This is a genomic window from Shewanella sp. 10N.286.51.B8 (assembly GCF_041469325.1).
Taxonomy (GTDB): domain Bacteria; phylum Pseudomonadota; class Gammaproteobacteria; order Enterobacterales; family Shewanellaceae; genus Shewanella.
In genome coordinates, this window is sequence record NZ_JBFRKG010000037.1 from 1 (window position 1) to 48,274 (window position 48,274).

Annotated in this window: 31 protein-coding genes and 1 pseudogene; 15 read left to right on the plus strand and 17 right to left on the minus strand. The window is 42.5% G+C overall.

Annotated features, from left to right (window positions below; genetic code table 11):
• From AB4160_RS14690 to cysC, 10 genes are all read left to right on the plus strand, one after another.
• Positions 1-2,979 (plus strand): hypothetical protein (locus AB4160_RS14690; RefSeq protein WP_372005263.1); only part of this gene is annotated, 2,979 nt, incomplete at its 5' end.
• A gap of 487 nt (positions 2,980-3,466) precedes the next feature.
• Positions 3,467-4,822, plus strand: a complete 1,356-nt coding sequence (gene glmM, locus AB4160_RS14695) for a phosphoglucosamine mutase (RefSeq protein ID WP_372005265.1) — start codon at positions 3,467-3,469, stop codon at positions 4,820-4,822.
• 194 nt (positions 4,823-5,016) lie between these two features.
• Entirely contained in the window at positions 5,017-6,093 is a 1,077-nt protein-coding gene (gene rfbB, locus AB4160_RS14700) for a dTDP-glucose 4,6-dehydratase (protein ID WP_372005268.1), read from the plus strand.
• Positions 6,086-7,000 carry a glucose-1-phosphate thymidylyltransferase RfbA gene (rfbA, locus tag AB4160_RS14705; protein ID WP_372005271.1) on the plus strand — a complete coding sequence of 305 codons (915 nt, stop codon included), beginning with the start codon at positions 6,086-6,088 and terminating at the stop codon, positions 6,998-7,000. The genes rfbB and rfbA overlap by 8 nt, the downstream gene beginning before the upstream one ends.
• Positions 7,000-7,581, plus strand: coding sequence for a dTDP-4-dehydrorhamnose 3,5-epimerase (rfbC, locus tag AB4160_RS14710; protein ID WP_102531614.1), 582 nt, complete (start codon positions 7,000-7,002; stop codon positions 7,579-7,581). The genes rfbA and rfbC overlap by 1 nt, the downstream gene beginning before the upstream one ends.
• Positions 7,578-8,717 (plus strand): NAD(P)-dependent oxidoreductase, encoded by a 1,140-nt coding sequence (locus AB4160_RS14715; RefSeq protein ID WP_372005274.1) that lies wholly within the window; start codon positions 7,578-7,580, stop codon positions 8,715-8,717. Before rfbC ends, AB4160_RS14715 begins: the two co-directional genes overlap by 4 nt.
• Positions 8,718-9,110: 393 nt before the next feature.
• Entirely contained in the window at positions 9,111-10,016 is a 906-nt protein-coding gene (gene cysD, locus AB4160_RS14720; protein WP_372005277.1) for a sulfate adenylyltransferase subunit CysD, read from the plus strand.
• A gap of 121 nt (positions 10,017-10,137) precedes the next feature.
• Positions 10,138-11,544, plus strand: coding sequence for a sulfate adenylyltransferase subunit CysN (gene cysN, locus AB4160_RS14725; protein ID WP_372005279.1), 1,407 nt, complete (start codon positions 10,138-10,140; stop codon positions 11,542-11,544).
• Between the two features lie 101 nt (positions 11,545-11,645).
• Complete coding sequence (locus AB4160_RS14730; RefSeq protein WP_102437577.1) at positions 11,646-13,373, plus strand: SLC13 family permease; 1,728 nt, start codon at positions 11,646-11,648, stop codon at positions 13,371-13,373.
• Positions 13,374-13,446: 73 nt separating this feature from the next.
• Complete coding sequence (gene cysC, locus AB4160_RS14735; RefSeq protein ID WP_102437575.1) at positions 13,447-14,085, plus strand: adenylyl-sulfate kinase; 639 nt, start codon at positions 13,447-13,449, stop codon at positions 14,083-14,085.
• A 433-nt stretch (positions 14,086-14,518) separates the two neighbouring features.
• On the opposite strand, the gene AB4160_RS14740 is transcribed toward cysC, so the two are convergent.
• From AB4160_RS14740 to AB4160_RS14755, 4 genes are all read right to left on the minus strand, one after another.
• Positions 14,519-15,913 (minus strand): RsmB/NOP family class I SAM-dependent RNA methyltransferase, encoded by a 1,395-nt coding sequence (locus tag AB4160_RS14740; RefSeq protein ID WP_372005282.1) that lies wholly within the window; start codon positions 15,911-15,913, stop codon positions 14,519-14,521.
• A gap of 193 nt (positions 15,914-16,106) precedes the next feature.
• Positions 16,107-17,507, minus strand: coding sequence for a BamA/TamA family outer membrane protein (locus AB4160_RS14745; protein WP_372005284.1), 1,401 nt, complete (start codon positions 17,505-17,507; stop codon positions 16,107-16,109).
• A gap of 129 nt (positions 17,508-17,636) precedes the next feature.
• Positions 17,637-19,316, minus strand: coding sequence for a phosphoethanolamine transferase (locus AB4160_RS14750; protein WP_372005286.1), 1,680 nt, complete (start codon positions 19,314-19,316; stop codon positions 17,637-17,639).
• A gap of 184 nt (positions 19,317-19,500) precedes the next feature.
• A complete protein-coding gene (locus tag AB4160_RS14755; RefSeq protein ID WP_372005288.1) occupies positions 19,501-20,172 on the minus strand; it encodes a DUF2461 domain-containing protein in 672 nt (223 codons plus the stop codon).
• A gap of 230 nt (positions 20,173-20,402) precedes the next feature.
• Here AB4160_RS14755 and AB4160_RS14760 point away from each other — a divergent pair, with 230 nt between their 5' ends.
• The 3 genes from AB4160_RS14760 to AB4160_RS14770 all read left to right on the plus strand — a co-directional run bounded on the left by AB4160_RS14760 (position 20,403) and on the right by AB4160_RS14770 (position 22,738).
• Positions 20,403-20,831 carry a RimK/LysX family protein gene (locus AB4160_RS14760; protein ID WP_102437565.1) on the plus strand — a complete coding sequence of 143 codons (429 nt, stop codon included), beginning with the start codon at positions 20,403-20,405 and terminating at the stop codon, positions 20,829-20,831.
• 140 nt (positions 20,832-20,971) lie between these two features.
• Positions 20,972-21,610 (plus strand): fumarylacetoacetate hydrolase family protein, encoded by a 639-nt coding sequence (locus AB4160_RS14765; RefSeq protein WP_372005341.1) that lies wholly within the window; start codon positions 20,972-20,974, stop codon positions 21,608-21,610.
• Positions 21,611-21,778: 168 nt separating this feature from the next.
• On the plus strand, positions 21,779-22,738 hold the full coding sequence (locus AB4160_RS14770) for a GGDEF domain-containing protein (RefSeq protein ID WP_372005290.1): 960 nt from the start codon (positions 21,779-21,781) through the stop codon (positions 22,736-22,738).
• A 224-nt stretch (positions 22,739-22,962) separates the two neighbouring features.
• On the opposite strand, the gene AB4160_RS14775 is transcribed toward AB4160_RS14770, so the two are convergent.
• The 6 genes and pseudogenes from AB4160_RS14775 to AB4160_RS14800 form a co-directional block, all read right to left on the minus strand.
• A complete protein-coding gene (locus tag AB4160_RS14775; RefSeq protein WP_372005293.1) occupies positions 22,963-23,523 on the minus strand; it encodes a CBS domain-containing protein in 561 nt (186 codons plus the stop codon).
• 236 nt (positions 23,524-23,759) lie between these two features.
• Positions 23,760-23,954 (minus strand): annotated as a pseudogene (locus AB4160_RS14780) (IS3 family transposase); the annotation flags it as partial.
• 204 nt (positions 23,955-24,158) lie between these two features.
• Positions 24,159-25,028, minus strand: coding sequence for a DMT family transporter (locus AB4160_RS14785; RefSeq protein ID WP_102437559.1), 870 nt, complete (start codon positions 25,026-25,028; stop codon positions 24,159-24,161).
• Positions 25,029-25,134: 106 nt separating this feature from the next.
• On the minus strand, positions 25,135-26,724 hold the full coding sequence (locus tag AB4160_RS14790; protein WP_303410872.1) for a PAS domain-containing methyl-accepting chemotaxis protein: 1,590 nt from the start codon (positions 26,722-26,724) through the stop codon (positions 25,135-25,137).
• 306 nt (positions 26,725-27,030) lie between these two features.
• On the minus strand, positions 27,031-28,506 hold the full coding sequence (locus AB4160_RS14795; protein ID WP_102531624.1) for a CotH kinase family protein: 1,476 nt from the start codon (positions 28,504-28,506) through the stop codon (positions 27,031-27,033).
• A 308-nt stretch (positions 28,507-28,814) separates the two neighbouring features.
• On the minus strand, positions 28,815-29,378 hold the full coding sequence (locus AB4160_RS14800; RefSeq protein WP_372005296.1) for a cysteine hydrolase family protein: 564 nt from the start codon (positions 29,376-29,378) through the stop codon (positions 28,815-28,817).
• 280 nt (positions 29,379-29,658) lie between these two features.
• Between AB4160_RS14800 and lgt the strand changes: the two genes are divergently transcribed.
• Positions 29,659-30,456, plus strand: coding sequence for a prolipoprotein diacylglyceryl transferase (gene lgt / locus AB4160_RS14805; RefSeq protein WP_102475714.1), 798 nt, complete (start codon positions 29,659-29,661; stop codon positions 30,454-30,456).
• A 135-nt stretch (positions 30,457-30,591) separates the two neighbouring features.
• Here lgt and AB4160_RS14810 read toward each other — a convergent pair whose 3' ends face one another.
• Positions 30,592-31,014, minus strand: a complete 423-nt coding sequence (locus AB4160_RS14810) for a YeeE/YedE family protein (protein WP_198589356.1) — start codon at positions 31,012-31,014, stop codon at positions 30,592-30,594.
• Positions 31,007-31,426: a YeeE/YedE family protein gene (locus tag AB4160_RS14815; protein ID WP_076537249.1), complete on the minus strand. Its 420-nt coding sequence runs from the start codon at positions 31,424-31,426 to the stop codon at positions 31,007-31,009. The genes AB4160_RS14810 and AB4160_RS14815 overlap by 8 nt, the downstream gene beginning before the upstream one ends.
• A gap of 331 nt (positions 31,427-31,757) precedes the next feature.
• On the opposite strand from AB4160_RS14815, the gene AB4160_RS14820 reads away from it, so the two are divergent.
• Complete coding sequence (locus tag AB4160_RS14820; protein ID WP_102437550.1) at positions 31,758-33,461, plus strand: FAD-dependent oxidoreductase; 1,704 nt, start codon at positions 31,758-31,760, stop codon at positions 33,459-33,461.
• A gap of 908 nt (positions 33,462-34,369) precedes the next feature.
• Here AB4160_RS14820 and AB4160_RS14825 read toward each other — a convergent pair.
• From AB4160_RS14825 to AB4160_RS14845, 5 genes are all read right to left on the minus strand, one after another.
• Positions 34,370-34,627: a hypothetical protein gene (locus AB4160_RS14825; RefSeq protein ID WP_076537243.1), complete on the minus strand. Its 258-nt coding sequence runs from the start codon at positions 34,625-34,627 to the stop codon at positions 34,370-34,372.
• Between the two features lie 47 nt (positions 34,628-34,674).
• The gene (gene pfaD / locus AB4160_RS14830) at positions 34,675-36,303 is read right to left on the minus strand and encodes an eicosapentaenoate synthase subunit PfaD (RefSeq protein ID WP_102437546.1); all 1,629 of its coding nucleotides are present in this window, start codon (positions 36,301-36,303) and stop codon (positions 34,675-34,677) included.
• 9 nt (positions 36,304-36,312) lie between these two features.
• Entirely contained in the window at positions 36,313-42,381 is a 6,069-nt protein-coding gene (locus AB4160_RS14835; protein ID WP_372005344.1) for a beta-ketoacyl synthase N-terminal-like domain-containing protein, read from the minus strand.
• A gap of 14 nt (positions 42,382-42,395) precedes the next feature.
• Positions 42,396-44,669 carry a PfaB family protein gene (locus tag AB4160_RS14840; protein ID WP_372005300.1) on the minus strand — a complete coding sequence of 758 codons (2,274 nt, stop codon included), beginning with the start codon at positions 44,667-44,669 and terminating at the stop codon, positions 42,396-42,398.
• Positions 44,666-48,274 (minus strand): phosphopantetheine-binding protein (locus AB4160_RS14845; RefSeq protein ID WP_372005303.1); only part of this gene is annotated, 3,609 nt, incomplete at its 5' end. The genes AB4160_RS14840 and AB4160_RS14845, both read right to left, overlap by 4 nt.

Below are 48,274 nucleotides of genomic sequence, written 5' to 3' on the forward strand. Positions count from 1 at the left end.
GATAAAAATCCGGGTGGAGGTGATAAACCTCTTACTGATCCAATTTTTGTTCCTGATACTGAAATTATCGGTACGTTGAATAACTATGATTCAGATCGTTCAGCAATAGCTGTTTTAGCTTCTGCCGATGGTGAAGAGTTATTAGCAACATCAACAATAGGACCTGATGGTGAATTCCAGTTTACAGGACTTAACAAAGACCAAGAGTATATTGTATCGGTAAGTCAGTCTGGATATCGATTTAAACATGAAAATGGCGATCTAACTTTTTCGGAATCTAACTTACAAACAGGTTCTTCAACTATTATTTCAACAGGTAAGCATATCACTTTTAATGGTGATGTGATTGATGGCCTAGAACAAGATAAGTTCACTTATTATTGGTCTGAGGATGTAAGTGTCTCAGGAGAGGAGCATTCTTCTTATATTAATGAGCCACTACCAATTGAAATTATTGGCCCTGATTTTAGTGACGTAGATTCACATGCCAGTATTAATCTGGTTAAAATGTTTGGTATCAGTTTACAAGATACAGATGTTAATTGGACACCAGAGCATGCCTATCGATTGCTGGAATCGCTGCTTAGAACTGGTCTTGAAGATTTACCTTCTTTAAGCCAAGAGGATAATACTCGTAGGTTTGAAAGCCACTGGGAATTAACAGATGACTATATTCATAATGATATTGAAATTATCAAACGTGAAGGAATGCCGCCGCTTGTAAGAATTGATAAAGCAAGCTTTACATATGCTTCACCTATGGTTGCGACTGTTGATGGCAAAAAAGGTCGTTTTTTCTCAAACAGATTATTTAAAGCAGGTGTGCGATTTTTAACTGATAACGGAAATGATATCGTTTTGGCGGCAGATATCATAAAACGCCGTTATGGGATTAAGATTGCTACAGATGAATATTTTGAAGGCCTATATGAGACTGTACCAGTTATCGATGAAGATCGTTCAGCAGGAATTTGGCAGATGTTTCAGCCTTCTGAATTAATCGAAATCATTGCTATGTTCGAGGAATTTCCATCAGGCATGCAAGATATAAGCTTTCCGAATGATGATGGTGGTCTTCGTTACTTATTAAGGCGTCGAAATGGATTGCTTCACCCTTTATACGAGCAAGCTGCGGCAGTAGCTTGGACTTCTGCAAACTATATTGAGTATATGGAATCAGCCTTTGATCAGGGCGCGGTTGCAGATGTTCAACGTTTAATCATTCATGAAAAAGCGCACTTTATGTGGGACTTTGTTTTTAGTACAGAGTTAAAATATGAGTGGTTAAAGCAATCTGGTTGGTATATGCCAGGAGATGGCGATGCTGATTGTGCTGGATGGGCGGAAGATCGTCATAAATGGACGCCACACAATGTAGATCCTATTACATTGGAAGAAAAAACAGAAACTCATGATCATCAGCCGCTTCAAGGTGAACCGGTTATAGAGAAAGCTTGGGCATCTTGTAGCACAACAGAGTTCGTGACAGCGTATGCCGCCAAACTTAACCCAAATGAAGACATGGCTGAAAGCCTAGCTTTCTTTTTGACAAACCCAGATATGCTTCGTTCAAGATCGTTGCCTAAATATGAGTTTATCCGCGACTATATTATGCAGGGCACAATATATCTAAGTGTTATCCGTCCAGATTTAACTTTTGAAGTTCTTAATTTATACCCAGACTATATTTATCCTGGGAAAATTAATGAGGTGAGTATCACTGTTGATGGTGGCCCCTCTGATGATAAACAAGTTAAGGTTAAACTTGGGTTACATGTCAATGAAGATTGTGGTGATGTTGATGATAAGTATTGTTTTGACGGTGCCGCCAAAGCTTACATGCGTTTAATAAGCCCTATTGGAACTTATCGTGACCAATATTTCTCACCTGTGAACGGGAGTGTGGACTCAGAATTATATGCTGAGTTCACACTGCCATCGATGGCTGCATCTGGCTGGTGGACACCAGCAGAAATTGTCGTGACAGATCAGGTTGGTAATCGACGTATTGAAAAGTTCAGTAGTTCAGATTATGGCTGGCGTTTATATGTCAATAACCCTGACGCTGACTATACGCCGCCTGAATATGTCGCAAATAGTATGAACTTGAAATTGTATAACCATGAGTCGGAAAATATTCCGTTTGAGATAGCTGATGATGAACAGATATTACAGATGTCATGGTTAATCAATGAAGATCGTTCAATGGAAGGTGGTAACTGCTTTACCAGGGTTGCCAATATTGATGCTGATAGGGAATGGGGATTATATAGTAATGATCTATATGCCATGGATGTTCCGCGTGTTGATGTTCCTGGTGCGACACATTTATGCGAGATTAACTGGCTAGTTACCCGTTTCATTGCGCCTGGAGAGTATTCTCCAGCGTTTGTAAAGATGAAAGACAGTGCATTAAATCATGGCAGAGCTGATTTTTCGTTCGATCATCCAACATACGAAAGTCCTGTTTCGCTTTGGCTTGGGGGAAGTACACCAGATGTTGAAGCGCCAATTGTAGATGCACAAGCTTGTGCAACTGATGATTTGGAGGAGCGTTGCCTGAGAATCGTTGGCGAGCCATTAAATCCTGAAAATCCTAATGGTGAAACACGTGTGCGGATCTATTACTGGGCATACGAAGATCAACCTTTATCTCATGCATCAGGACTTGCAATTTCTGGTATTCGTTTAAGAAATCCACAAGGTCAAGAGTTTCATTATTGGCATGGTGATTCATCAACGGGCTTAGCGGGTTACTCACCAAATAAGCACTCTAGGTATTTTAGTTGTCATGAACATGCTCAGGAAACAATGGAAGAGTGTGATGCCACAACGCCAATCCAGTATATTTTTGAAACTATTCTTCCTGTAGGTTCTGCACCTGGTACTTGGGGATTGACTGAATTAAATGTCGAAGATTTTGCGGGTAATAAAAATAACTATGGCTTTACTGAAAATTTAAGATTTGAAGTGGACTAAAGTTAAGCCATTAAGTTTTCATTATTAATCTAGTTGAGCGGCCAAACTAAATTGGCCGCTTTTTTGTGGGTAATATATATGTACTGGTCAACCCAAACTGGACACTTTTAGTTGGGAATTTTCAAACGCTACTGATGACAGATCACCATTAGCGGAATGTAGCCGTTCTAGTTGTAATATTTCATATAAGTAGCCACGCCTTTTTAGAGACTGTTACACCCTCCCAGATTTCTTCATCCATTAAAGATAACAGCACTACATAATCACTATTTTATATATTTGAACTCTTTAAATACCAGTATGGCTGCACCAAATCACTTTGCTGCTTTGCTTTAACCCACAAAATCCAATAAAGATTGCTGTGGCTTAAAAATGTCACAATTAGATGAGTAAATGCGCGGGCTTTTCGTATATAATTTGCCTCCACTTGAAAAAGTGACCTTACTTTTGTTTTATACCAACATGGACTGTTGGTTTTGGAGTTGTTATGTCTCGTAAATATTTTGGCACTGATGGTGTGCGAGGAAAGGTGGGTGAGTTTCCGATAAATCCGTCTTTTGCGATGAAATTAGGTTGGGCTGCAGGGACGGTTTTAGCGTCAGCAGGCACCAAAGAAGTCATTATTGGTAAAGATACTCGTATTAGTGGTTATATGTTAGAAACCGCCATGGAAGCCGGCTTTTCTGCTGCGGGCATTAATTGCGCGTTAGTTGGCCCGATGCCAACACCGGCTATCGCGTATTTAACTTCGACTTTTAGAGCCGATGCAGGGGTGGTGATCAGTGCATCCCATAACCCTTATTACGATAACGGTATTAAGCTGTTCTCAAACTCGGGTACCAAGCTTAACGATGCTCAAGAATTAGAAATTGAACACTTACTTGATCAAGCCATTAATCATGGCGCAATGTCGTGTGTGGACTCGGCAAAGTTGGGTAAAGTGCGCCGTATTGCTGATGCTGCTGGGCGTTATATTGAGTTTTGTAAAGGTACTTTCGATAAGAATAAGTCCCTTGCAGGATTAAAAATTGTGGTTGATTCGGCTAATGGCGCAGCGTATCACATCGCTAAAGAAGTGTATGCTGAGCTCGGCGCTGAAGTGATCAGCATTAATGATAAACCAGATGGGTTAAACATTAATGAACGCTGTGGCGCAACCCACCTTGATAGCCTGCAAACTGCAGTGATGGTGCATGAGGCTGACTTAGGTATTGCCTTAGATGGCGATGCTGACAGGGTGTTGTTTGTTGATCATAACGGCCATGTGGTTGATGGCGATGAAATCATCTTTATTTTAGCGCAAGCGTTTCAACAAGCTGGTGAGTTAAATGGCGGTGTTGTCGGTACCTTGATGTCAAACCTAGGTTTAGAGCTGGCACTTAAAGAAATGGATATTCCCTTTATTCGCGCTAAAGTGGGCGATCGCTACGTGGTTGAGCAGCTTAAAGAAACCGGTTGGTTGCTTGGCGGCGAAGGCTCAGGCCATATCTTAAGCCTTAAACATACCACCACGGGTGATGGTATTGTGGCATCGCTGCAAGTGCTTGATGCTGTAATTGAGTCAGGTAAAAGCTTAGCTGAAGTTAAGTCAGGTATGACAAAACTGCCGCAAGTGCTGATCAATGTGCGCTTAAGTGCCAACAACGCCGATGAAATTATTGCCTCTGATGCCGTGCAGCAAGCAGTAACCGCTGCTGAGCAAGTGATGGGTGATAATGGCCGTGTGTTATTGCGTAAATCGGGTACTGAGCCATTAATCCGTGTAATGGTTGAATCAACCGATGCGGATATGACCCAAACCCAGGCGCAATCAATTGCGGATGTGGTTAAAGCGGCAAGTTAATAATTTGTCTTATCAATCAGGGTAGATTTATCTATGCTATTAAATGCCAGAGTATTGATACTCTGGCATTTTTGTTATGCGCTAGGCATCAATTTCTATTGATAATTGGCGTATAATACCTTTAAAGCACTTTGATATAAGTACTTTGATACAAGCGCTTTAAAGGTCATTTTAATGTTGAAGGTTTACTGAGTATGATTTTAATCACAGGTGGTGCAGGTTTTATCGGTAGCACCTTAATACGTTACTTGTTAGCTCATACTCAAGAATCTATCGTGAATCTTGATGCCTTAAGTTACTCAGGTAACCTTGATTCATTAAAAGATATCGCGAACTCAGAACGATATCACTTCGTTCATGCAGATATTTGTGATGCCAATAGTCTAAAACAGGTTTTTGCCAAGTTTAAACCGACAGCGGTAATGCACCTTGCTGCAGAAAGTCATGTGGATCGCTCCATTGATAATGCCAGTGCTTTTATGCAAACCAATATCATCGGGACATTCACATTGCTTGAAGTGTGCCGTGAGTATTGGAACACGCTAGCAACTGATGCTAAAACTGCGTTTCGATTTCATCATATTTCAACCGATGAGGTTTTTGGTGACTTAGATAGTGATGAACTGCCATTTTCTGAGCAGACGTCATATAAACCAAGCTCGCCTTATTCTGCCTCAAAAGCTTCTTCCGATCATTTGGTCAATGCTTGGCAGCGTACTTATGGTTTGCCAGTGCTGGTTAGTCATTGCTCAAACAATTATGGTCCTTACCAATTTCCTGAAAAATTGATCCCCCACACCATTTTAAATGCCTTAGCGGGTAAGCCGTTAACCGTTTACGGTAATGGCCTGCAAGTAAGGGACTGGTTACATGTAGAGGATCATGTTCGCGGGCTTTATCAAGTGCTGACACATGGCGAAGTAGGCCAAAGCTATAATATTGGTGGTCTTAATCAAGTGACCAATATTGATGTGGTTAACAGCATATGTGCGCTATTAGAGCAATTGGCACCAGAGGCTAAGCAAGGCTGCCAATCTTATGCTGAGTTAATTACCTATGTTGACGATAGGCCCGGTCATGATAGTCGCTATGCCATTAATGCATCAAAAATTCAATCACAATTAGGTTGGCAACCTGAACATGATTTTCATTTGGGGTTAGCTGCAACGGTTAAATGGTACATCGATAATCCTAGCTGGTGGCAACAGATCTTAACTGGTGACTACCGCCTTAACAGACTTGGGCTCGCTAATGGAAATATCAATGAGTAGTTTAAGCGCTGTGCAGCCCATCACTTCTGCACAGTATAAAGGCATTATATTAGCGGGTGGCACGGGCAGTCGCTTATTTCCGCTAACCCTTGGCACCTCTAAACAGTTATTACCTGTCTATGATAAGCCGATGATTTATTATCCCTTATCGGTACTCATGCTGGCGGGTATTAATGACATTTTACTGATCTCAACCTCTGAAGATCTGCCCAGCTTTAAACGCTTATTAGGCAACGGTGAACGCTTTGGTATTAAGCTCAGTTATGCAGAGCAAGCAGCGCCAGAGGGTTTAGCGCAGGCGTTTATCATTGGTGAGCAGTTTATTGGTGATAGTAACGTGGCATTAGTGTTAGGCGATAATATTTTCTATGGGCAAAACTTTACTGAAAAGCTAAAACAAGCTACAGCCAAAGCGTCTGGTGCAACCGTATTTGGCTATCATGTTAGCGATCCCGCGCGATTTGGGGTCATTGATTTTGACGATAATGGCATTGCCCTAAGTATTGAAGAAAAACCGACCGTCCCTAAAACCAACTTTGCCGTTACAGGGCTTTATTTTTACGATAATGAGGTCGTATCCATTGCTAAAAGTATTACACCCTCATTAAGAGGTGAGCTTGAAATTACCGATGTGAACATGGCTTATCTGGCTAAAAAAGCCTTAACTGTGGATATATTAGGGCGAGGGTTTGCTTGGCTTGATACCGGAACCCATGATGCACTGCTTGAAGCGAGTCATTTTGTGCAGACCATTGAGAAACGCCAAGGCTTAAAGGTGGCCTGTCTTGAAGAAATCGGTTTCATTAATGGTTGGTTATCTGTTGATGAGTTAGCGCAACAAGCACAATTTCATCAAAAAACGGCATATGGCACTTACCTAAGCCAACTCGTAGAGGAACATCGTTGATGAAGGTTATTGATACTACCATTTCTGATGTCAAAATCATTGAGCCTCAAGTGTTTGAAGATGAACGTGGCTTTTTTATGGAAACCTTTCAGCAGCAACGTTATCAGCAATTGCTGAACACCAATAAACCCTTGGTGCAGGATAACTATTCACGCTCACATTATGGTGTGCTTAGAGGGCTTCATTTTCAAACCCAGAAGCCGCAAGCTAAATTAGTGAGAGTCGTTAGAGGCAAGGTGTTTGATGTGGTTGTTGATATCCGCCCACAGTCATCAACTTATGGCGCTTGGGTTGGGGTTGAGTTATCTGAGACCAACCAGCGACAATTGTGGGTGCCAGAAGGCTTTGCCCATGGCTTTGTTGCTTTAGAAGCGTGTTGTGATGTTGAATACAAATGTAGCGATTATTATGACCCTAAAAATGAAGCTTGTCTTAGCTGGGACGATGCTGACTTAGCCATTAATTGGCCTATTAGGGAGGTCATTCAATCTGCTAAAGATCAACAAGGGTTATCTTTTCAGGCGTTAAAAGCAATGCACAATGAGCAGGCGTTAACCTTAAAGCCGGACATCACAAAGTGAAGCTGTTATTAACAGGCGCTAATGGTCAGTTAGGATTGAGTATTAGGCGCTGCATTGCAGATCATAATGCCTTTTTAGCCAAGAATAATGGCAACTATTCTAGAATTATTAGCAGAGCTCTTAACAGAGAGAACAACAGAGAGAGCCACTGTAAAATTAACACCGACTTGTCATCTCAATGCATGCCAAATGAGCTACAACTTCTCACGGCAGATAAATCAGATTTAGAGATCAGTGACGCTAATGCGGTCATGGAAATGATTGATAGGCTTAAACCCGATTTAATCATCAATTGCGCCGCCTACACCCAAGTGGACCAGGCTGAAACACATCAGCAGCTTGCTGGTGATGTGAATGCCACAGGGGCGAAGAATCTTGCCTTAGCGGCGCTAAAAGCATCTATTCCACTTATTCATATCTCAACCGATTATGTGTTTGATGGCAAAAGTGGCAGGCTGCCATCTCAAGCTGCAAGTTCAGCGCTGCCTGTAGATGAGCCCAAGCTTGCTGGTGGCCTTGAAGCAACCTTTGCAACCGCCTCTAACACTGCTATTGAAACTGCAATTGAAAACAGTCCAAGCCCATATTCTGAAACTGCTGTGCCAAATCCGCTGAATATTTATGGCGAGTCTAAGTGGCGCGGCGAGCAATTGATTACTGATATTCTGCCGCAGCACATTATCATTCGAACGTCTTGGCTGATAAGCGAATTTGGGCATAACTTTGCTAAAACGGTGCTGAGATTAGCCAAAACTAAACCGACTCTGGCGATGGTGGCCGATCAAATAGGTTGTCCTACTTATGCGGGGGATTTAGCCAAAGCGATATTAAACATCGCTGCGCAAATTCAGCAGGGTAAAACAGTTTGGGGCACTTTTCATTACTGCGGCGATACAGCTACCAGCTGGTATGGTTTAGCAAAAGCCATTGTCGATGAAGCAAGTGTACAAGCTAAGTTACTAACAGTTCCTACACTCAAGGGGATTGATACTCAGGACTATCCTTTGCCTGCCAAGCGGCCACCCTACAGTGTGCTTGATTGCCAGCAGATAAAAATGGCTTGGGGTATCGATGCTTGTGATTGGCAAGTATCAATTAAAACTTTGATTAGAAATCTCGATATTGATGTTTTATAACTTTTTTTAAGAGTATTTATAACGGTTTACAGATTTTGCTCAAGCTCAGCTTAAGTAATCGGCTACACAAATGCTAACTCATTAATCGGCCTAATCCTCCCAGTGTCTTTGGTTAACATCTAACCTTTCGCAGTTAGCTTTTCAGTTGTCACTCTCTACCACTTAGATGATTGGAGGAGTTAGTTATTACTTTTTAGATCATTATTCCAAACAAACCTTTTCATCCTTTTTATTCCTTTTTGTTATACTTAACCCTTCATTAATAACTTTTACTATCAGTTGATACTGGTAATATGATTGCATGCAACTTTGGATTAACAATCATCGTTATGAGACGGATCATCATTTGTCTGTTTAAAGCGTATGAATTATTAAAGGTTTATTGGAATAGATATGTCGACACAATTGACTCATTTAAAGCAACTTGAAGCAGAATCCATTCAAATTATGCGTGAAGTCGCCGCAGAATTTGATAACCCTGTCATGCTCTACTCGGTAGGTAAAGACTCCTCGGTTTTATTGCACCTTGCGCGTAAAGCTTTCTATCCCGGCAAAATTCCTTTTCCTTTGATGCATGTTGATACCAACTGGAAGTTTAAAGAGATGATTGCTTTTCGTGATCAAATGGCCGAAAAGTACGGCTTTGACTTAATCGTTCATAAAAACCCTCGCGGTTTAGAAATGGGCTGTAGCCCGTTTGTTCATGGTAGTGCTAAGCACACCGACATCATGAAAACTGAGGGCTTAAAGCAAGCGTTAGATATGCATGGTTTTGATGCTGCTTTTGGCGGTGCACGTCGTGATGAAGAAAAATCCCGTGCCAAAGAGCGTGTGTATTCTTTTCGCGATAACAAGCACAGATGGGACCCTAAAAACCAACGTCCTGAGTTATGGAATATTTATAACGGTAAAGTGGATAAAGGCGAAAGCATTCGCGTTTTCCCATTATCAAATTGGACTGAATTAGATATCTGGCAATATATTTATCTTGAAGGTATTGAAATCCCATCGCTTTATTTAGCTGCAGAAAGACCAGTTTTAGAGCGTGATGGCACCTTAATCATGGTTGATGATGACCGAATGGAGCTTGAAGAAGGCGAAGTCATTGAGCATAAGATGGTGCGCTTTAGAACATTAGGTTGCTATCCACTCACTGGCGCAGTTGAGTCGGTTGCACAAAGCTTACCTGAGATTATTCAAGAGATGCTGCTTTGTACAACATCTGAGCGTCAAGGACGAGTGATTGATAATGATTCATCCGGTTCAATGGAAAAGAAAAAAATGGAAGGGTATTTCTAAGCTTTTTAAAACCTCATTTTTATGAAGTGTTTGGCACTTCTGATTATTTGAACCATTACATTACCAATGTGTTGCTGCAGTTGAATATACGCTCAGAGCAGCGCGTTAGCTTAAGGAATTTATGATGTCTAATACCGCTTTAATCGCTTCAGATATTGAAGCTTATTTAAACGTCCATGAAAATAAAGATATGCTGCGCATTTTAACCTGTGGCAGTGTTGATGATGGTAAATCGACCCTTATTGGTCGTTTGTTGTATGACAGTAAAATGATTTTTGAAGATCAAATGGCGGCCATTGAAAAAGACTCAAAACGCTTTAATACCACCGATGAGTCGTTCGATTTAGCCTTATTGGTTGATGGCCTGCAGTCTGAGCGTGAGCAAGGTATTACCATTGATGTGGCTTATCGCTATTTTGCCACCGAGCAACGTAAATTTATTATTGCAGATACCCCAGGTCATGAGCAATATACCCGCAATATGGCAACGGGCGCTTCGACTGCTGATTTAGCGATTATTTTGATTGATGCAAGGCATGGGGTGCAAGTACAAACTCGCCGTCACAGCTTTATTTGCTCTCAGTTGGGTATTAAGCACGTCATTATTGCCATCAATAAAATGGACGCGGTGGATTACGACCAAAGCGTTTATCAAAATATTAAGAAAGACTATCGTGAGTTTGCTGAAAACCTGCAGTTTAACGATATTCGCTTTGTGCCGATTTCAGCATTAAAGGGCGACAATGTCGTCAACGAGAGTGCCAACATGACTTGGTACCCGGGTTCAACCATGATGAAACTGTTAAATACCGTGACGGTTGCCAAAGATAAAACCCACCCATTTCGTATGCAAGTGCAATACGTTAATCGTCCAAATCTGGATTTTCGCGGTTTTTGTGGCACGGTTGCATCGGGCGATATCCGCGTTGGTGATACCGTCAAAACCTTGCCTTCAGGTAAAGAAAGTAAAGTTAAATCTATAGTGACCTTTGATGGCGAGCTTGAAAAAGCCACTATCGGCATGGCAATCACTATCACCTTAGAAGATGAAATTGATATTAGCCGTGGTGACATGCTAGTTCGCCCTCATGAACTGCCATTATCAAGCAGCAATTTTGAGGCCGATGTGGTGTGGATGACTGAAGAGCCATTACATGTCGATCGTGAATATGCCATTAAAATGGGCAGTAAATTAGTTTATGGCTATGTCGAGAATGTGAATCACAAAGTCGATGTGAACACCCTAGAGACATTTGATGCACATCAACTTGAACTTAATGAAATGGGTAACTGTAACTTTGCAGTCAATGAAGCTGTGCAGTTTGATGCTTATGATATCAATCGAACCACTGGTGCGTTTATCATTATCGATCGCCTAACCAATGTCACCGTGGGCGCGGGGATGATAAGAAATTCATTAGAAGGCAAAGCAGCAACCACTGAAGCCAAACCTTCAGCATTTGAAATCGAATTTAATGCATTGGTTAGAAAACATTACCCTCATTGGGGCGCAAAAGTCATAGGCTAAGCTAGTACAGATGAGCACCTAGGCTTTATCAAAAAGCTGCAATGCGATTGATTAGCTTGCAGCTTTTTTTGACTTTGTATCCTTGAGGTTGGTTTCTATTTATGTCTACAGATGCATACTTAACAATAAGTATTTTCATACTAACGATTTGTGGTTTATTAAAATTTCAAAGTCGACCTGCTGCTGTGTGCGGTGTGACCTTATTATCCTTAGTTGCACTTGGGTTGGTGTCTAAAGCGCAATTATTATCGAGTATTGCTAACCCTGGGTTAATCACACTCATTCTATTAATCATTTGCTCTTTCGGGTTAGAGAAAACCCGATTGCTGAGAGTTATTGCCTCAAAAGTGATTGTTGTTGGCTATAAAGCCACTTTTTTACGGCTGTTTGGTGTCACCACGATTTGTTCTGCGCTACTTAACAATACCGCGGTGGTGGCGACGCTTTTGTCGCCAATACGTAATAACCCGCATCATTTTGCCAGTAAATTATTATTGCCTTTATCCTACGCGGCAATTCTCGGTGGCACGCTGACTTTAATTGGCACCTCAACCAATTTGATTGTAAATAGCCTGTATATTGATGTTGAAGGGCGTTCATTAGCCTTTTTCTCTTTTACCGCTATCGGCTTAATACTGGTGATTTGTTGCGGGGCCGTGTTAGCTGTGTGTGTCAGGTTTTTGCCAGAAAATGAACAGACACTTGATGGTAATAAGGGCTATTTTATTGATGCAAAAATTATTGAAAATTCAGAACTGATTGGCCGCTCTGTCGAGGCCAATGGTTTACGGCATTTAGAGTCATTATTTTTAGTTGAGGTCGTTAGAAAGGGAAGGTTAATCACCCCGGTCGCGCCAACAGAAGTGTTACAACAAGATGATCGACTTATTTTTAGTGGTGATATTGCAAAACTAGGACAATTAGGCCAGTTTTCAGGGCTTGAAACATTTGCCCATAAAAATGATTTAAAAGGCTCAAATCTCACTGAAGTGGTGGTAAAGCAAGAAAGTATTTTAGTGAGAAAAACACTAAAGAAAGTCGGCTTTAGAGCACTATTTGATGCCGCCGTGGTGGCGATTCGCCGAGATGGCGAAAATGTCTCTGGCAAACTTGGTGAAGTCGAGTTACAAGCGGGTGACTTTTTAGTGTTATCTGTCGGTGAGGATTTTAAATCTCGACGTAATTTAAGCAAAAACTTTATTGTGCTTAGCGGCGTCGAAACTGAGATACGCCTTAACGGCTGGAGGGCATGGTTAGCTGTCGGTGGCTTTTTAACTTCAATAGCCCTTGCCGCATTTGGGGTCATTGATTTACTTGAAAGCTTAGTGATTTTATTAGGGCTACTGGTGTTTAGTCAGTCACTTAACGTCAATGAAGTGATGCGCCGATTACCGGTCAATATTTGGCTCATCGTCGCCTCTGCCATTTTACTTTCCCATGCATTGGTTAATGCTGGCGTTGTCGAATTAATTGGTGATGTGGTTAATCAGAGTGTCGATAAAGAGCATGCTTATATTGCCTTGATTATGGTTTATATTCTCACATGGTTGATGACTGAATTAGTGACCAACAATGCTGCTGCAGCGCTAATGTTTCCCATTGCTTATAGTTTGGCGCTCGGTTTTGGGGTGGATGTTTTACCTTTTGTGATGACTGTGGCATTTGCTGCCAGTGGCAGTTTTATTAGCCCTTACGGTTATCAAACCAATTTAATGGTGTTTAATGCAGGGCAATATAAGCTAAAAGACTTTGTCAAAGTCGGTTTGCCCGTCAGTATTGTTTACGGCTTAATCGTGAACATCAGCGTGCCAATATTTTTCCCGTTTTAATGGGCAGCTTTAAACAATAAAAACATAATATTTGTCAGTATTAACAGAACTAAAAAGTGAACAAGGAATAATCATGTCAAATACACCCTACCAAGACGTTAATGTGCTTGGTGACAAGTCAACAGATGTTGTTTGGCACTTGGCAAGTGTGTCTCGGGCACAGCGCATTAAGCTAAATGGTCATAAGCCTGCCGTTTTATGGTTCACAGGGTTAAGTGGCTCTGGTAAATCTACAATTGCCAATGCAGTTGATAAAATGCTTCATGATCTAAACTGTAAAACCTATGTGCTCGATGGTGATAACGTTCGCCATGGCCTAAATGGTGACTTAAGCTTTACTGATACTGATAGAGTTGAAAATATTCGTAGGGTTGGTGAAGTATCCAAGCTATTTGTCGATGCGGGGCTGATTGTGTCTACTGCTTTTATTTCGCCTTTTTTAGCTGATCGCGACATGGTGCGAAGCCTGTTGGCAGCAGATGAATTCATCGAAATCTTTATTGATACCCCGTTAGCGATTTGCGAACAACGCGACCCTAAAGGGTTATATAAAAAAGCCAGAGCGGGCGAGATTAAACACTTCACCGGCATTGACTCAGCTTATGATGCGCCGACGAATGCTGAAATTCATGTGAAGACCGCAGAGCAAGATATTGAGCAGTGCGCTTTACAAGTGATTAGCTATTTAACAGATAACGGTTACTTATCGTAAGGCTTGGTTTTAAGCATGGTAGAAAGCACTTCTCAGCCAAAGATTTTTACACAAGGTTTGGCTTCAAAGAATCCACATTTGATCCTATGGTGCTTATGGCTAGAGTAAAAAATATTGAAGCGGCTCAAAAAGCATTAATATAAAGGATGCAAAGTGTGCCTAAAAATTATTCCTGCTATTCAGAGAGCTTGAACAAGTGCGGTACACTAAAGTAACAAACTTTATTATAAGAAAACGATATCCGCCCTCAGAAAATTATTAAACTATTGAGTTGTAACCGTTCATGATAACCATATTTTTATAAAATTTTAATACGGGCGTACAGTACTGCTATTGAGTGCTGCCATTGAATAATTAAAAAGGCCTTCACAAATATTTGTGAAGGCCTTTTTTGATAATAGTTATTGTCATCGTTTATTGATAAATAGGGACATTACTTTCTCATCATTCTCGCCACATACATGCCGTCACTATTGGCTTCAAAGGGCCATACGGTAATATGCTCAAGCTTAGCTTGGGTAAATGGGTGTACGCTGGTGATCAACTCAAAGTCACTATTGTGTTGTAAAAATTGCTGCACCACTTGTTCGTTTTCAAGCGGTGATAATGAGCAGGTTGCGTAGACGAGTTTGCCGCCTGGTTTTACCGCCTTTGAACTGCGAGTTAAAATATCTAACTGCAGTGCGGGTTTATCTTCGATACAGCTTGGCTCATCTATCCAGCGCATATCTGGGTTTCTGCGCCATGTGCCAGTGCAACTACATGGGGCATCAACCAGTACGCCATCAAAATGGGCTTTGGCTACCGGTAAAGCATCGCTTTTCCAGCGCGCCACAGTAATGCTGTCAAAATTTGCCCGTTTAGCGCGCTTATTAAGCTCTTCTAGGGCTTTTGAACGAATATCTGATGAGGTAATAGTACCTGCTGTATTGTTGTTTGAGGCGGCATTTTGCAGCATCAATGAGCGCAGCTGTAATGTCTTACCGCCCGCGCCACTACAGGTGTCCCACCATTGCTCGTTTGCTAAAGGCTGACAGACATTGCCGATAACTTGCGAGGCTAAATCTTGAATTTCAAGTTTGCCCTGTTTGTATAAATCAACGTCATTGAGGTTAATGCTTTTGCTGCCAAGGCTTAATGCATCAGTAAAGTATTCATTGGCTAGGGCATCAATACCAGCTGCTTGTAATGTGGTGACTGCGGATGCTGTATTAATGCGCTGCGCTCTTGCCCAAATGGGAGGACGGCTACTCATGGCTTCAATCAATTTTAGTTTGTTTTGCTGATCATCAATGGTGCATAGCGCCCAAAACCAATCGGGTAATAGTTGGGTTTCAGCAAATTCAATGGTCGTGAATAACTGGCCCATAAGGCTATTTTTATGGCTAACATCAAAGTTTGTACTTGATTGCGGATTAGATGAGTTAGCAACATCATTAGCGTCAATGGTGTGATTTATCAAGCTGATTTTTTCAGGGCTAAAGCCGCCAAAGTGTTGCCACGCATCAGCAAACTGACGCCATTGATGATGCTCAAGTAAGGCACAAGTGCTGAGCATTTGATACCAAGTTTGTTGCTCATGCTGAGAACCAAGCTGTTTTAGCCAACCCCACCAACGAAATAGCCCAAATAAGGTTTCACGGATCACGCGGCGATCTTTTGAGCCATGCTTTTTGTGCTCACGGAAGTAGTTTGCCACAATCCTATCAGCAGGCATTTTGGTGTCTAATACTTCATCGAATAACTTTTTGATGGTGGCAGAGTAGCTTAATGCTCTTTTTTCTGCGGGAGTATTAGCTTGAAGATGGGGTTGATTAACTGGTTCCATGACTCACTCAGGTTGGCTTTGCAGCGCAATGGGGATAATAGTGCTGCAGTTTACCATGACTGCTACTGTTGTTAAATCCGTGGTTGCAAGGTCAACAGCGGTTAAATCAAGGTATGTGACCTCAAATGCGACTAATCCTTAGATTAGTCGCCTTCCATTTTGTGGATAAAAGACAATTTAGTAAACAGCTCTATTAAAATGGGTGGTCTACCATCACCCAAGCATTGGTGGCTTCATCTGATTGGGCGATATCAAACCTTACAATGATCCCTGCGGTTAATGCTCTAAGAGAAACGCCGTAATCAAATTTCAAATCGGTTAATAATTCATTGGCGGTATAAGCCTCGCCAACGCGGCCAGCTTCAACAAAGCCCACCAATTGAAACCAATCTAGACGTAAAAATTTAAGCCAGTTTACATCTTCGATGGGGTTGTTTTTGAAGGTATAGCGATATTCTGCAGTGCCGTATATGGAGGCTTTATCATGAAAACGACTGTTGTCATAACCGCGCATTCGATAAAAACCACCAAGTGTTGCGCCTTCGCTGTAAGGGGCATCATTGGTGATCCGCCTGCCTCCTTCGTCGTTATACTCAAGCTTCCATGAGGGCGAGTAACCTGTCCAAAAATTTAACGCTAATATACGCTGGGATGCCCAGTCGGAGGCGCCAAAAGAGAAGTATTTACTGGCTTCAAATTCGATAAATGTCCACTGATTATCAGAATCTAGCCAAGCCGCATCATGGGAAATGGCGACAAACTGCTTACTGCCGTAACTGGGGTTTCGTGAAAAGTCGGTATTATCATAAAGCAGTCCTAAACTCATCGCATGAACGGCGCCATCTAATTCTCCGTCTTCAAATTCAAAGGTTTCAAAACGGTTAAATTGTTTCAGTGTCGCCACTGTGGCTCCAGACTCAAGCGGATTCCAGCTGTCACCGCCAGAGGGTTTTGAGCTCAGCAAGCCGCGGGTTAGTTCATAGTGTACTTGGCCTTTATCACGTGTTGCGCCAATGGGTAGGGTGTATTCAAGCTGTATATTCCACCAGTTTGACGAGCCATCAGCTTGTAAAAACTGTTCATTTGATGAGTCATTACTACCAGGGATAGGTGTGCCTGCAGGGGTATAATTTAAGGTGCCCCCTGCGTAGGCTTTTTTCTGTGGATAATAACCGACAAAGCCAACGGCACTTAAAAAGAAGCGTTCGGTTCGTGGTATTTTAAAGTTCCAAATTCCTGCGCCAACACCGTAACTGACATCGCCACCATAGACAGTAGCGCCAATCGTCATTTGTTCTTGTCCATAACCACTGACCATAGTGCCAATGCCTAAGTTTAATCCCATTGAGTCAGTGCTGAAAGCGTAGGGGAGTATCAGCTCTTCGGTACCAACCCTTGGGGACTCAGCGCGATTAACGATGGATTTGATATTCTTTGGCGCGCTATGGGCAAAAGATTGCGTCAGTAATAGTGAAAAGGCCAAAAGGGCGGTGAAATAGTATCGAGTCGAAGCTCGGGAAAAGCGCATTTTTATCATCCGTGAGCCTTTAACATTGTCGGTGAGTACGTAATTAACGGGCTGATAGTTAATCATTTTATTTATTAGATAAATATAGATGAAGTTGATTAAAAATCTAATTCGGCGGCTAATTTAGGCCATATTTATTGCGACTAGTTTGAGGGCGACGAGTGATAGCAGAGATTAAATCGCTATCACTAAATGCTATTTTGTCCCCAAAAGCTCAGTTGTTTGCTTGCAAGAATGGCTAAGATCAAGCGAAGTATCGAGTAAATGGGTATCGACGCCATACAAGCCGATAAGCGTATTAAACAAATTGTCATGGGAATGTGTCCCCTGACTCACTTGCGTGATGATACATTGACGGTCGAGTTGCTTTGACTGGGTGTAGCTTTCTGGTAACCATAGATACCAAGGCACATGGGTTTGCTCTGCTGGCGCAAAGGCATAAGGGGTGCCATGAAGATACATGCCGCTTTCACCTAGTGATTCACCATGATCAGAGATATACATCATTGCCACTTCATAATCGCTGGCATATAGCTCTAATAGTTTTACGATTTCTGACAAAATATAATCGGTATAAACTAAGGTATTGTCATAGACATTGATGATTTCTTCATCACTGCAATTTTCAAGATCGCTGCGCTCGCAGGCGGGGCTAAAATGCTGCTTATCTTTAGGGTAACGCTTGAAATAGGTAGGCCCATGGCTCCCTATCGTGTGCAATATCAATAATTGATTGGTTAAGGTTTGCTGCTTGTTTTCTAATCTCTGCTCGATATGTGAAGCGAACTCGCGCACCAGAACTTGATCATAACAGCTACTACCGTCACACAAGTCATCACTTGAGTCAGTCGGAATATTAAACTCAATCACATGGGCTGCCAGATGTTTATCACCGCCATCATTGTCAAGCCACACCACTTCTGCGCCTGCTGTATGAATAATGTCTAGTAGGTTGTCACTGGCCAGTGCTTTTTCACGGTTATAATTATCGTGAGTGAGGTCGGAAAACATGCAAGGTAATGAATGCGCGGTCGCGGTGCCACATGAGCTGACGTTATTAACAATAATGAAGTCTAAATTTTCAGTGTAAGGATTGGTGTTTCGATGATAACCGTAATAAGCCATATTTTGAGCGCGGGCTGTTTCGCCGACAACCAGTACAAATAAAGTTGGCTTAGTTGGGTTGGTATCGATTAAGCGTGCATCTTGGCCTCTAACGGTATAAGGCAAGGGGGTGACAAAGTTGTTTTTATAAAGATATTTTACCGTATTGAAAGCATGGGCTGGTATGATCATTTTTTTAAGGTAAGTATTATTTCGCCCCATGGACACATAGTCCTTATAAAAGCCTAGCAGCACGACTCCTATTAAACCTAAGCCTACAACCACTAATGTTGAGCGTCTCATTAAGGATTTAACTACGCTTTGTGATGGCGTTAGGCGCACTCGCCACAACCATATGGTTGGAATTAGTCCAAACACCACGATATATAAAATAGACGTGGTGCTGATATAGGACAGGGCTTCGCCAGTATTGGTTTCAAAGATATTTTCAATCATGGCGTAATCAAAATATACCTGGTATTTCATGGTGCCATACATGGCTGCTGCAGAGGTGAGCAGTAAGATTGTCAGTAAGGGTTTAAAGATAAACCGAGACGAAAATAAGCAAAAAACAATGATAAAAATGCCCAAGAGTACGAGCGCCGGCGTAAGAGAGAACACTAAATGGCTATCAGTTGATAATTGAAAAATACGTTGGATAAGCCCAAAGTTAATCACCAGCGCAAAATACAGCGCCATCAGCACTATCATCGTTTCTTTGCTGAGTTCTTTTGGGTTAATGGCAGAATATAGGCGCGAGAATGCTGTCATCTTAAATGCCTACTGGTGATGTTAGTCTCTAGTTTTATACTAGTTGAAATTTGGATAGTCGTCCGCTAATTCACCGACACTGGTTTTCAGTGTCTTGGTTAGTCTCGTTTAGCGGCGAATGTTTATCTGTTTAAAGCAAACTCTATCCACGGCCGTTTTATCACGATGATATAAGTCATTATCACTAAAAATCTAAGTCTAAGGCAAAGCATAAATAGCTCATTAAACCGATGGTATGCTTGAACTCTTCAGCGCAGAACTCAACAAAATTATCAGCGCAGACTTGCTCAATGGTGACAGGTTTGATGGCAATAAAATCTTTGCGCTTTAATTCTTCAATGAATGGATGATCTTTATCAAATCCACGCGGTGGTCTTATTAAACGGTCCCCAGATAACTCAAACCCAGCTGCGGCTAATTGTACCGAAGCCTTTTTATAACCGTTAGGGTTTTCATCAATACAATGACGAATGGCATTGAGGGCTTTTGATTCAGGATGCCATATTCCTGCCGCTAAAAAACAACCATCATTGGCAAGGTGTAAATATATGCCCGGGGCATGGACATCTTTTGCTTGAAAATGCCGAAACTGAATACCGACGTTAAGCTTATAAGGGCTTTTATCTTTACTGAATCGACTGTCTCTTTGGGGGCGCATCATACTGCCACCGACTTTTTTAGGTACTGCAGTCAGCCTTGGCGATAAGCTGAGGATGGGCCCTTGCATGGCTTCGATAAACTTAAGGGTTGGGGTGCGCACCAAATCTTCATAGATTTGCTGATGTTGCTTAAACCATTCTCGGTTGTTGTTATCAGCTAACTGACTTAAAAAATTAAAGCTTTGTTGAGAATACATTGGCTGCCTTATTAGTCTTAATCATTCATTGTCTCATAACGGCATATGATAACCATTAGTTCAAATACTTGTTCAATCATATAGATTAAGGTTAAATTCAATCTATTAACAGCTAGGGTTAAGTATCAGAAAGGCTTATATTAAGCTAGCGCTATGCACTGTCAAAGGCTAATTATTGCAGTATTGATAGTCTAGCCTTGGGATTAAACAGAAAACGTTAAAGGTTTACCATGACGACATCGTTACAAGTGCTTGGTTGGTGTGAATGGGCCACATTTCCAGAAATTGCTAATGAACGGGTCAATATGAAAATTGATACCGGCGCCAAAACATCATGCTTACATGCTTTTAAAATTGAACCCTTTATAAAAAATGACCAAGATTGGATTAAAGTGTGGTTTCATCCTCAGCAAAAGTCGCTGCGTGAAGTTGTGTGTGAGTTTGCGGTGTTTGATCGTCGTAATGTCAAAGATTCTGGCGGACATATAACCAGCCGTTATGTGATAAAAACGCCGATTATCATTGGTGAGCATCATTTTGATATTGAGCTGACATTGACTGCTCGTGACAATATGCAATTTAGAATGCTGCTGGGCAGAAGGGCATTATCAGGAAGATTTTTGGTAGATTCATCCGCATCATACTTGCTTGGCGCTTAATTTAAATTGGTTTTTATTCACAAAACTGAGTCATAAAATAAGGACTTATCGTGGCTTTACATTCCGTATCAATCATCAACCCAACCGTTAGCTCATCGTCTTCGGCTTTAGCTGCTATTTCTAATACAAGCCCTGTAAAGATGACGCCTTCTAAAATCGTCTGTATTGGTCGTAATTATGTCGATCATATCCAAGAGCTGGGCAATGAGATACCTGCAGATATGGTGGTATTTTTAAAACCCAATTCGGCCATCTCAACAGAGCTTATAGCCTTTCAACAAGAGCCTATTCATTACGAAACTGAGTTATGTTTTGTCATGAAAAATAACCAATTTTCAGCTGTAGGTGTGGGATTAGATTTAACCAAACGAGCACTGCAATCTAGCCTCAAAACCCAGCAACTACCTTGGGAACGGGCAAAAGCCTTTAACGGCTCGGCGCTATTCAGTGACTTTATTCCCCTTGATTCATTAGGTAAATCAGCCTGCGAAAAGTGGGCTTTTCAATTATCAATCAACGAAAAAGTTATCCAAGTGGGTCACAGCGACTTAATGATGTATAGCACATCTGCCATTAAGCAATCGTTAACTGAATTTATCAGTTTAGAAGACGGTGATATTGTGATGACCGGTACCCCAAAAGGTGTGGGAATGGTTAATGCTGGTGATGTTTTTACCATTAAACTATGGGCAGGAAAAGAGTACCAGGATAGTCATTCAATTGAGGCTTACATGTCGAACAATACGCCTTTGCTAACCCAGCAATGGTTGGCTAAATAGTTTTGTTCAAGATAGTAATCTGATGCTTAGCCGCGAAAGCTTAAAGAGGAAATTTTGATTTTAAGGTCTATACTTTTAGCGAAAGACCTTTATCTTAAATCCTGCTAAAAGGAAAGTTAGTCTGTTATCAGGCTAATAAATTAGCTATAAATGAGCGGCTAATTAAATATGACATTTCCTAATTCCTGTATAGAAAAGTATTATCATTTATATCAAAACTTGTTCAATTTCTCTGGTGTGTCATGGTGGTTAATCGATTTATCTGAAGACAGTAATACCTACTATTGCAACGATAGTATGTGTGACATGTTTGCTTTAGATAAACAATTAAATCATCACAGCGTTAAAAAAACCTGTCCCATTGCTGGTGATTACAATAAAAATATTGCTATCAAAGACTCCCAAAAAGCCAACAAGATCCGAGATGATTATCTTAAATTAACAAACGGTGTCATCGAAGAGTTTAATAATCGTTTTCCTTACTACGACAGTCGCGTTGACGATGTACTTTATTTTACCAGTAAAGCAAGGGCGGTACTGCGTGATGATAAAGGCAACGCAATCATTTTATTTGGAGTAATTGAGTGTGAACGCACCAGTGCAGAACTGTTTAAACTATTGAAAATAGATAGTTTAACTGGGCTTAATAACCGCCGAGAATTTGATTCTCAATTAGATTTTGTTATTAACTTAGCCAAAAGAGAGCATCAAAATGTCTCTTTAATCATGTGTGATATTGATTACTTTAAAGCTTACAACGATAGTTTGGGTCATTATCAGGGCGATCAATGCTTAATAAAAGTGGCTCAGTGTATTGCCCGAGTATGCAGCCGTTCGACAGATGTGGTGTGCCGCTATGGTGGCGAAGAGTTTGCCATTATTTGTTATGGCGAAAATGTAGATACGGCTGCACTGGCAGAAGATATTCGTAAAAGTGTCTATGAATTAACTATTCCTCACTTTCAAGGGGCGGAATCGTTGGTCACACTGAGTGTGGGTTTTGTTACCATGACGCCAGATGCTGATACAACGGCCAGAGAGTTTATTGAAAAAGCGGATAGTGCGCTTTATCGCGCCAAAGATCAGGGCAAAAATTGCAGCATTGAATTTACACTTGAAGTGGCTTAATCACGGTGTCTTTATCAATATCTGTCGAGATCCCCGTGATCCGAGCGAAGCGAAAGTTGCGGGGTAGTTCACTAAGTTGACTGGATACGGTTTGGGCGATGGTATAAGTACAATTTTGGTTAATCTGAATATATGAATCTAGAATGATAAATCTATAAGCCTTTGAAGTAAGGCTTATAGATTGAATTTGTATCATTCTCAGAGTTAATTCACTGCAGATTTCTCTAGCCGGCAGTGTTAAAAATGTGGCTAAATGAAGGGCGTTGATGAATTTCAATAGGCACACTGAGTTTTCTGGCTAAGTCACTGGCAGCAATGATACCGCGAATATGATCCTGTTCGTGATCAATCACCAGCATATGGTGTAGACTATTTTCTTTTAAAATACGTACCACATCGCTGACTTTAGCGGTAGAAATTTGATCGTAGTCAAACGCTTGAAGATCTTCTCTTTTTACCATGACATCAGTCACTAGCACTTCATCAATGTTGTGTTCTAGCTTTTTCGCTGTCATTAATAAATTATGATGTGAGAGCTCTTGCATGGTAACCACACCAAGGAATTTATCATCCTTATCAATAACAAGTCGCATATAAGCATGGGTTTTTTCCATGATTTTACCTGTGCCTACCGCAGTGGTTGACGCATCAACTACGATTGGACGGGCAACATCAAAGTCAGTAAAAATATCTAATGCAGGTGAGTCCATATGTGCAACTTGAACTTTGGTTGACCATAGTAAGTGATCGACAGATGCGGTGCTGAATAGTTGTAAATTTCTCATTGGCTAACTCCGTTACATTAAAATAAGTAGATCTGGTAACTGAATATAGCGTTGGCTAACTTTCAGGATTGGTGCGACGTTTAAAATTGAGGGGCATCAAAAAAACCATAACCTTAGGCAGTAAGAATAGCGCTGCTTAAACATGTAAGGCAAGTACATGAATGACATTTAATATTGGTTAAGCCATTGTTGTGGTTGTGAGTTTTATGTGTGGTGTGTGCCTACTTGTGTTAATGTCGAACCTCTCTAAATTGACGAATCCATTTATCCATGGTTGGCTTGCCTACACTCATGGTTTGAGCAGCTTCAACAATTGAGTAATTTTGAGCTAGCACTAAATTGAGAAGATTCAAGTTTGAACCCTGCGCGAAAAAGTCTTCTTGTACGTTGCTCATAGTGTCACCTGTTAACTTATGAGGTGATGATATCATCTCTAACTAGGTGGCCAAATTAGCTATGACACTACTGACTCCACTCCACAAACTAAGTGCTGCTGTTGCAAGACAACGGCTATCAACAAAGTATGGCGACACAGAAATACAACACAGGCATTTTTACAAACCTAAAAACAGCTACGTTGGAATGTGCTACGACCTAAGGCCAACACTTAACGCGAATAGCGCTATAAAGATGCCTTATTGCTTTCGCATCAGTAAATACATTGCCGCACTAAGCAGTAGCATGGCAATGGTTGTATAAATCCAGTTAACATCGATATTGCCACCTGTCATTAATACAAACACCGGGATTAGAAAAATATAAGCTGAAACTTGTTGCGGTGCTAATTTTACACTGGCTTTTTGAAACAGGAAAAAGCTAATCGCAGTGGCAAAAACAGCAAGGTATAAGCACGCCAACCAAGCATTGCCAGAGACCTGTTGCCAGTTGAAGTCGATTATCTGTGGGGTTAAACAAACCGATAATATAATCGCGGCAGCGATTAGGCTCCAGCCAGTAAATACCATAAAGTTCTCTTGGCGATAGCAGGCTTTTATGACCAGAGGATTAGCTGCCATAGCAATGCAGCCCAGCATAAACAGACTGTAACCTGTGTTCCATTCAAAATCCAAGTTAGCATTCGATTGCTGCAGGACTAAAAAAAGTGACGCACTAAAGCCGACAATAAGTGCTAACCAATGGCTTAACTTACCCACCTTTCTATAAATTAGCATGGTTAATACAGCCGTAATTAACGGCAGCGCAGTGGAGAGTGCACTGGTGGCAAAGGCCGAGGTTTTAGTTAAGGCACTAAACATGGCAGAAAAATAACCCAGTGCGGGCAAGGATACTAAGGCATAACGCAATAGGCTTTTAGCGCTAGGTAAATTAAAGCGCCGAGTAACAATTAATAGGACCACAAATAATGAGGCAGCAATAACGTATCTAAGCCAAGTGGCAATCATTGGTGGAACCTCAAGCATTAATTGCTTGCCTACAGGAAAAGTCATCGCAATGATGAAGGTGAAAAATAGCATTTGGATATGGGGACGCGCCGACTTAAACATATGTAAACCTTAAATGAAAAAAGGGGCGAAAACTCGACCCTTTAGTGTTAATTCTAGCGACTTTTTCACATCGTGCTTTTTAAATAGCGACTTTGCTCTATGGGAATTAATGCTCCCTTTGAACGCTTTGTTGCCAAAACTGCTTCGACAAGTTGGCCGTTTTATTGGATAAACGAGTCATTTGCTCACATTTGATTTTAGCTTGGTCTGTTTGCGCTAAGCTGGTATTGGATAACTCATTAATCACCACGATGGATTGACTGATATCTTCGGCTACCGAGGCTTGTTGGCTCATGGCGGTGGCATTCATTTCTGCCATCGCCTGAATATTATCTAACGAGGCGCGTAACTGATCAAAAGCGCTATCGGCATCCTCTGCTAATTTCACTGAAAGATCCGCTTGTGCCTGACCTGCATCCATAGCTTTAGCTGCGCTTTGGGTACTTTGCTGAAAATTGCTCACAATGCTACCAATTTGAGTGGTGGACTCAGTGGTTCGCATCGACAATTGACGCACCTCATCAGCCACTACGGCAAAACCTCGACCAGATTCCCCCGCTCGGGCGGCTTCAATGGCGGCGTTAAGCGCCAACAAATTAGTTTGCTCAGCAATGCCTTTTATCTCACTAAGTACTGCTGAAATAGCATGGCTGTCATGTTCAATTGATTCAACAATGGTTGAGAAATGGGTCACTTCTTGTCTTAACTTACTAATGGCAGCAACTACATTCACCATACGTTCCTGACCTAATGTGGAAGCGTTATGACTACGGGTAATTTCTTGAGCTGTGTTATTGGTGTTATCACTGACTTCAGTAAAGCTGGTGGTCATTTCCTCCATGGCTGTGGCGACCTGAGTAGTTTGCTGGCATTGGCTTTGAGCACGCTCACGCGTATCAATAATAGTCTGATTAAGTTGCTCACTTTGTTCACTAATTGATGTGGCTGAATCAGCCATGCGGCCAACGACGCCACCGGTTTCAGTGATTAAGTAATTTAATGCTAAATCGATTTTGCTTATGTCAGTTTGGCTACCGGTTAAAATGCCGCAGGCAATGGGGTCGTCAATGATGGTAGTGGCTTTAACCATTAACGCTTTCAAGGGTTGGCAAAGGTAGTTTATGCCTAGTGCTGCGACAATAGTGCAGATTGTCGCGGCCGCAATGCTAAGGGCTGGAGTTGAAATCATGCTGGTGGCAATTGTGCTGATTAACAAGATAAACATTGCCCATAAACTTAGCTTGCCGACAAAACTCATGATGGGACTAGCGAGTTCTTTTGGCGCTATGCCATCATTGAGTTGCTGATAAACCTTTTCTGCAGTCGCAATTTGGGCTTTGGTTGCTTTACGACGAATCGACTGAAATTCATGTATTTCACCATTTTCATATACTGGCGAGATATAGGCATTAACCCAGTAGTATTTACCGCTTTTAGTACGGTTTTTGACGATACCAACCCAAGGTTTTCCGGAGTTAATACATTGCCACATAGACTCGAATGCTTGGGGCGGCATATCTGGATGGCGAACAATATTATGGGGCTGCCCATGTAATTCATCTGCGCTAAATTCTGAGATGTTGATGAACTCTTGATTGGCGTATTTAATGTTTCCTTTAAGGTCGGTGGTCGACAACAGAATGCAGTTATTGGTGAGTGCTCGCTCACTATTTATAATAGGTTGATTTATACGCATGGTAACCATTAGAGGATATAAAAGTGGCTACATTTTGCCTGAGCTGCATTATGGATAAATTGATAGCGGTCAAGTATTTATGATCTATTGTTAAGATTTAAATATTAGCATTTCAATATGTTAACTTTAAAATTAATCTGTTTCACCGTGTCTTATTATTACAAGGGCAAAATGACCAAGTGAGATAAAACAGCTAAGCAGCCAAAAGGGGGAATTACTTTCCTCAGGTCTTTTGTCATTCCCTAATTTGTTGCTTAGACCGAATTTTGCAATAAATAGATTAACAATTTAAAGCTTCATAAATCACTATTGCTTATCAAGATAATCAACCACGGCCTCAGTGCGATTTTCTGCATGTTCGATTAACTCATCAATAGCGCGATAGAAGTCACTTGAGCTTTCTAAGAATGAATAACCTGACAATTCAGTGGTGGCATATGGCTCAATTAATGCTGAGTAACTGTTGTAGATCGCCTGCATTTTATTCGTTTCATAGGCATCATTAATTACAGTGAGTAAATATTGGTTATAGGTATCGCGATAAGTGTCATCGGCATAAATTTTAGCAATCAGTGGCCAGCTGTTTGAATTAATATCGGCAAAATCTAACGCTAGAGCGCCGCCCATTTTGCCATCTTGTAAGGCTTCATTATTGTCCCATGGGATCCAGGTGAGTTTTGCGGTATCTGGGTCGTTGTATAAGTAAAAATTATGCGGCATTAGGCCATAGGTGTCCCAGTTTTGAATCACCCCGTTTACGGCTAAATACTTAAGGAACACATCCACATCAAATACCGCTTCAAGGTTTGCGCGCCAGGTTTGTGGGTCAGTGCTGGCAGTATCGTCATGTAAGGCGTCAAAAAGAGCTAAAATATCTGACCAATCCTCATCATCTTCATTGGTTTTCTTCTCAAAGTTGTCTTGGCTAAATGTGCCTTCAATAAACATGGCACCATCATCTTCTGGTTTATATAGGTTGCCATCATCGCTAGCAAACTGGCTATCAATCACAGTATCGTCGACTTCTTCAACCAGCGTATATAAGCCAAAATATTCAGGGCCGTCACCATGATCAACATACAAGGTGTAAAAAGCGGTATGTGATACTGCAAGGCCCGCATCTTTAAAGACATCAGCAGCGACTTTTTCACGTAAAAGTGACTCATCATCATAGTTATTTTTCAGGCTTAACTTTTTGAAACCATAAAAGCGTTGGTTATCGATTTGGGGGTAATCATCTTCAAATTCATCAAAATCTAACTTAAACGACAACTTAAGCACGCCGTTCTGCCAGCTTGATTGCAACGACGAGTTACCTTTAAAGCGGATCCCAACGCGATACCATTGCTTGCCTTCATAATAGATATCCGCAGGCACCATTATTGGGTTTTCATCGCTATCTAGAAGACTATTAGAACCTGAAGATGTGCCAAAACTGCCGTAGGTGTTCGTCATATCATCGAGCATGCTATTCCAGCGGTCTTCGGTAACCACAAAATCTAAGCGTTTGACTTCAGTATCACTGAATACTTCTTCAAAATTAGGATCGACATTTTTACTGTGAGTCTCATCAGTCCAATCAATGGTCTCAAAATCTGTGTCACTGTAATCCTCTTCTGGAATGATAATGCCAGTTTCAGGTGTGGTGTCTTCGGGCTCTGTGGTTTCGTCGTTACCGCTGCAACCTGAAAGTAATAAACCACAGCTAAGGCTTGCGAGTAATAAAAACTGTAAGGGGATCCCGGTTAATCGAGTCGATGAAAAGCAAGCAATGTTGAGCATAAGAAACTCCTGATAATGACGCTATTTTTTGGTAAATGAACGGAATACAAGGTTATTGTCAGGTTAGGGTAATCAATTAAAGTGCAGAACTGGTGCAGAAAGGGTGGAACAAAGCAGTAGTTTTATTGAACTGTCTTGATTGAACCGCCTTGATGGCACCATTTTGATAGGTCGTTAGTTAAGCGGTGCAGTCAATCGCTGCAATCAACTATGGATTTAGGGGGCTGAAAGCGGTTAAAACGATGGGACTGTATTATTAACCTAGTGCTTACTCGTTGTCAGTTAAGACTATACGTGGTCAGTTAAGACTAGGCGTGGTCAGTAGAAACTCTAGCGACAATATCTGCAGTGGTACCGGTTTCAGCCAGCTTTGGGAATATAGAGTTAACGCTATTGTTATGAACATCCATATTAAAATCAGTAATGGCATCTGTAGCGATGGTGACATTGTAGCCCAGCGCAAATGCTTGTCTTGCGGTTGATTCCACCCCCATGCTGGTGGCGATACCACTAATGACTACTTGGGTGACTTTTAATGATGCTAAGTACTTATGCAGCTCAGTTGAAGCAAAAGCGCCCCAAGTGTTTTTGGTTAACTGTAAATCCTCTTGCTGAGGTTGTAACTCATCAATCAAGTGGCTCCAATTTTCTGGTTTTTGTTGCTGCACTCTGACTTGTTCGGTGCGCCCAGGAGCGATGCCATCAACATTAACTAATACAATGGGCAAACTGGCATAGCGAAATAACGACACTAACTTACAACTATTCTCGATGACTTCTTGGATGGGGTGGCAAGTATCTAAGGTCACCAGACCTTGTTGTAAATCGATTACGATCAAGGCTGTTTGGGCATCAATGGTGGTAATACTCATAACGATAGCTCCTAGTTGTTAAGCGGCTTTGACTGACGAGGATCAATACACCCAATATACCATCATAGCTTAACGGACAAGGGCTAGCATTTCTGAGTCGGCAGTATCGTTGGTTTTTGGTGATAAATGACAGCAGTAACGGAAAATAACTTTACTTGGGATAAGGATGATTTTGCTGCTAACTCAAAGCCATGAATAATAACTGCTTGAATTACCACCTAGAAGCACGTAATACTCTTGTTAGCATATTTATTGTTCAATCCGATATGGAGCATCGATTTTGGAGCATATAGTTTGGAATTTAGACCCTGTTATGTTGTCGTTTATGGGGCTAAAAATACATTGGTATGGCGTGTTGTTTGCCACCGCCATTATCAGTGGTTTTTTGGTTATGAGGCGTATTTATGTGCTTGAAGAGCTTGATCTCGAGTCACTGGATGATTTAGTCATATATTGCGTGGTTGGCATTGTTGTGGGGGCGCGATTAGGGCACGTGTTATTTTATGAGCCAGGCTATTACTTTGCCAACCCCTTAAAAATATTTGCCATTTGGAAAGGCGGGCTTGCCAGTCACGGCGGCACGGTCGGCGTGTTATTAGCCATGTACCTTTATAAACGCAAGGTGCAGTTACCGTTTTTATTCTTGATGGATCGCATTGCCATTGCTACGGGGATTTTCTGCTTTTTTGTCCGTATGGCTAATTTTACCAATTCAGAAATTGTCGGGGTGCCAACAGATAAGCCTTGGGGAATAATTTTTCAGCGTATTGATATGCTGCCACGTCATCCGGCGCAATTATATGAAGCAATCACCTATTTAGGGCTATTTATTCTAATGTGGCTGCTATATCGCTTTACTGAGATGAAACAAAAACAAGGGGCATTATTAGGGCTATTTCTAGCGTTGGTTTATGGCTCACGTTATTTAATTGAATTTGTAAAAGTAAGACAGGCTGACTTTGCCCAAGATTGGAGTATGAGCGTAGGGCAAATGCTTAGCGTGCCATTTGTGCTATTGGGGCTAGGGTTAGTGGTTATGGCTTATATGAAAAAGCTGCCAGATGCTTCAGTCAGTTAGCTTTAAGCGATAAAAAAATGCCAGCGATTATATCGCTGGCATTTTTCAAAAAGGGATAGATATTTTGGTGCTGCAAAATGCTAAGCGCTCACTTGAGCTTAATCGCGCAAGGTCCTACTGCGTTTCTTAAGGGGACTAGCTTTTCATTGGCCAAGAGATCTTTTTACTCCCGTAGTAGCCAAGCAGCATACTGGCCATGAACCAGTAAATCGCCGACTCACCGCGTAACAAACTTGCCACCGCAGGTCCTGGGCAAATGCCTACCATTCCCCAGCCAAGACCAAAAATAACTGAGCCAATAATTAACTTAGGTGTAAGCCCCTGTGGCGTCGTTGGCATTTCATCGCCATTAACGGCATGAGTACGGGGTTTGATTAAAAAATGATAACTTGGCAAAAATACCAATAGTGCGCCACCAATAACAAACGCTAAGCTGCCATCCCAATTGCCGGTGACATCCAAAAAATTAAGCACCTTGTAAGGGTTTACCATTTGCGAAATATTCATACCTAAGCCAAATAACAGCCCGGTGATTAACCCTACTAAGACCTTAAACATGCACACCTCCAGACAACCACACCACTAACGCCGCACTTAACATAAATATCACAGTGGCAATCATTGAGCGCATTGATAGGCGACCTATGCCGCAAATACCATGGCCGCTAGTGCAGCCATTAGCGAGTTGGGTACCAATACCGACAGCTAACCCGCCAACCAATAACCAAGTTAATGAATAGTCAGGTAAAGCGGCAGTGTGAAGGCCCATTAAAGGGTCAAACAATAAACTGGCAGCCATGGCGATAACAAAAGCCACTCGCCATGCTCTGTCTTTGTTGTTAGCGCCAAAAATGCCGCCTAAAATGCCACTGATCCCGGCTGTTTTGCCACTCAATAGCATGAGCATGGTTACCGAAAGGCCTAATAGCATTCCGCCAAATAAGGCACTCCAAGGGGTGAATTCTGTCATTCAACACTCCAATATAATTTAACGGCTGTAACACCTAATTGTCAGTGTGGTAACAATTAACGCTATCACGCAGCATTAATTTCACACAAGCCATTGTTAAAGCAAGGTTTTAGGGCAGTATACAAGAGCGGGTATATTAATAAAATCTAATCTTATGAAATTTTGTTTAACTAGTTGTGCATTAGAAAAAACTTATGGATAATGTGTTTTATTCAATATGTGGACTATATAGAACGATGAATAAAAAGTATGGCAGACGACATCGTCGCAAAACACTAAGTTGCCATTACAGTTATTTCAGTTCAGCAATCGGTTGTAACGGGAGAGAGTCATGTCAAAAATTTTAATTATCGGTGGTGTAGCGGGTGGCGGATCAGCTGCAGCGCGTGCTCGTCGTCTTAGTGAAGATGCTGAAATCATCATGTTTGAACGAGGCGAGTTCGTATCGTTCGCCAACTGTGGTTTGCCTTACCATATTGGTGGTGACATCAAAGATAGAAGCAAGCTATTGCTACAAACGCCAGAAAGTTTCTTGGCACGCTTTAACGTTGATGTTCGCGTCATGAATGAAGTAACTGCAATCAATAGCGTAACTAAGTCGGTCACGGTAAAAGATTTGATCAGTGGCAATGAATACACTGAAACTTATGACAAGCTGTTACTTAGCCCAGGTGCTGGCCCCATTGTTCCGCCTATTGCTGGCATTGATAATCCGCTGACGCACTCGTTACGCAATATCCCAGATATGGATCGCATTCTTAATACCATCAAAACCAATAAACCCGAGCACGCAACAGTGGTTGGCGGTGGCTTTATTGGGTTAGAAATGATGGAAGCGTTTCATCAACTAGGGATAAAAACCACTTTAATTGAAATGGCCGAGCAGGTGATGACTCCTGTTGATCGTGAAATGGCAGGATTTGCTCATGCTGAAATTCGCCAGCAAGGTGTGGATTTAAAACTTGGAGTAGCACTTGAAGCTGTTGAGTTTACTCCTTGCGATCATATCTTAAGTATTGAGTCGGGCGAAAATGAAGCCCACCAACACAAGCAAGGTAAGTTAAGCCTTAGCCTTAATAATGGTGAGTCCTTAGAGACTGATATTCTTATTATGGCCATTGGTGTTCGACCTGAAACCAAACTTGCTAAAGAAGCGGGTTTAAAAATTGGCGATTTAGGCGGTATTTATACCAATGAAAACATGCAAACCAGTGATCCAGATATTTATGCCGTTGGTGATGCAGTAGAAGACAAAGACTTTGTGACTGGTAAGCAAACCTTAGTGCCGCTAGCAGGGCCAGCTAACCGCCAAGGGCGTATGGCAGCAGATAATATGCTTGGCCGCAATGAAACCTATAAGGGTACACAAGGCACCGCAATTTGTAAGATTTTTGACCTTGCAGTTGCTTCAACAGGTCAAAATGAAAAGCAATTAAAGCGTGATGGCGTTGAATACCAAAAAGTGTATGTGCATACCGCAAGCCATGCAAGCTACTACCCAGGCGCAGAAATTGTCTCGTTTAAAATGCTATTTGACCCTAAAACAGGCAAGATTTTTGGCGCTCAAGCAGTGGGCAAAGATGGGGTCGATAAACGTATTGATGTGATGGCGGTTGCCCAACGTGCCGGTATGACAGTTGAACAGCTACAAGACCTTGAACTGACCTATGCACCGCCTTATGGCAGCGCTAAAGATGTCATCAACCAAGCGGCATTTGTAGCCAATAACCTTATCAAAGGTGATGCAAGCGCGATACATTTTGAAGAAATGGATGATTTATCGGCAGATCAACTCTTGTTAGATGTCCGTAACCCAGGCGAGCTTGAAGCGGGTGGCTGTATCGCTGGCGCGATTAATATCCCTGTAGATCAACTGCGTCAACGCATGAGCGAATTACCAAAAGACAAAGAAATCGTCATTTATTGTCAAGTAGGCCTGCGCGGTAACGTCGCTTATCGTCAGCTGGTGAATAACGGCTTTAAAGCCCGAAACCTTATCGGCGGTTACCGCACCTATAAGTTTGCTAAAGCATAAAAGCTTTTTTTAATTTTTAGTTGTTATTAAAAAAGCCTGCAGTAATTTGCAGGCTTTTTTTTAAGTTAACTGTCCCGTCCTGAGATAAGTTGAATATGCTTTTATTTCTAATTAGTTATTGTGCTCAGTAATTCAATGGCTAAAACTTTAGTATTGAAATTCAACTTAATCATTTAAATTTACCACTTGTAAGCTGAATTAGCTTATTTTTAAGGCTGTAGGTTACGGCTTATAGCTGTAGCAAGCTAAATAATGTATGTGAGCCTAGAAGATAATAACTGCGACACCCCATGGTGAAAGTACTTTGAGAACAAGGAGGTGGCTACATACTTTTAAACCTTAGGTAAACATGATGAATTACTCAAAGTTATGTCCATGCTGTAAAGAAGAAACCGTTTTTTATAAGATTCATCGTACTTTTTGGGAAAGAAACTTTAAGTATAAAGAGTGGGATAAGCTATGTTGTCACGCTTGCGAATCTATTTTTTTTATTAATAAAGTACACCCACAGCAACATAAAATAGTGTTGAATACTGTACTTAAATCACATTGAATTTTTAAAACATTAATTTAAACAACAAGGATAATTGTGCGTTTTTGACAATTATCAGTTACTTCAAATCATGGCTTTTAATAAAGTTAATTATTATAAGCGAATGGACTACAGCCTTAGATTCGTCATTTGATGGATATGAATACACAAATGTCACAGCTGTGCTTACACGAAAGGTTGACCTTTCACATCCATGTGATCGTGATATTTGTATCTTATACTGCCCCTACGGCAGGTAATTGGGGCTTAAATGCAATCCCCAACTCCAGCCAGATGTTAAAACCTAAAAAAACCAACAAAAAAGGCATCTTTCGATGCCTTTTCTTTTTAGCTTTAAACCCGAAATAACTAAAGGTTATTTCAACAACGCCACTGCTTCCATATCCAGTTCTATATCAGTACAACCTTTGGCACAATATATTCCTGGTGCTTTGTCTGTCGGCTTCGCCTTTTTAGTATTAGGCGGCAATTGCAGCGTGAGCGGTTTTTTACATTCACTGCATTCTGCGCTGTTGCCTTTCAGCATGCGCTTTATCAAGTTCTTTTGTTGGTTAAATGACTCTTGTGTGGTGCCATTTACCGCTGAAAAATCCAGTTTTTGTGTTTCGCTCATTACCGCTACCTATATGAAAATTGTCTTAGCTTGATTACAGCACTTAATCACTTGACCTGATCAAGCGGGCTCCAACGTTGTAATGCTACTGGTATTGCTACGCCTTGGGCGGTCAGTAGATTAATACGTGCTTGATAAGCTGCGCCGTGCATCAAGTGTTTTGCTAAGTCTACCGCATTTCGCTGGGTATAATCATCTAAATAGCTGCCTTTTGCCCATTCATTGAACGCGCCAAGTGCTGGACCTGCCCAAATTTGGTAATCCATTTCACGGCCAACTTCACCTGAATTCGACCAGCGACTTGAAAGGCCAAGGTACCAACGGAAAATAAGCGCCATTTTACGTTTTGGATTACCTTGTGCGCGTTCGATTTGCTTAGGATCGCGTTCGTTAAAATGCGCCACTGTTCCTGCCCAAATCTCATCAAGGCTTGAACGGAATACTTGTTTTTCAAGTTTTTCACGCTCCTCTGCTGGAATCGCTTCAATTGACTCATAACGGCTATAAATCTCATAAAGCTTGTTCGCGCGCATCGGGAATAACGTGCCGCGTTTAACCACTTGCAGTTTCACGCCCATTTCGAACATGTCCGCAGCGGGTGCCATGGTCACGTCAGCCATTTCAGTGGTGGCAAGCAGTTTACGAGTATGTTCACTGGCGCCTGCTTCAACACACGCTTGGTTGATAGAGCCGGTAACAATATAAGCTGCGCCCATATTGAAGGTCGCCAGCGCGGCATCAGGGGTACCCACGCCGCCACCACAACCGACACGAATAGGCGGGTTGTAGTTGTATTCAGCTTGTACCTTGTCTTTTAAGGCCAAGATAGTCGGCAGTAACGTCACTAAAGGTCGGTTATCGGTATGACCGCCAGAGTCAGCTTCTGCAGTAATATCATCAGCCATAGGAACAAGCTGAGCTAGCTCCATTTGCTCGGGGGTGATTAAGCCTTCATCAACCAATTTTTGCAGTATTTTAACTGGCGCAGGTTGCATGAACTTAATCGCGACTTCGGTGCGGCTCACTTTGGCGATAACTTTGTTAGCAACAACCACATTGCCGCTAGCATCACGGCTTAAACCTGCCGCGCGGTAGTAAACAATTTGCGGTGTTAAGCCTAAGAAAGCCGATGCTTCAACGGTGCGTACTTTATGTTTTAAAAATAACTCAACGCTACCACGCTCAAGGGCTGGCTCGCTTGGGCTGTGAATTAAGTTAAACATGTATGGGCCGTTTGGCAGCGCCGCTTGAATGCGGTTAATGGCTTGCTCTACCCGTGAAGGAATTAAGCCCGCAGCGCCAAACGAACATAAGATGCCCGCTTGACCGAGGGCGATAACTAATTCTTCAGATGATATACCATTAGCCATTGCGCCAGCATAGTATGCGTATTTAACCCCGTGTACACGGCGGAAGTTACTATCGCCTAAGCTCTGGGTGCCAAGTGCGGGTGCAAAAGCGCTGACAGGTAAGTCTTGGCCGCTGCTAATGCTTTCTGTGACCACTTGGGCTTTTTGAGAAACCCCTAAGCCTTTTTCAGGATGGCTCACCAAGTAACAAGCTTGGGAAAGCTCTTTTAATTTATTACCGATAGCGGCAGGGTCAAAGCTGGCATCACTTGGGGCAACTTGCCAAGGCCATGGAGATAGCTTTTCGTTTTGAGTGCTAATTGTCATTATTAATCCTTATGCCTCTTCGATACAGATTGCGATATCTTTTACTTCGTAAATTCTTAAGCCATCTTTGCTTAAGTTTGCGTCACCAATAATGATGCGCTTGCCGTTTTCATCTTTCACGGCGCTGATATGCACGTCTAATGACATTTGCTTGTTCAGCGGGTTAATTTGACCGCGATACTTCCACTTTATGTCAGATAAAATCTGGCCAAACTTCGGATTGGTAAAGCCTTTACCTAAGTCTTTACTGATGGCGTAAGTTTGCATTAACTCGATAATAGCTTCAACGCCTAATGAGCCAGGCATAACCGGATCTTGATGAAAATGGAACTGGAAGAACCAATCGCTTGGGTCAATGGTGCGTGAACCCGATAGGTAACCTAGACCATTTTTACCGCCTTTATCAACGATTTCAGCTTTGTCGATAAAGTTAAGCTGACCGCCAGCTAAGCGATAATGTGGCTGGTTAGCAGGGGCGTGGAATACCCGCGACTGCTTATCGAGTAAATCGACAGTAATATCAGCGGCGACATTATTATCAATATGCCAAGGATGAGTAATACGGCCGTTATCAATCCCTAATTGGTTTTTAAGGGCGTCGCCTTTAAAGTAACCAAATACTGCGCTGCCTTTATAAAATGGCTCGCCATCAACACTTAATTCAAAGGTAAAGCTTTGAATGATGTTACTACCTGCAATCACGGTGGATAATAACTTTGAGTCATTGACGATAGTTTTACCGCGTAAATCAACATCACGTAATAGCTCACCGCTACCATCTAGGTTACGGAAGAATAACTCTTGGCCCGGGAAACCTAGTGTGGTGCCCATATAGCCTGAGATAAAGCCGTTAGGTTGCAGAGAAATTTCCATTAATACCGAGTAAGGCATCACTGAAGCGTGGCTGTTTTTTGTAAAGTACCAAGCGTCTGCAGGCACTTCGTATTCAGCGATACACGATGACGGCTTTTTAAGTTCGCCACGTTTACCTTGAATATCGACCACTCGCGTAGTGAGCTGCAAATCGCCACATGGGGTACGTGGTGGTATAAAGCCGCGGTAAATGCTGAAGTCTGGGCCAAAACAGTTTTCAATGTTGCCGGTTGCAAATTCGAACATGTGGTATGGCGTAAATGGTAGCGTATCAGGGCTGCGGTTTGGGTAATCAGGAATAAGCGGCGCTTCAACATGTTGCAGCGGAATAACGCCTTTATTGGTTGCTGCAGATAGGTCAGGTATTTGTGACATTAACGGTGCATTTTTTGATGCTTGGCCGCTAGCTTTACTCGTCTCAGTACTCGAAACAGTCGCAGTGTCGTTAATAACAGTATCGTTAATATATCGCGCGCACTCGCTCTCTTCTTTAAGCATCACACCCAGATTTTGGAAATCAACCACAGCTTTACCGTTAAGCAAAATATCAATATTGGCTTTGGCATATGGGCGAGGGTGAATACCAATCTCAGTCACTTCCATGCGGTAAGTCAGTTCACCGTGTTGTGGCAGAACTTGACCACGACAACGCACTTTTTGCGAGGCATTTTCAAGTGGCTGGAAACGACCATTTTCAACTAAGGTGTGCATACCAATATGCAGCATGAAGAACTGCAGTAATTGACCACAACCTTCAGCCATTAGTGAGCCAGCCATGACTTGGTCGCCCTTAAAGTGACACGGGAAATACCAGTGATCAGGTGCCAGTGTTTTATGACCTTCAATGAAGCCTAAGCCCCATGCGCCGCCATGAACATCCAGATTGCCAACTTGCTCAATCATTAAGAATTTTTCAGAGGCGAAGCATAATGAATCTTGCTTACCTGAAGCAAGTTGATGGTTTTGATGCTCACCCGCAAAACAACCGCCGATGTCAGCGTGCAGTAAGTTATGGATTTGACCATAATCAAACTGGGTTTGAGCGCAATGCAATAATGGCTCAAAACGTGGCTTATTCGGGTTGTTAAACGCATCTTCACGCAGTTTAATTTCATCTTCGGTGCGAATGACGCCTTTACCATCATCAAGTTCTTGGTCAGTGAAGAATCCAGCACAACCACCATCCATTTTCAGGATCATCTTATCGCCAACAAAACACTCGTAAGAGAAGAAGAATAATAAGGTGTCGCCATTTTTAGCGAAATTATTAATCTTAATGTCATAACGCAGTGTGTCGCCACCGCGAGGTAAGTCTTCTAAAAAGGTCAGCGTACAATCAAGTAAACGATAAACGCGCTCACCTTTGTTTTCAAAATCAATACCCAAGTAACTGATCAGCATTAAGTCACATTGACCTGATTCAACCGCGACAGCCCAAGGTATTTGGCCATCAACTAAATAGGGCGCATCAACTGGGATATCATATTCAGTGGTCATTGAACATGGCTTATATTGGTTCATGGTGGCATCTAATTTAGTGACGCGCGAGACCAATAAGTAATCAGTGGTAGGCAGGCGTACGCGGCGTGAGTAGTTATCAATAACAGCGTAATCAGGACCAAATACCTTGGCGATGTCGCCTTCAGCGTATTCAACTAAATCAGCATAATTCCAGATACATGGCTTATCCGCAGGGATAGGCGCGATATAAGGTGGCACACTGGCATGATTTGGGCGCAGTGTCGGCGCGACTGCGACTGCAACTGGCTGAGCTAGCACGTTTACTGCTTGAGTCGGGGCGCTTTGTACTGGTAAAGCGTACGACTGACCATTGGCCTGCGCAAGTTGCTGCTTCATCAGTGCATCAGCCACTTTCAAACCTTCATTACGGCTTTTTAAGAATGCCAGTTGCGCTTGATGTGCTAACCACTGGTTTTGTTCAAAAGCCGTTAGATGTGCTGGCGGAACTTGTGCTTGAGCTTGTGCAAGCGAAGGTGTTTGCACTGAAGATGCAGGTTCCTGTTTAGCAGGACTGAACTGGGTAGAACGATCTGAAAACGGCATAGGGGACTCTATTATTGTTGATGGTGAATTCACCATCGCTTGTTTAGTCGTTGAAGTATTTTGCTGCTCACTCATTTGAGGTGCTTCAAAATGTCCTCGGCTCGTCATTGCTGTGACAGCAGCAGACGCTAAGGGTTTTATTTGGGCTGTTTTAGCTCGGATGCTATTAATCTCAGCCAGTGGCGCATCGACAATATGTTGGTAAATATCGCGGCCACCAAGGCTAACTTGCTTAACTAAGCTGAGCTTCTTGGCTGTTTGCTGCTGGATATCGATGTCTAAACGCTGCTGACTCGCACCTTGTTGCTGTGAAGTTTGACTCAGCAATAGCTGTGAACATTGGTTTTCACTCAATGTGGCTATGATTGCATGTTGAGGCTCTGCTGCGTTATTGAGAGCAAAAGACTTAGGCAGTGCTAACAAACCATGTAATAAACTGGCGATTCCAGATGCAGCAAAGGTATGGCCAATACAAGATTGAGCAGTAGTGCTTAGGGACTGGCTAAACAACTGCGATAAGGCTTGCGAAGCCTTGATGCTTGACGTGTTTAAACAAGCAGGTGCTTGGTTTAATTCTACTAATTTAATATCCGTACTACTTAATCCAGTTTGAGTCAGCAAGGTATCAGCGATTGAGCCGATTTGTTCACTATAACCAAATTCAAGGCTTTCAATGGTGCCGTAACTGCCAGCAAAGCCAGATGCATTTATATCTGAATCAGTCATATCTTGATCAGAAAGCGCGCCTAGGGCTTGATGGATCAAGTCCACATTGGAAGCATTTGCTGTAGCGGCTTGTAATACGATTGCGCCAGCACCTTCACCAATTGATAAGTTCTGCTTACTGGCACTAGCTTGAGCAAGCGAGGCTGTCTTTAGGACGATATTCTCAATGCTACCTGATAAGTCTACTGCAGCAATAATCACTGCATCCAAAGGCTCTTGGCGAGATTCCATCGCCAGTAGATTTTGCGCCACATCAATACAGCGGTTAACCGATTGCTCACCGGCAGAAATCGTGAAAGCAGGGCCATTGAAGTCCCAAAGTGATGAGATGCGCGATGCCATAATATTACCAATGAAACTGGTATATTGATTTAACTTCGCCGCATCTAACACGCTATCCATCGCAATGGTTTCAAGGGCTTGGTATTCAGACTCTGACAAGTTAACGCCATGAGCTTTAAGACTTGCCGCTATTTGCGTATGCAAGTTAACACGGCCACGGAATTGATGTAATTCAAGCTCTGTTTCCATGGCGACAAGCACTGCAACCTTACTGCCTGATTCAAGCTTGGCGTCATGAATGGCTTCATCTGCGACTTTCATTAATAGCAGTTGTTGCGAGATTAAGCGGTCATCTTCATTTGGCGGCACTTTGAAGCGCAAGAAGTCAAAATCAAACTGATTGATGTACGCACCTTTTGGCGCCGCTTCACCTTCAAGGTTAATACCAAACTGTGATAATAATTCTGGGTGTTTATCTAAGCCTTTCCAACGTTGTTCAGGCAGGGCTGTAAATGCCGATTGTTTAGCATCAATCGCTTTAGCAAAGGCATTAATACTTGATAGTGGCCCGAAATGAGCCGCCATACCGGTAATGTGCATTGGCGCTTGGGCATTGATTGTAGAAGCTTGAGTCGTAGAAGCATTAGTCTTCGAATCAATCGTTTGAGCTTTACCTTGATAAGACTCAATTAATAAATGCGCGTTACAACCACCAAATCCAAATACCGAGACTCCCGCATGGCGAGCATTATTCCCTGCCTTATCAGGCCAAGGCAGTACATCACTTGGCAAGTTAGTGTTACCAAAAGTACTGTTTGGTGAATTGATGGGGGCGCTGACATTGATACTCGGTGGTAACACGCCTTGGCGCATGGCAAAAATCATTTTCATGATCCCTGGCATACCGGCAGCCGTTAATAAGTGACCTAGATTTGATTTAGCCGAACCAATTAACGGCGTATTAGTGCCATTAAGCTTATCTTCAAAGAAGCGCTCCATTGAGGTCAGTTCAACTTTATCACCTAGTGGGGTTCCTGTTGCATGGCACTCAATCACTTCAATATTGGCAGGGCCAAAGCTTTCATCATGCATCGCTGCATCAGCATAAGCACGTTCAAAGGCTTTTACCTGGCCGTCGCTATTTGGGCTTAGTACAAATTGACCTTTACCGTCATTAGATAATCCAATACCGCTCACTAAAGCGTATATATGGTCACCATCACGCTCTGCATCTTCAAGGCGTTTTAGTACTAATACGCCAGCACCTTCACCAGCAAACAGACCTTTTGAATTACTATCAAAAGGCGCTGAAATACCATGATCTGGGTAAGCGTGGAATATGGAAAAACCCATATTAATAAAGAATGGGTCAGCACCTGATACAGCGCCCGCTAACATCATGTCAGCTTTACCAGTATGTAAGTAATCACAGGCAAGTTTCAACGAGTAAACTGAACTAGCACAGGCTGCATCAAGGCTTAATTGCGCCGCGCCTAAACCCAGTGCATCAGCAACCAGTTTGGACGCGTTATGGGCAATGGCACCATTTGACAGTGATGCTGGGATTGGTTGTTGATTAAAGCCTTCACTATCAAATGATTGTAAATTGAAGTTGGGTTGCTGCAATTTATGCTGCAAGGCTTTTTCAACTGCGCTGTGATATAGCGGTACAAATAATTCATTTGATTTTGCGGTTGGGAACGACAAGGTTCCCATGACAATACCGGTGCGATTAAGCGTTAGATTGTGCTCAGCGTTATTAATATCTACGCCGGCATCAACCAGTGCTTTACGGGCAGTATCGGTAGCCCATAAAAAGCTGTCGTCTAAGCCGCTAAATTGCTGCGCTGGAATGCGGTATCCTTCAGCATTGAAACTGAAGTTTTGAATGTAGCCGCCTTTGTCGCAATAAAAACGGTCTGACTCACCTTGTACACCCTGATAATCGGCCGGATTAGCGTTCAGTTTTTGACTGCTAATGGTGCTACGAGAATCTTTTTTATCCAGCAGGTTTTGCCAAAATTTAACCGGCGTGTCAGCGTCAGGATATTGGGTGGCTAAGCCGACGACTGCGATTTTAGGGACGCTGCCAGCGTTATTTTTATTAGCATCGCTAGAGGCAATATTTTTCATATTCGATTGAGAACTCAAGATTGTTCTCCTTCTAATTGTGGGGCTAAAGTAGCATCCGCTTGAATATTGTTCACTTCAAACTTAAGTGTGCTAGCCAACAAATTCGCTAACCCTTGTGTAAGGCAGGTCAGCGAAACAGGTGCTTTGTGGCTGATAAGCTGGGCAATACATTTAAGCAGCGCAGTTTGATCGTCTCCACCTTTGGCATTGACGGCAATGGCTTGGCAAGGCTCTGAAACTGTAGGACTTGTGCGAGCAATTTTATCAATCAAGGTGGTTGTTTGGCGATCGGCGCCGATTTCAACAAAAAGTTTCGCGCCTAATTTACGTGCGTTGTTAACCAACTCAGTAAAGTTAAGCGGCTGACAAAAGGTGTCAGCGATTGAGGTTGCAATATCAAGGCTGCTGACATTAATCGGTTGTGAACTTGCTGCGCTGATAAATTTTATCTGTGCAGTTTGTTCAAGCTGCTCATTGTGGTGAAGCGCTTGTTGATAGAATTGAGCCACTTCGCGATGAATTAGCATGGCTGGCGCAGTATGCATTGCGGTCACGCGATTTGCTGCAATGCCGCGTTTGCCGATTTGTTTTAGCAGCGCTTTACAACTGGCTTCACATCCTGCCAGCACGCAAGTATCACCTTGAATGATAGCGAGGTAACAACGAGGATATTGGGTTAAAACCGCTTCAATATCGGCTGGGGTTGCTCTAACAACAAAACTATTCCACACAATATCGTCAGCTTGGTTCAACTGCCATGCCTTGCGCACACAATCTAAACGACCTGAAATATCGGTAGTGAAAATAGAACTGGTTTGAGTTGCCTCAATCATACTGTGGGGATGCTTCCAAATACCAAGACTTGCCCACATCGCCGCTTCGCCCATGGAGTAACCCATGGCAAAGTTAGGTTTTACATTAAAAAATTCGCTAAGCACTTTGGTTAAGATATAACTTGCACCAACACCTGCAATTGCAAGCTCACCCAAACTCATATCAGTGACTTTAGCGTTGTCAGCATAAATGCTATCTGCTTGCAGCATGGCTTTTACATCACCATCTCGTTCTAACTGAGCATATAAATCAGGGAAGAAGCGCGGCAGTTGACTGAACATCTGTGGGTATACGGTGCCGACACCCGGGTAGACGAAACAAAGACCATTCGTGCCCAATGGCTCATTGGCCGTAAGCATCAAACAACTACCAGATGGGGTCTTGTATTCAATGTCCGATGAAGCGTTTGCAGCTGCCTCAGATGTTGATGAGCTAAGCATCGCCAACATGGCGTCAATTTCGGTGCATGCACTTTCAATTGAATTGGCCATGATCACCGCAGCTTTAGCTGCTTGGTGATCAAACGCGTGTAGATTGTTCAACATCAATGCTAACAGCGTGCTGTGGTTCACATTGGTTGCTGTACTGGCGCTAGAACTAGAAATAGCGTTTAACTGGCTTTGTAACTGGGTTAGCTGCTGCTGTATACCTGAGACAGTGTTGGCAGATATTGGGAAAAACAACCTAGTGTTATCCAGTAATGAGCTTGCCTGAGCAAGTTCAGTTCCCTGAACGAATACCACCGCGTGTTGTAGCTCGGCTTCAATAAAATTGAAACTGGCCACACGGCTTTGGTGCATCTCACTAAACCAATACTGTTTACCCTTACTGTTATTCTCACTGTTGTTTTCAGTCGGTAAGCTACGAGTCGCAAGGTGGCCAATCAACTGAATCAGTTCAAAAAACTTATCTTTATAGCTAGTGCAATGAGTCGCATCGATTTGGGTTGGACTAACATGAGCCCGTTTGGCTTGCGTTAATGCTTGTTGCACGGCATCTGCTAACTCGTGGCCTTCGCCCATACCGGTTAAATAGGCATGGGGATGACACCGATGTTTTGCTGCAACAATGGCTGGCATCATTAACAAGCTATATGGCAAAGCTGGATGGCTTAGCAATACCGTTTGTTGTTGCTCAATACGTTCAATCGCTTGAGCTAAATAGTCGCGAAAACTCATGTTTAAGTTTGTGGCGGTAGTTGATGTGCCATCTAATGACGACACATCAATTTCAAGCTGGATGGCTGTCGCGCCTAATGTTTCAGCCAATGAACAAGGTTTGATAGCAGCAAATGCATTGTTATTTGCATGCAAGGAACCATTAGCTCCATTAGCAGCTTGCGCCAATGATGCAGCATCATTGGCAATCAGTTTTAAGGCGATGCGCATGCTTTTTACTGATGCAACTTTTGTTGGCTCAGGCTTTGACATCACAGAAGTTGATTGATTGCTCACACCGACTCCTGCAAATCAGCAAGTGCTTTAGCCGGGGCTAAAAAAGCCTCATTCAAGCTTTTGCTAATGGTTGTTTTTGCCGCTGTCATGGTGCAACTTAAGCGACCATCTTCATGGTAAAGCGCAATGTCAGCAGTCAAAGAGCGACTAGTACTTTTTACGACATTAAGCACTAAATAACCTTGGTCATTTGATGCAAATGGCGCATAAGTGGTTAGCTCACCAATGGTTGATGGCAAACTTGCTGCGTCATGCTTTTTTCGCGCCCACACTAGCATTGCTTGTAGCAGTAGATCTTCTGCAAATGCCTGACTACCACCGATTTCAAGTTGCGCTTCAAAACCTAAACAATCAGTTTGTTCAATTTCTGGTAAGGTCACTTTACAAATAAGCTGGCTATCATTTGCAACCAATACTTGCTTGATCCCTTGTAAACGTGGGCCATGAAATAAGCTGCCGTTTGAATAAAGTTCACTGTCAGTACTAATGGCCTTGTTGTTTTTAACCTTATCAATGATTGACGCTAAGTGAGCCATTTTATCGGTTGCTGTAGTGGCAACTTCATTAAGTAATGCACTGTTGACGATTAAGTTCGCTTGGTATTGCGGTCTTAATAACGCGTTAGCATCACTGTTACCGTCAAGTACCCGGCTAGAAATCAATGCTTTTAAGCCTTCAGCGGTTTCAGTTAACTGCAGAGTTAACTCTTGTGGCTGGGCCGACTCAAAAATAATTCCTTTAAGTAACTTATAATCTTTGGTGCTTACAGGTAAACCACATAGCTTTTGCGCTGTTTCACGCATCCATTGTATGGCGCACACTGTCGGCAGTACTGGATTACCCGCGATGCAATGATCTTCAATGAAGGGCATTGCAACCGGATTAAGTACTCTTACAACAGATAAGCTGCGAGGCTTATCTGCTGCAGTTGCACTGTTAGATACAGTATTTAAAAAAGATAATGTCAGCGAACTCTCAGCATTTAGCGCAGAGTCCGCATTAAGCTTTTTTACAGCTGAACCAGTTGCTTGTGCTGAAGAATCTGAACCTTGCATGCTCGAACCAATCAGCATTTGAACACCGGTTTCAGATAACAGACTGTGGGCAAATAAGTTTGCGCCTTTATCTAACGGAATAACGTAAACGCCACGTTCAACAAACATCTTCTTCAATGCTGAGCTGACCATTCCGCCATCCCAAGGGCCCCAGTTAAAGCTCATTACTTTGGCTTGCGGATAGTTATTGGCAAGTTGTAATGCGGTTTTATTGAGGATCTCATTGGACATTGAATAGTCACTTTGTCCGGTGTTGCCGTAGAAACCAGCAGCAGATGAAAACATAGCAACCAGCTTTAATTTACTGGCATCAATGGCATTAATGATACCTGCAAAGCCGGTGACTTTAGTGCCGTATACACGACCTAATTCAGCTAAGGTTTTGTCTTGGATATGCTTATCAGCCAATACACCTGCGCCATGAATGATGCCGGTAATTGATTTGAAAGCTGAAAGCGATTGCTTAATGGCATCATCTGAGCTGACATCCATACTGATATATTCAGCACTTGCGCCCACTTCTGTGAATGCTGCTAAGGCGCGGTCAATTTCTAAACTACTGGTAATTGGCCATACTAACGCGTCAATTTGTTTTGGCGTTGGCTTGTTACCTTGAGATTGAATAAAACCAATTGCAGCCGCTTTTAATTCTTTAGCTTGTTTGCCTTGCGCCCATGTTGGCAAGTTTGCCCCAAGGTGTTGGCTACGGCCTGCAAGGATAAAGTGAGACTTTGTCTGTTTAGCAAGTGTAAGCGCACATTCAAATGTAACCCCCTTAGCACCGCCTGTGACTAACACAGTATCATTACTATCAAGGGTAGTAGTTTGATAGCGCGTTTTTGCGGTTGTGGTCGCTGTTAATGTATGACGGCCTTCGCTACTAATACCTACCTCAACAATCTGATTGGCAGCATTAACATCAAATAACTCAGCAATAACGGCATCAGCAAGGTCCACAGCTTCAAAGCTTGGGGCGATATCTAATGCTCGACAAAACACTGTTGGCCATTCATGGCTAAGGGTTTTGCTTAGACCTGAAAGCGCTGCTTGATTTAACTCAGCAGTGGCAAGTTCATTACTGTTTAAGTAACCAAAACCACCATCAATACGACTAACCGTCATAAAGCTTACACGTTCAGTTTTTGCTAATTCGGTAAAGCTTTTCTGCAGGTGCTTAGCCATTAAAAAAGCTTGTTCAACAGCAACAAAACCTGCATCACTTAGCTGCATGACATTGTTCGCAGTGGCAAGTTGTGGTTGTAGGTGAACAAAACCAGCCACTTTATGGGCTTTACTGATTTGTGCAATGACATCATTAATCGCGTCATCATTTACAGCCGTTAGGTTGTAACTTTTGATATCACTGCTTAGCGGTGATTGTGCGCTAGTGACTGATTCTGGACTACGAATAACGGCGACGGTTAGGCCTGTTGCGGTGAGTTTTTCTGCGAGAACGCCTGCGTTATGACCATCATCATTGATGACGATACACGCTTCTTTAGAAAAACCATCAACTAACTTATCCGCCGCTGGTAGCTTTTTTAGCGCGACTTCCTGATGTGGAGGTAAGTCTGTTGCTAATTCAGATGCTGTTGTCGCTGCAACTTGTGGGGCAGAGTTTGTAGCTGCAGTAGAGTTCATAGCGCCTGCGGCTGATAGCTTAGAGCCTTCAGCGGGTAGCTTAGAGTTCATGTAGCTAACGATTTCACCAAGCGTGCGACACTCAGCTAAATCTTCTGGGTTAAGCTCTGGTAAGCCTGGTAGCTCGTCTTGTACCGTACCAAGAATCTCTACGCGCTTGATAGAATCGATACCCAGATCTGCTTCCATGTCCATGCTAAGTTCTAGCATTTCAGTTGGGTAACCAGTTTTGTCAGCAACCACTGACATCATGGTGCTTTGTACTTGTTCAGCACTTAAACCAGAAGCGACAGTTGTTGCAGGATGAGAGCCATCAGCGGCTTGTGTATGAGTTCCTACGGCTGGCAGTTTAGAGCCTTCAGCGGGTAACTTAGAGTTCATATAAGAAACGATTTCACCAAGGGTACGGCACTCAGCTAAATCTTCTGGGTTAAGCTCAGGTAAGCCTGGTAGCTCATCTTGAACAGTCCCTAAAATTTCTACACGTTTGATTGAGTCGATGCCTAAGTCTGCTTCCATATCCATGCTAAGTTCTAGCATTTCTGTTGGGTAACCAGTCTTCTCTGCAACAACTGACATCATAGTGCTTTGAATTTGTTGGGCGCTCAAGGCTGTCTCAGCGGATAAACCAGAAGCTACAGCAGCGGCAGAAATCGCTGGTGATTCAGAGCTCATAGCGCCTGCGGCTGGCAGTTTGCTGTTCATATAAGAAACGATTTCGCCAAGGGTACGACACTCAGCTAGATCTTCTGGGTTAAGTTCAGGTAAGCCCGGTAGTTCATCTTGTACTGTGCCTAAAATCTCAACACGTTTGATTGAGTCGATGCCTAAGTCTGCTTCCATATCCATGCTAAGTTCTAGCATTTCTGTTGGGTAACCGGTTTTTTCGGCAACCACTGCTAGCATGGT

Coding starts and splice junctions, on each gene's coding strand:
- glmM (WP_372005265.1), top strand. CDS start 3,467: ATGTCTCGTAAATATTTTGGCACTGATGGTGTGCGAGGAAAGGTGGGT.
- rfbB (WP_372005268.1), top strand. CDS start 5,017: ATGATTTTAATCACAGGTGGTGCAGGTTTTATCGGTAGCACCTTAATA.
- rfbA (WP_372005271.1), top strand. CDS start 6,086: ATGAGTAGTTTAAGCGCTGTGCAGCCCATCACTTCTGCACAGTATAAA.
- rfbC (WP_102531614.1), top strand. CDS start 7,000: ATGAAGGTTATTGATACTACCATTTCTGATGTCAAAATCATTGAGCCT.
- cysD (WP_372005277.1), top strand. CDS start 9,111: ATGTCGACACAATTGACTCATTTAAAGCAACTTGAAGCAGAATCCATT.
- cysN (WP_372005279.1), top strand. CDS start 10,138: ATGATGTCTAATACCGCTTTAATCGCTTCAGATATTGAAGCTTATTTA.
- AB4160_RS14730 (WP_102437577.1), top strand. CDS start 11,646: ATGTCTACAGATGCATACTTAACAATAAGTATTTTCATACTAACGATT.
- cysC (WP_102437575.1), top strand. CDS start 13,447: ATGTCAAATACACCCTACCAAGACGTTAATGTGCTTGGTGACAAGTCA.
- AB4160_RS14740 (WP_372005282.1), bottom strand. CDS start 15,913: ATGGAACCAGTTAATCAACCCCATCTTCAAGCTAATACTCCCGCAGAA.
- AB4160_RS14745 (WP_372005284.1), bottom strand. CDS start 17,507: ATGATTAACTATCAGCCCGTTAATTACGTACTCACCGACAATGTTAAA.
- AB4160_RS14750 (WP_372005286.1), bottom strand. CDS start 19,316: ATGACAGCATTCTCGCGCCTATATTCTGCCATTAACCCAAAAGAACTC.
- AB4160_RS14755 (WP_372005288.1), bottom strand. CDS start 20,172: ATGTATTCTCAACAAAGCTTTAATTTTTTAAGTCAGTTAGCTGATAAC.
- AB4160_RS14760 (WP_102437565.1), top strand. CDS start 20,403: ATGACGACATCGTTACAAGTGCTTGGTTGGTGTGAATGGGCCACATTT.
- AB4160_RS14765 (WP_372005341.1), top strand. CDS start 20,972: ATGACGCCTTCTAAAATCGTCTGTATTGGTCGTAATTATGTCGATCAT.
- AB4160_RS14770 (WP_372005290.1), top strand. CDS start 21,779: ATGACATTTCCTAATTCCTGTATAGAAAAGTATTATCATTTATATCAA.
- AB4160_RS14775 (WP_372005293.1), bottom strand. CDS start 23,523: ATGAGAAATTTACAACTATTCAGCACCGCATCTGTCGATCACTTACTA.
- AB4160_RS14785 (WP_102437559.1), bottom strand. CDS start 25,028: ATGTTTAAGTCGGCGCGTCCCCATATCCAAATGCTATTTTTCACCTTC.
- AB4160_RS14790 (WP_303410872.1), bottom strand. CDS start 26,724: ATGCGTATAAATCAACCTATTATAAATAGTGAGCGAGCACTCACCAAT.
- AB4160_RS14795 (WP_102531624.1), bottom strand. CDS start 28,506: ATGCTCAACATTGCTTGCTTTTCATCGACTCGATTAACCGGGATCCCC.
- AB4160_RS14800 (WP_372005296.1), bottom strand. CDS start 29,378: ATGAGTATTACCACCATTGATGCCCAAACAGCCTTGATCGTAATCGAT.
- AB4160_RS14810 (WP_198589356.1), bottom strand. CDS start 31,014: ATGTTTAAGGTCTTAGTAGGGTTAATCACCGGGCTGTTATTTGGCTTA.
- AB4160_RS14815 (WP_076537249.1), bottom strand. CDS start 31,426: ATGACAGAATTCACCCCTTGGAGTGCCTTATTTGGCGGAATGCTATTA.
- AB4160_RS14820 (WP_102437550.1), top strand. CDS start 31,758: ATGTCAAAAATTTTAATTATCGGTGGTGTAGCGGGTGGCGGATCAGCT.
- AB4160_RS14825 (WP_076537243.1), bottom strand. CDS start 34,627: ATGAGCGAAACACAAAAACTGGATTTTTCAGCGGTAAATGGCACCACA.
- pfaD (WP_102437546.1), bottom strand. CDS start 36,303: ATGACAATTAGCACTCAAAACGAAAAGCTATCTCCATGGCCTTGGCAA.
- AB4160_RS14835 (WP_372005344.1), bottom strand. CDS start 42,381: ATGAAAAATATTGCCTCTAGCGATGCTAATAAAAATAACGCTGGCAGC.